Below are 57,671 nucleotides of genomic sequence, written 5' to 3' on the forward strand. Positions count from 1 at the left end.
CATTATGCTCACCTCATAAGAATTTTGATAGTTAATTTTTTCTTTTGTTATTTGGTTATCTTGTTCACTTGTTAACTTGTATCCTAAGTTGTTGTAAAAAAACGAGCACTTTGCTCAGATTCTAATACTCGTTTCACGTGCGGTTACCCTGTGTTAGTTGAATTAGTATGATCTAATGGTCTACCCGGACTTACTTTATAACTTTTACCGGATTGTTTGACAAGGAACACGATGATAGTCGCACTTATTATCATGCTGATTCCAAGGACTGTCAACCCAAGATTATGGCTACCTGTCATATCATTGATAAATCCTACAAAGTATGGTCCGAAGAACCCACCGAGATTACCAATACTATTAATCAATGCAATCGCACCACCTGCGGCTGCTCCTGTCAGGAATGATGGCGGAATCGCCCAGAATGGAGAGTAAGCTCCGAATGCTCCACACAAACTAATCGTTAGAAGTGCGAACGCTCCCATCAAACTGAAATCTGCAACATATACACTTGCCATCATGGCAATCGCACTAACCGTCAAGCAACCGGCTACATGGAATTTACGTTCGTTATGTTTATCCGAACTTTTGCCGACAAGATACATAACAATCATCGCACACAGATACATGAATCCAAGCAACCAGCCAATACTCTGTAAGGACCAACCTGTCGATTCAGTTAAACCTCTAGAAATGGTTGGCAGGAACATGTTAATTCCGTAATAACCAAACATCCAGAAGAAGTATCCTAGTGCCAAAATAAGCACATCCTTATCTCGCAATACCTCAAGGAAAGTAGGTTTTTTAACTTTTTGTTTCTCCAGTGCCTCTTTACGCGTTACATCCAACAGCCAAGTCTTCTCTGCGCCTGTTAACCACTTGGCATCTTCAATACGATCCGTTAAGTAGAAGTAACAGATGATACCGAGAATTACTGCTGGAATCGCTTCCAAAATAAAGAGCCATTGCCAACCCGACAAACCGAACCATTCAATTTGTAGCAGGAACGTTGATAACGGTGAACCGATAGCGTTGGCTGCTGGAATCGCAATCATAAATCCAGCAATCGCTTTGGCGTGATGCTTGGATTGGTAGAATCCACTTAAATAATGCACCATGCAAGGGTAAAAACTCGCTTCAGCCACACCCAGTAAGAAACGAACGATATAGAATTGGATGGGCGTTTGAATAAATGCCATAATGACGGCGATAATCCCCCAGGAAACCATAATGCGGCTAATCCATCGTCTTGCACCAATCTTAGACATCATCGCACTGCCGGGTACCTCAAGCAGGAAGTAACCTAGAAAGAAGATGCCTGCACCAAATCCATACACAGCCTCGGAGAATCCGAGGTCTTCATTCATTCGTAATGCCGCAAATCCGATATTTACGCGATCCAGAATTGAAATGGCAAAACACAAAAACAAGAATGGGATCAAACGTAATGTTACTTTGCGAACAGTCGACTTCTCCAATTGCTGCAGATCCATATGAAATCCTCCCGTGACATAATTCATTCCGTGGTTATATTAAACGCTTACAATTTCAGTTTCAAAAAATAATGTCCTACATTATCGACATAACTCACTGAAATGAAGCGTTTCCAAATACTTGCGATGATATGCACCTCCTGTTGATTTGTAATCTTGTTAACTTGTATCCTAAGTTTTTCTGTTTTGAATATAACAATTAACTTTTTAATTGTCAATAACTTATTTTTTCAATTTTTTATGTATTTGCAAACAACAAATAATCCCTATGCTAGATGCGATGCATAGGGATTATGATTAGTCTTTCCAATAACGATTAAAGAGATTCTGCATGTGCTGTTTCATGAGTTTGGAAGCCGTATCTGCCTGCTTATTTTCAATAGCATCAATGATTTCCTTATGCTCGCTAAAGTTAGTATCACGGTAGTCAGGGCGGGTTACCGTGCGATCGCGGATAAATCTCCACATTTCCTGTTGTTTCATCGCTTGAGTAATGACCGTCATGAACTGAATGAACAGATCATTATGTGAAGCTCTAGCAATCTCCATATGCAAGCGTTCATCCGTCTCCGGTACATAATGTCCACCTGCTGTCTCTGATTCCATCTGTTTGATGGTTTCTCGGAGCAGCTGAATCTCGTCTGCCGTAGCTCGTTGTGCTGCCATACTGGCGATAAGTGGTTCTATATTCATTCGTGCTTCAACAATATCCTCCGGGGATACGGAGTTGATGAAAGACTCGTCCGTTACAGCCTCATCCTGAGCGATCGTGCTTTTGACATAAACGCCTTCGCCCTGTCTGGAATAAATGTATCCTTTCATTTCCAGAGCGCTCAGTGCCTGTCTAATTGGAGCACGGCTTACACCGAATTGTGCGCATAGTTCTCGTTCTGTTGGCAACTTGTCCCCAATCTCGAACGTACCTGATTGTATTTCAGAGAGAATCTGATCATAAATTTGAATATACAGTTTATTGCTTGATACGCGATTAAATTGTATTGAAATCACTTCCCTCTGTTAGTTTCATTACATCTAATTACCAAAATGAACTATCAATAAACATTATATAAATTAGAACCTTGTTAGACAACATGATAATTAGACAAATCGCTGGAATTCAACAAAAGTACAAGGTTTGGACAAGCTTTTCCATTACTTGATCACACGGGGGCTATTCGGACAACAACTTGGTGTTAAAATCAACAAAAAAACATGACCGCCATAGAGCGATCATGTTTTCTTCCAATCCTACATCTCAATGGATAACCATTAAGACTTAGTAGGCAATATATTTTTGTCAAATTCGACTTCGAATAGATATTCGTCCAAATCAACCTTCATCGCTTCATTGAAGATGTTCGATGCAATCATCTTGCATCCGACCGTGGTGATTAGCACAATCTCTTCTGAGGAGAATTCGCTTCTTAATTTATCGTAGATAGACTCATCAATGGTGTTTGGATTGTTAACCAATCCACGACCATAATCAATCAATACTTTTTCAATCTCAGTGAATTCAAACTCATTGAAGCTGATATTCAGATCGCGGAGAAGCTTCGCATGATAGGTGGAGCAGACCAGACACTCATTCTCCGTCGAGATCGCGTAACAGTAAAAATAAATAGCGCGACTGCCTATAATTTTTTGTAGCTCATTACGCACCGGATAGAATTCCATCGCATCAAAAGACGGCATGGAATACAACAATGTTTTAACCATATTCGTTACTCGATTGCCATTTTTGATTCGCTCATCCACAAAGTTCTTAGCTTCTTGAGACATGTCTTCATATTGTAATGCGGGTACCACACTGCTCATGTAAAATTCCTCCTCTTAAGTAAAGTTAATATACCATCTGGATGTGACCATTTATCGTTGTGAGAGCTTATTGAAATTGCGGAATATTAATTCTCGGAATCGCCTCAATCAATGACCGGGTATACTCATGCTGCGGATCATGGAAAATTTGCTTGGTCTCCCCCGCCTCGACAACTTCACCGGCTTTCATGACCATCACGCGGTGCGAAATGCTGTAGATTACCTCAAGGCCATGCGCGATAAATAGATAGGATACACCCTTCTGCTGTTGAAGCTTCTTCAGCAATTCCAAAATCTGTGCCTGAATGGTCATATCGAGTGCAGAGGTTGGTTCGTCACAGACGATAACGGCAGGTTCTGCTGCAAGTGCTCTGGCGATGCCCACACGCTGACATTGTCCACCAGACAGTTCTCCGGGATATCGCGATTTGAACTCTCGGGGTAAACCAACATCATCCAACAATTCGTCCACCCGTTTATCGATTGCTTTCGCATTCATCTGAAAGTACAGCTTCAGTGGTTCAGCCACGATATCTCTGATTTTCCATCTTGGATTCAGGGAAGAGACCGGATCTTGGAAAACATATTGGATGCTGCGCTTGTCAGAGCGAATACGCTTCGTGCCACTTAAGGCTTTGTCACCCAGGGCGATCGAGCCTGATGTAAGTGGAATCATGCCAGCGACCATTTTTGCAACCGTCGTTTTGCCACTGCCGGATTCACCAACAATGCCTAATGTCTCCCCTTGCCCTAGATAAAACGAAACATCTTGTACCGCGGCAAAATCGGTGCCGTTCCTCGTCCGATATACCTTATGAAGTCCCTCAGCCTCCAACAGATGTTTGCTCATATGTCCACCCCCTCAAAATAAATACGGGGCATGCTGTTTAGCAGCTGCTTGGTGTATGGATGTTCCGGTCGCCCGAATATCGCTTCCTTCGTACCTTCTTCAACCAGATTGCCATGTCTCATTACGATAACACGGTCAGCAATCTCGTGAACCACACCAAGATCATGCGTAATGAACAGCACCGTCATGCCATATTGCTCTTTCAGCTTCAGGATTAACCGCAAAATCTGAGCTTGAACCGTCACATCCAATGCTGTTGTCGGCTCATCTGCAAGCAGCAATTCAGGTCGAGAAGACAAGGCCATTGCAATCATGACACGCTGCCTCATTCCACCAGACAACTGAAACGGATACTGCTTCACAACGTCATCCACATTGCGGATCTCTACCTGGGTTAACCAGGATTTTGCTTCTTCAAGCGCGGCTTTTTTGCTGATTCTTTTTGGCGCGTGCAAACGAATGACATCCACCATTTGGGTTCCAATCGTGTAGACCGGGTTTAACGCACTCAGTGCATCTTGGAAGACCATGGCAATCCGTTTGCCACGAATACGTTGCATCTGTTTCTCATTTAAGGTCAGCAAATCCTGACCGTCGAACCAGATCTGTCCATGGGTATATTGTGCAGCAGGTCGTGGTAACAATTGCATAATTGATTTGGCGGCAACGCTCTTTCCGCTTCCCGACTCACCAACTAGGCACAATATTTCACCCTCACGGATATCCAAGGAAATATGATGAAGCACGTCCGTATGTTGGTCACGCTTGGTGAAACGAATGCCCAATTCATTGATGCGCAGGAGTGATGTGTCTTTCATTAGCTTCTCTCCTTGCTAAGGTCGAATTGCCCCACATTTGATTCCGGTTGCTTCAGAAGCCGCTGTAAGGCTTCATGGGCAAGCACAAGATCAAATATGGACAGACCGAACGCATTAAACATTATTTTACGATCAGAGTGCCGCTGAATTGCAGGATCAGGCTCAGCCAGAAGTGTTTCTAACAGGGTTACCTTACCGCCAATTTCCGGTGTCTTGCGTGCAAGACCGAATAACGACTGACTGCTAGATGGAACGCCGGCTTCATAATCATCACATACAATATGGTCAAATGATTCAATGGCTTCTGCATCAACATCACGCATGCCAATATGAAGATACAGATGACCTTGAACAAAATGGTCTGCATGTAGGTACGGAGTGGAAGCGGATGTCGCCCCGACTACAATCTCAGCACAATCAAGTCGTTCCGGAAGAGAAGCATGGACACGGCTCCGAATACCCCGTTTTCCAAGGATATCTGTGTGATTTTCAAGCAACTTCTCTGCATGCTGCATCGTACGACTCCACACATGAACTTCCTTCAGTTCAGGCATGAATGGCACAATACTGCGAAGCTGGTGACTCGCCTGAAATCCAGATCCGCAGAGGAACAATGATGATGCCTTAGATCCTGCTAACGCTTTGATTGCAGTCGCAGATACTGCACCTGTACGGAGCCCGCTGATCAACTCTCCTTCCAACAGTGCAAGTGGTCTGCCTGTTGCTAATTCGTTGAGCACAACGACCGGATGTGTATACGGTATCGAAGGATCGGAGTGTGGCACATGGGAAGTCCATTTCAGTCCAGCTACGCCTTCCTCAGCAAGATACGCAGGCAAGGAATAGAAAGCTCCCTCTTCTCTAGCTCCAGCAGCCATCGCTACCTCCTGTGCACCTACTGCTGTCCCCTGTGCCTTTTGACTAAAGGTTCGTTCAATCAGACGTTGTGCAACTAAAGGGTCGGCTATCCCACTTTGCTTGATGCTTTCTCGTGATACGAAGTACATTCGCTCCATCCTCCTTCCTGCTTTGACATCATGTGTTGCTTAGCTTCTTCGAATCGCTTTCCTTCGAATCTCTTCATGTTCATCGGAACTCCGCTCGGTCTCTAAGCCAATCGCCGAACAAATTAATTGTCATAATGACCAGAGCAATAGCCAGACCCGGTATCGTAGACAACCACCATGCCGAACTGATATAACTCTTACCGTCATTCACCATTCCGCCCCAAGATGGTGTAGACACATCAATACCGAGCCCAAGGAAGCTTAATGCTGCCGCGAGCAAGATCATGTGTGACATCTGTAAGGCAGCTTGTGTAGCGATCGTATACAGGGTGTTTGGTAAAATATGCTTCGCCATGATACTGATGCTCGGCACACCCATGGCTTTGGCTGCTTCGACGTACTCCAACTCTTTCAACGAGAGTACCTGACTACGAACAACACGTGCAAAGGTCACCCAACCTGTAACTGCCAGCACAATAACAATATTCGTGAGACCTGACCCAAGCACAGCAACCATAACGATGGCGAGCAGCATGCTTGGGATGGACATCTGGATATCAGCTAGACGCATTAATACCGCATCCGTTTTACCACCGAAGTACCCGGCTACGATTCCAATAATACTGCCCAGCACACCGGAAATGACAACGGCGACAATGCTGATCCAGAGCGAGAGTCTGCCCCCATATAACAATCTGCTGAGCACATCCCTGCCCAATTGATCAGTGCCAAGCAAGCTCATTGCGCCGTCTCCACTATACGTGCTCCCTGGTGGGATAAGGATATCCTGCAATGACTGCCTATACGGATCGAATGGCGCGAATAGCGGGGCAAAGACCGTCAGCACGAAGATGACGGTCAACGAACCTATGCTGGCAATGCCCTTGGCATTGGCACGAAGCAAAGATCGTTTTTTCATGATTATCCCTCTCTTCGTTTAGTGCACTTTGATTCTTGGATCAAGGCGATGGTAGATCAGATCCGTCACAAGTGTAATGGCGATATAGATGATGCTGATCACAAGAATACTTGCCTGCACCAACGGGAAATCGCGGTTGCTAACACCTTGTATGATCAACTGCCCCACACCTGGCCATGAGAAAATCGTTTCAGTCACCACTGCGCCAGCGATCATGACTCCGAATTCCAGGCTAATGACGGTAATAACCGGCAGAAACGCGTTTTTGAGCCCGCGTTTCAAAATCCGGCTAGGTTTGGAGAATCCTTGAGCTTGACTTGTAATCATATACCCCTTGTCCATGACTTCAATAAGAGAGGCTCGCATCGTACGAGCAATCGGAGCAATCGGGTACGCTGCTAAAGTCAGTGCTGGTAGTATAATCGACTCCAATCCGCGATTGCCTGACGTTGGCAACCAGTGGAGATTGACTGCAAAAATCATGATTAACACGATACCAATCCAGAATACTGGCAGTGATTGAGTTAAGAAAATCCAACCGTTGACCACATAGTCGATCCAGCTATTCTTTTTATACGCCGACACGATCCCTGCCAGCAAACCAACAGTGACCGCAATAACGATTGCAAACATGGCCAGATCTATGGTCGCTGGCATTCGTTCAAGCACCAGCTTCAGCGCGGATTCTTTGTAATACAGCGAGTTTCCCAAATCGCCAGTAAATAGGTTTTTTAGATAATCGATGTACTGCATCCAGAGAGGTTGATTGAACCCTAAGCTCTCTCGAAGCGCGGTCACCTGTTCTTCGCTCGCTTCAGGTGGAAGCATTAGGCGCGCCGGATCACCTGACAAGCGAATAATGAAAAATACAAGCGTTGCCGCACCGAGGACTGCAAGTACCGATTGTCCCAAACGTTTAAGCACGTAATGCTTCAATGGTTAACACTCCCATCCGGGCTTGGCCAAGTCACTAAAGACGCCTGCCGATTTACTCGTTACCTGCTGAAATCGTCGATACCGGAATGGAGCCATCCACACGGCCGTCCCATTTCAATCCATCAGATACCCCATAGTACTGGTTCTCCTGATACAGGAAAATACGTGGTGCATCTTTCAACACTTCATCTTGGATCTCTTGATAAAGCTGTTTGCGTTTAGCCTCATCTGTAACTGATCTGGCCTCATCCAGCTTAGCATCTACGTCCTTATTCGCATAAGTGGAGTAAGACTCTCCTGAACGAAGAATGGCATAGATCGCTGCATCTGCATCAAGCGTGTTCGTACTGCTCCAACCAAGTACATACATATCCGATTGTTTGCCCGCAGGTACGAGTGTGCGATATACCGAACTTTCTACGTTATTAACTTTGATATTTACGCCAACGGCTTTGAGTTGCTCTGCAATGACTTGCGCAACATCCGTGTTTTTGATGTACCAACTTACTGTATCCAGTGTTGCGGAGAATCCGTTCGGGTAACCTGCTTCTGCTAACAATTGCTTCGCTTTTTCCGGATCATAGCTATACCCTTCTGGTTCGCCAGCATATCCGAAGTCTTTTGGACCAATCAAGCTATTCGTTTGAACCGCAGCGCCTTGAAGCACTTTATCTACAATAGATTTAACATCGATAGCATAGTTCAGGGCTTGTCTTACTTTTGGATCATCAAATGGTTTTACATCGGTTTTGAAGCCGACATATACTGTATTGCCCGCACGTTCAACTGTGGAGAGACGTGCAGTAGACGATGATTCGATTTTCTCACGATCTTCTGGAGATACCGCTGTAATCAGATCTACCTCACCGTTCAACAGCGCGCTTACACGTGTCGAAGCTTCAGGAATAGAACGGAAAGTAACCTTCTTCACATCAGGTTCGCCGCCCCAGTAATTCGGGTTAGCTTCTAATACTACATTGCTGCCTTTATCCCAGCTTACGAACTGGTATGGGCCTGTGCCGATCGGTTTTTGAGCAAATTGCTCTTGTCCTACTTCTTCAGCATATTTGGGAGGTACAATTTCAGTTGGATAACGATTAAACCGTGTTGGTACAAGTGGGTCAGGTTTCTTCGTTACAACGTTAACCGTGTACTCATCAACAACGTTGACTTCTTGGATCGTAGATACATAACTAGCTGTCGGTGCATTGTTCGCTGGATCAAGCACACGATCAAGGGAGTACTTCACTGCATCGGCATTGAACGCCTCGCCATTGGTGAAGGTTACTCCCTCACGCAGTTTGAATTGCCATGTTGTATCATCGATTTGACTCCAGCTTGTCGCTAGACCAGGTACAAGTTTTTCTTCTGCGTCCCGTTTAACCAAGGTATCGAAGATATTGTCCACGACCTGTGCATTTTCGGTCAGAAAGCCCGGATCCAATCCGTTTACGTCAAATGCGCGGGCAATCGTGATTTCTAGTTTTTGATCTTGCCCTTCACCTGTTGCTTCTTCACCCGCTCCTGATTTACTCGTTGTAGAGCAGCCTGCGGCGAATACGGCCAACAGTGTCAGGATTAGAAGAAACTTACTCTTTTTCATGATGTACAACCCCCGTTAATTAAATTATGCTAATTTGCCCAACATGACCGCGTAACCGTTCTGATGAACTGTCGATGCTGCATGAATGGATAAAATGACACCATGTTCAATGGGACAGATTATGGACTGCTCTTCAAGTCCCGGATATGACAGTACGCGCATTAGCTCTTCCCCTAGCCGAGCGTTCTCTCCAACTTGCCTACTAAACGTTAACAAACCGCTCGTTTCAAATCTCATTTCAACGATGTCAGAGATCTGTGCAGGTTTTCGGTTCATGCCAGGTGTTTCTTCCGCCTGAGAAAATTGTACGGATGGATATACGCCAAGTTGATCAAGGATCACCTGAACGGCTTGTAGATGCGTATCCACGGCTCTGGAAGTCCAGTAATTGCCTCCTCCACTCTCCAGTAAGACGGCCGGAATCCCCTGTTGACACACTTCATTAATCAACATCCCTTTGGTACCCGACTGGCAGACATACGTGGCTGTAAGCGGAATTTTATTTAGTACCGCCATACTACGCTCGAATGCAGCATCATGGTCGCTTGCTACCATCGCAAACGGACAGACATCCAACCAGCGACCGCCTCCATGCAGATCAATCAGAAAATCGGCATATGCGATGATATTGTTAGCCAGCCAGCGACCATAACGACCGGAGTATGAAGCATCTGTTGCATTTTGACCAAAAACCCGGTTCAGGTTTATGCCATCCAGTGGACTGCCATTCGTTCCCGCAAGCATCGCGGTTGGATTCGTGACAGGACACAATATCAGATTCCCAGACAAATGCTCCGGCACAATATCATTCATAAGTTTAGCGCAAGCGATAATGCCATCATGCTCGTCTCCATGCAGCGCAGCCTGTACCCATACCGTCGGCCCCTCTTGGATCCCCTTGATCAGAAACAAAACGATTGTTTGCTCCTCATGAATCTCTTGAATTCGGGATACACTTGCCGAGGGTTGTTGTCTGAAAGCTTGTTCCAGACTTGCATAAACGGGATATGGTTTTGCAAAAATGGAAGCTGCCGATAGGGACTGATGCATGATGAAATGAACCGCCTTTCTATAACCGAGTATTCTTGTATGAATTATAAAATTTAGTTGATACTATCAAACGATGTGTCATTCTGTCAATGTCATAAATTGTATAAAAATAGCGTTATATGTCGAATAAACGGTGATAATATGCGGTTGATATCGATTACAAAAAAAATCGGATTTTGAATTATATAATGAAGAAATTGTATAAACATACGAAAAAAGCCGCTCTTAAGCGACTTCGTATGACATTATCTACAGTTCAATCCCTTCTCCAGGTTCGAGCACCTTGCCTACCCCATTTGGCAAGAGTGAGACAAAGGCATGTGGATCCTGCTGAATAAAAGGAAATGTATTGAAGTGAATTGGCACAACCTGTTTAGCTTGAAGCCATTCTGCCGCTACTGAAGCATCTTCTGCACCCATCGTATGATTATCCCCGATCGGTAGAAAAGCTAGATCAATATCATTGCGTTCTCCAATTACCTTCATATCATAAAACAGTCCCGTATCTCCTGCATGAAACACGGTTTTGCCCTCAGCAGTGAACAGTATTCCGGTAGGCATGCCTGTGTAGATGATTGTTCTTGTCTCTGGATCTACATAACTTGAACTATGAAAAGCCTGTGTTATCTTTACTTTTCCAAAGTCAAATGTATAAGATCCGCCGATGCTCATCGCATGTGTATTTAGACCTTCCCAGCTTAGTAAATCAGCCAGTTCAGCGGAGGCAATAACCAAGGCATTATTCCGCTTGGCGATATCTACAGTATCCCCCACATGATCCCCATGTCCATGCGTTAACAGAATTACATCTGCTTTTATACTCGACGCATCTAGATCCGTATTTGTGTTACCTGTAATAAACGGATCAATCCAAATGCTTTTTCCATTCGTTTCGATTCTAACAACAGAATGCCCATGATAAGTTACTTTCACCTTTATTTCCTCCTTGTTCAGACAACTGAATTAAATTGGATAATGCCATACCTGACTTCCATTGGTATAACCGATTGTGCAATCCTACATGCGTCTGCCCGTTCATAAGTAAACCCATCAAAACGCTGGCTAATGATCCGGCGAACGTTTGATGGGCATAATGTAAGCAGGATGCACCGCTTTTGGTGTGAAAATGTTAGAAATTTTGCGCTGCTTTACGTGCTTTTTCGATAGCTTCTGCTTTGATCTGTGGAGCGCGTTCACCAGCTGTAGATACACCTTCAATAAATAAGTGGTCAACATCTGTTATACCAACAAAGTTCAATACCGTTTGCAGGTGACGATTGCCATTCTCACGATCAGCGACAGGGCCTGCGGAATATACGCCGCCACTTGCTTGAATGTGGAATGCTTTTTTGTTTTCGAGCAGACCAACTGGACCATTCTCAGTATATTTGAAGGTTTTGGCTCTAACACAGAAGGAATCGATGTACGCTTTCATTACTGGAGGGTATGAGAAGTTCCACATCGGTGTCACGAATACATACTTGTCTGCTGCCACGAACTCTTCAAGCAGTTCATTTAACTGAGCTACTTTTTGTTGTTGAGCTGCACTCAATTCCTCAAATGTACCACCTGTTTGCAGCTTGCCCCACGCGTCCAGCACATCCGCATCGATATGAGGAATGTTGCGTTGGTACAGATCAACATGCACAACCTCGTCTGCTGGGTGATTTTCTTTATAGGCTTGTACGAATTGTTCGCCAGCTGAAAGGCTGTACGATGCTTCTGGGTTACCTGGGTGAGCTGTGATGTATAGTAGTGTTGACATAGTTATAACTTCCTCTCTTTTGTACGATTATGTGAAATCGATGTTTAAATGTTTTGGCGTCAAACGATGAATGGAGCTTCTCCATTGCCATAAGACCAGTTATCCTTGGTGACTTCAATCAGGTTGATAAACACATCTTCTTTACGGATGTCACGCTGTTGATGCAATTGTTCAGCTAATTCTGCATAGAATTCTTTCTTCACATCAGCGGAACGGCCAGCGTTCAACGTGATCTGTACAATAAGGAATCCATCTGTTCTCTCAATATCCAGGCAAGTAAGATCGAAGCTGAAATGTTCACGATCCAGTTCTTCAATAATCAGAAAACGGTCATTCGCAGGTACATGCAGTTTATCTACAATCGTTTGCAGAACGATCTCACCAATTTGTGCTTTCTCTTCACTGGAGCGACCCTTCAAAGTTACAATGCGAGTTAAAGGCATTTGCGCTACCTCCTAGGTTTGTTTTTGTTGATATGGTTTATTTTATCTGCTAAAATCCAGAACACGAATGTACATAAGTTCGTGTTTGTTCGTGTCGAACTTGCTTAGTCTACGGAATTCAGGTGATGATATGGAAGAAGGCAAATTATCGAAAGATTGGCCTCATGAGTGGATCAAAAAAATACGTTCCAGACCAATCAGACGAGGCTCAGCCAAACGAATGCGTCAGATCGATCTGGCCAAAAGGGTCGGTGTTGACCCTAGAACGGTTCAGCAATGGGAGAATGGAGATCGCCTTCCCAGCGTTGGCAACCTCAAGCTCATCATCCAAGCATTCTGGGAAGATGGTCTTTTTCTAGAAATAAATCCGTCTCAAGAAGCCGAACAGCTATGGCTAGCCGTCAAACGATTTTCGGAAGCACGTTCAGCGACAGGCCGTGAATTTCCAGATTTTGACGCTGCGTGGTTTGCAACGTTAGCTGTCACAGAGGTCATGGAAACAAATTTTACTAGAGAGGTGAAGACAACCTCCTCCGCCTCAGTGTCTGCTACAATTCATTTACCAAGGCTCACCTCTCACTTCGTTGGACGGAATCAAGCCAAGGTCGATATCATGGAACGGTTACATATTCACTCACTTGTCTCGATCGTAGGGTCAGGCGGCATCGGTAAAACCTCACTTGCTGCTGAGGTCGCTTCATCGCTGATAGACGTGTACCCGGATGGGGTGTGGATGTTTGAATTCGGCGTGATTCATGAATCACATGACTTGGGACAATTGCTTCTAGCTACGCTGGGGATACAAAATCAGGCGAGCCAAACGGATCTTCAGGCCGTTATGGACAGGATTGCTGACCGTAAGATGTTATTCATTTTTGATAATTGTGAGCATCTGATTGATGCCATTGCAGCTACCGCCGAATCCTTGTTGTCTGCTGCGCCAGAATTAACCATTCTCGCTACCAGTCGTGAACCTTTTAATATTACAGGAGAATGGGTATACCGTATTCCTCCCTTGTCCTACCCAGGTGATGATCGTTCACTGCAAGAACTTGATGAACAAGAACTATTGGCGTTTGAAGCGGTACAATTATTTTTGGAACGGGCACGCATTGCAGTCCCGCAGTTCCAACCAACGTTAACTGCTCTCAAGCGTATTGGAGCCATTTGTAAAAAGGTCGAGGGTATACCACTAGCTATCGAGCTAGCCGTTGCTCGGATGAATATGCTGACCCTTGAACAGATCGAGGAGCGGTTAGCTAGCCTATTGAGCTTGTTGACCGCTGGGAAACGAACGGCTGCCCCCCGGCATCAAACGCTACGCTCAACGATTGGTTGGAGTTATAACTTGTTATCTGGTAAGGAACGCCTTTTGCTAAGACGACTCAGTGTATTTGCAGGTGGATTTACGCTGGAGGCAGCCGAAGATGTGTGTATCTGTGAACCTGGAATGCCTGATCATGAAGATCGGATTATACGAGAAGACATGCTGGATCTGCTGTCTGGACTTGTTAACAAATCTCTCGTATCTACTGAAATCGGTGAAGATTATGGTATGATCCGGTATTTCATGCTCCAAGCCATTAAGGAATATGCAGGTGAGAAATTGCGGGAAGATTCCAACGAACGCAAACAATATGCGCTGTCTGAACGCCATGCTCAATTTTACATTCAATGCTTGGTACGTGAAGAACCGAAGTTCAGGACTCGTGACCGCGAAGCATGTATAGAAGCAGTGCGAAGAGACTACACCAATTTGCGCTCTGCCCTTCAGTGGTCTTATGCCAACCCTCAAGCTCATTCGTACGGGCTACATATGGTATCCAAGCTCTATTGGTTCTGGCTGCACGAAGGCAGGTTAACGGAAGGGCTGTTCTGGCTGGAACGTTTTCTAGACAGTAGCAACGATGTAAATCCCGCTCTGTTGAATGGTGCCAAGGCTCTGCATGGAAAAGCCGTCATTCAATTTATTCAGGGCAATATGGAAGGTGCCGTGAATGCGGCAACTCGAAGCGTAGAGCTCGCACGTCATCTGCAGGAGGAGTCTCTACTGGCTTCCTGTCTCCGGCTGTCTGCTTTTCTTCATATCAAGATGCAACATATAGAAGAAGCCGAAACGCTGGTGGAGCAAAGTATAGACATCGCTAGATCGGCAGAGGATTCATGGAATCTAGCCTCTTCATTACATGCATATGGAAGACTACGTTTAGAGCAACAGCATTACGACGAGGCGACTGTATTCCTGAAGGAAAGCGTTCAGCTCTTTGAATCCGTCCATGATCAGTGGGAAGTTTCTGGGCCATACGAGTGCCTAGGTTATGCTGCATTGAAGCTAGGAGATGTGGAGCTGTCGATTGCGTATTTCAAAAAAAGCATCGTCACCAGCCAGATTTACAGTGGCTCTTGGGTTCTTTCACGTGGGTTGGAAGGAATAGGCCTTGCGTTATATGCCAAGAATGCCCTCTTCGAAGCTACAGTTCTACTTGGAGCTGCGGCGAAAGGACGACAGAACTTTGATGCGGAGAACAAACCGAATTTTCCCGCAGAATATGAAGAGGCTATATTCGCTCTTCAGCACACAGTGTCTGATCTGGAATTCCGGGAATGGTGGACTAGAGGGAGAGACATGCCTCAGGCACAAGCTCTTGCTTATGCTTTGGAGATATAATTTAAATGGGATAGTCACCATCCGGATTCTACATATATTTTCACGAGAATGATGTTCAGCATATGCAATAAGCGGTGGGTTTCTTCACAATTGAAGAGATCCACCGCTTACTTTAAGGAGCTATAGAGACGCAAGTTTTTCAACGCCAAAAAAAGTCGCTATATAAGCAACTTTCATGATGGGTACCCGTATCAGTATAAATAGCTTCGTGCTGCAGCCTTACCCGTATTGATCTCTTTGCGAATCATACATAGCGTAACCGCTCTTTCCATTTTTCTTAATTCGGTACATCGCCTGATCTGCATACCTTAGAAGCTCAGCCGGTTCCTCACCATGCCGCGGATAGACGCTAATCCCAATACTGAGTGATAGATGAATAAAATTACTCGAGACTTCGATAGGAGCGATAAAAGCTGTTCCCAGCTTCTCACACACCACCTCTGCGTCGTGGTCATCGTTCAATTGGTTTAAGATGATACTGAATTCATCTCCACTTAGCCGAGCCACACTATCTGTACTTCGAATGTTTTCCTTCAGCCGTTTCGCAGTCTCAACGAGTACCTGGTCACCCACTTCATGTCCGTACGTGTCATTGATCTGCTTGAATCCATCGGTATCGACGAAGAGAACAGCCAATCTCCCCTCACTTCGCTCGGCATGGTTAATAGCCCAGATTAGACGTTCGTTGAAGGCACGGCGATTAGGCAATCCCGTAAGGGAGTCATGCATCGACAGATGTTTACTAATCTTTTCTGAAATTTTAACTTTGTTATATTCAACATCCAATTCCTTGATTAGGTTTTTCAGTTTGTATACCCGTGTGCTAGTGTTGGTCATGTCACTGATCTGAATCATGGCGTAATTACGACCATTTTCGTATAAGGGTTCAACATGCATGTTTTGTTTATAAAAGTGTTCATCTTCATTTTCTTTAGGCAGAATAAATGCCTTATGTAGAGCGCTTGAACAGAACCTGCTTTGCCCTTGGTATAGTGCATTTTGCAGTATATTCTGGTACATGTTCAATTTAAATCTTGGGCATACCTCAAGCAAATTCCGCCCAATCACCTCTTCTTTACTTTTACCAGTGAATCGTTCCAACCAGCCATTCCAGAGGATCACTTTTAATTGCCTGTCAATAATGAGGATGCCCATATTGATTTTGCCTAGAGCCTGTATTACGAGATTATCCATGGTCATCCTCCAATAATGCATTCATTTTGTCCAATAGGCTTGAGATAGAGTTCATGCTGAGCGCAATAAGTATGATCCCTTTCACATTGGTATCGGCAAGTAAGAATGACGTATGGAGAACCAGCACATATACTTCGTTCTGGAGCAGGATCTGTGGATCAGAGTGTGTCACATGCAGTAGCTCAATATCCGGCAATACGTATTCTAATTTCATTTCTAGAAAATTACCGAATTCTCCAATGATGGCATTAAGCAGAATATTACTAACTTCTTTGAGCACATCCAGATCCGTATCTAATAAGCGACATTCTTCCGGCTCAATTGTCTCGGTGAGTTCTCCAAGACACATATTCGCTAACACTTTGGCCTGCTCAGCAGGGAACATAAGGAATGCTTTTCCTTGAAAATCATATCCGAACTGCAAAGATGATCTGAACAGATGACCTTCGCTGAAAAAGAGTTTATACCGTCGATCTCCTGGATCAACGTCAGATATCGAAATGAGCTCCACTTCAGGTATGCTCAGTACAATGTGTTTGTCGACAATCTCGGATAGCATATTGGCCGCTTGTCCAACGTAAACGTTCACAAGTTCAGTCAGCATATCCTTCTGCAGTTCAGTCAGCATGATGTGCCACCTGAATCATTTGAATCAATGTATTTGCTTTTTCTACAGTTAACGGCTTATTCAAAAATCCAGAGATTCCGAGGTTCTCTACTTCTTCACGAGTCACCTTCTGAATATCTGCAGATAAAATAATAATTCTGACTTCACGGTCGATTTCACGAATCATACGAAGCATCTCTTGACCACTAAGGTTAGGCATGAGCAGATCCGTCGTTATAAAATCAGGCTTGAATTCCAGGTACTGTTGATAGCCTTCTTCTCCATTGTTCGCTGTCTGAATCTCGGATTCTGGAAAATGATCAGCAATTAGTTTACGCATCATTTTCTGTACAAAAATAGAGTCTTCCACAATTAATACTTTCATTCGTTCCTCAGTCTCCTCGATAAAATTTTAAGGGCGCAGGATGAGCAAGCGCTGTGGACAGTTCTGAGAAGGAGATTTGCGCATAGTGGCACCCCTTACAAGTGACTGACTGGTTATTCAAGCAAAACAATATAAATTATAGTAACTTTAATTAAATTGTCAACGATATTATAGAATAAAATATATCTAGTTCCGCATTAATTCGCACAAAATGAGTTGTGTCGTTCTGAGAAACAATGGTATTTTGCTTGTAGTTTATTGAATTTTACATGTTATTCATCGAATACGCACGTCAATACAGTGCATTAATAAAAAGTGCCACCTTAGCCTCTATACACAAGGTTCCACTTGTGCATTCAAGACTACGGTGGCACTTAGGTTATTTGAATAGACGTTGAGAAAATAAATAAAGGTCATTCCTCCATACCGGCCAATCATGTCCTCCGCTCTCTTCATACCAGATATGAGCCACTCCCTGCTGCTGCAAATACTGATGAACCCCTAAGCTAATATGGAGCAGATTGTCCTGATCGCCGCAGGAAAGCCACAACAGCATGAGAAGGGACGACACTTCGGCTGGATCTGGTACAAGCTGTTCTGGCGTTTTGGTGTTAGGTGCTGCAGAAAAGGCTCCGACCCAGGCGAAGAAATCCAGATTGCTAAGTCCGATGTTTAACGACTGCCCCCCGCCCATGGATAAGCCTGCGATAGCTCGATTATCTCTGTTGCTGTTCGTGGGATAGTGGGAGTCAATGTACGGGACGAGATCATGAATGAGGTCCAATTCGAAGCGTTCAAAAGCTTTTATCTTCTCCGAATCAAATATGTCTCCCTCCGCCCGATCATTCGGCATAGCACGACCGTTAGGCAATACAACAATCATCGGTACAAGCAGATTGTCAGCATAGAGATTGTCGAGAATAATTTGCGGAGCGCCATGGTTATACCACTCCGTTTCGTCTCCACCAATGCCATGCAACAGATATAGAACAGGATACACCTCTTCTGTTGAGAACTCGGGTGGGGTATATACCATTGCTTTACGCGTATTGCCTACTGTTGTAGAGTTATACTCTACTGTCTTGATTACGCCACGAGGTATGTTCTCTCGATATTGGTCAAATCCTGCTGGTGCTACAAAGTTCATCTCCATGACTCCCTTCAACTCAACGTATACTTTCACCCTTAGAGCTACATCTAGGCCACCTTTTGTTAATCGACATATCCGAAACCTAGAATGGTAAACCTCTTGTCTTCATAACCTTCCGCCATTTCAATCTCAATCTTGTGCTCACTGGCCTCATTTTCGTTAATTAGAAGCATCGCATGACAATGTGTCCAATTCACTTGGTGTGGATCGGCTTGTTTGATGTGTTCATCATCTACTCTGATATTGGCGGTACCGAATTCATCACTACTTGAATCCTTAAAGATCAAAATAAGACGTTTGCAATTTAAATGTAATGTAAAGCGATTCCGTTCTTGCGTGTTCTCCCTGATATACATCCAATTATGAGGGAACAAAGGCGTACCATAATCATGATCATGCATCTCAGCCATCTGTAGCTCTGTATCCGTATGCTGGAAAGCTCCAACTTCAATTCGCGCAATGGGCTCAATGTTCTTTCGATCCAACAATTTAACATTTACGAAATCGTTTCCAATTAAAGGTGTTCGATCGTCCCACTGTTCCACCTGATCGAGCGCGGAGTGATCCGTAACATTAAACAGATGAGAGAGTGCGTCAGCCATGATCCGGTGTCCCAAGTTTGTCGGATGATATATATCATGGAAATATTGTTTTTTGGTAATCACGTTGCCTTCGGCTGACGTCTTCTGGAATTGCTCTACAAGAGCATCTTTCATACTCACCATAGGCAGATCGTAATGCCACCCGATTGGAGCTAGACGATCTTGTAGATTCCAATCGTTCTCGAACACGCTGAAAAGCAAGATCACCGCTGGCTTGTTATCAGCAGCAAGTGCTTTGATCACCAAGCTTTCATAACAATTGCCCTTCGTCTCGTCATCCGCGTCATTAACGGCAAATTCGATGATCAGAATGTCCGGCTGAACCTGACCGTCCCGAAGCACATCCCGGTCATAACGTATGATTCCAAGCTCAGAGGGTGTCCCACCTACACCGGCTTTGATCAGGTTAATCGAACTTCCGTCTGAGGGAGCATACCTATTCTTAAATTGCTCATAAGAACGATAAGCATAGCTTTGCAGATGAATAGGTATAGCACCTGCACCTTGCGTAATTGAACCTCCAATATAAGCAATATTAGTCGGTTCACCTTTTCTAGCCTTCTCAATAGCTCGCTTCAACCTAACATTGTTACCCTTGTTCAGAAGAGATCGTTCGATCAACTCGCGATATGCCTGAGATTCAAAGTCCACCTGCGTCTCATTCGCTGATTGTACAACGCCTTCAGGATCACGTGGTGCTGAATATTCTCGTTTATCATCTACACTTCTTTCATCGTCCAACATGTTGAGTCATCACGATCCTTTCTGTTCCCACCTAGCTCTATCCCTCCGAGTTTAGCGCTCATATCCTGTAACAACAACCTGACAAAGTATAGGACTTGACTCAATATATCACTTGGATTCGCTGTCTAATAGACGAGATACGGAAAACCTATAATTTCTGATGTAAACGCTTTAATTTATAGAGTCGAACCAGTGATACAATAGGATAAACCGATTCATTAAGGGAGGTAAAGCATGCAAATTACAGGTCAGAATGCATATGATTCAGGTACGTATACCAATATGTTTCACAAGTTAGGGTATAGCGAACAAGAGATTAACACACGACTGGAGTTGACATGGAACGAATTGTTCTATGGAGATGAACAAACACGAATCTATTACCCTATGGGTGAAGACAAAGGTTATTTGCTGGACACAGGCAACCACGATGTACGCTCTGAGGGCATGTCTTACGGAATGATGATGGCTGTACAGATGAACAAAAAAGAAGAGTTTGATCGTCTATGGAACTATGCCTACACATTCATGCAGCACACTGAAGGACGATATAAAGATTATTTTGCATGGCATTGTAAGCCTGACGGAACCCGGATCTCACAAGGACCTGCACCAGATGGTGAGGAGTTCTTTGCCATGGCTTTGTTGTTCGCCTCTAACCGCTGGGGAGATGGCGATACGCCATACAATTACCAAGAACAAGCTCGAAAAATTCTCCGTGCGTGCATTCATCAAGGTGAGAACGGTGAGGGCGATCCCATGTGGGATCCAGAGACTCGGCTAATTAAATTCGTGCCCGAATCGCCATTCAGTGATCCATCTTATCATCTCCCGCACTTCTATGAACTGTTCGCCATCTACGCAGATGGGGGGGATCAGGTATTCTGGCAAGAGGCCGCGGCCGCAAGTCGGGCATATCTGCATACGGCCTGCCACCCTGTGACTGGACTTTCGCCTGAATACGCCAATTATGATGGCTCACCTGCTCCCATTCAGCCTCACGGTGACTATAGACACTTTTACAGTGATGCCTATCGAGTTGCAGCGAATGTTGCGCTGGACTGGGAGTGGTTCCGCAAGGATCAATGGCAAGTCGAACAATCCAATCGGATTCAGTCTTTCTTCAGCGACATTGACGTATCCGATTATCGTCGTTATACCATTGAAGGCGAAGCCTTTGACGAACCTTCCTTGCACCCCATAGGTTTGCTTGCTACCAATGCTATGGCTTCACTGGCAGCAGACGGCCCGCATGCAGAGTCATTTGTTCAGCAATTTTGGAACACACCTCTGCGCCAGGGAGAACGCCGCTACTACGACAATTGTTTGTACTTCTTCAGTCTGCTTGCCTTAAGCGGCAGATATCGGATTTATTAATTTACATCGTAAACAGAAGACGCATAAAGCCCTCTGGTTTCTTCGGAAGCCAATGGGTTTTATGCGTCTTCTGAATTTTTACTCATCCTAATTCTTGAATGTCATCTAAACTGTGTCATTCGAATATAAGAATCTCCTCTTCTACACCCCAAGTTACAATTACACTTTCGATGTCTTTCCAGTCTTCCACACTACTTCTAGTTGGCAGCTGAATGACTTCATTCGGCTTAATAGAAACATGAAGTGTGTTACTAGTAGAACTGTTATTAGGGTGTAGAATATTAATCTCTACCTTTTCATCAACCAGATCTTCTCCAATGTATTGTATGGAAGGAACCTCTTCGTACTCACCCTTCTTATAAACAAGATCAATTGTCACAATCCAATGATCTGATTTGGCTACGACACGCTCATCATTGACTGATGTAGTGCAGCCGCATAAACCCAGTAATGAAGCAAAAAGAATCAAAATCGCTAGTCGGCTAGAGATAAGAACATCTCCTCTTTTTTGCCCATATTATAGCATAATCCCCGCAACCATACAGTTGGTTTAGCCGACAATTCCAGTACGTTCCACACTCTCTACGAAGTATCGCTGTACAAACAAGTAAATTACGATCAACGGTAAGATCGCCAGCAAAACGCCTGTATCTTGAATCATGCTTAGGTAGAAAGGGTCTGCCTTCGAAGCGCCATCGCTGACTTGTTGAGCCAGATTGTATGGAAGAGACGACAACTGGGTAGACATCACCTTGCTGGATGTCAGATATGTGGTCGTGTAGAAGCTGTCGTTCCACTGCCAAACAAAGGAGAACAGCATTACAGTTACCATCGACGGGATGGCATTGGGTAACATAATTCTGGTAAACGTCCGGCCAATCCCTGCTCCGTCCACGTAAGCTGCCTCTTCCACCTCTTTAGGGATTCCCCTGAAAAACTGGCGAAAGATGAAAATATACAGCCCCGCTTTGAGTGAATTCGCCGTAATAGCAGTAAGAATGAACGGCCAGTACGTATTCAGCAGATTAATGGGTTTGCCTGTAATAAGCGTTATAATACCCATCAGATCAAAGCTTTTTAGATTAAGATAGACCGGAATCAGAATCGTTGTTGGTGGAACAAGAATCGTCAGAATTACGCCAGCAAACAACCAGTTACTGCCTTTGAATTTCAATCGGGCAAACCCGTAGCCAGCAAGTGCGCAAGAAGCCGTCGTTAGTAGCGTCGTTGTAGCAGATAACGCAAATGTATTAAACAGCGTTACCCAGTAATCCATGACGCGAATTGCTTCCTTGAAATTGTCCACGGAGAAGTTCTGGGGAATCCATACAACGACTGCTGAATACAGATCTCCCTTGTCCTTAATGGACGTTGACACTTTCTGAAATATAGGAAAGAGGATAACAAAAGAAAGTCCGGTAATTAGAACAAAACGGATGATGGACCACAGCCAGCCTTTCCAATGTTCTAATGATAATAATCGTGAAGTTGTCACACTAAACCTCCTCCTTTCTAATCTTGATAGAAGACCCGTTTCGAGAAAATAATAGATACGATGACCAGAATGATGGCGATCGCTAAGAAGTAGACCCATGCCATAGCAGAGCTTAGACCAAAATCAAATTTGACGAAGCCAGTATCCCGGATCAGTTTTGTCATGGCATTATTAGCAAACGAATCAATGATCGTATAGATTGCATTGACGAAAATAAGCGGACTCACCATGGGAAACGTGATCTTCCAGAACGCCTCGTATCCGGTTGCACCTTCCATCTTAGACGCCTCATATAGTTGAGGAGAGATCGTCTGAATACCGGCTAGAAAGATCAAAATCTGTACACCAGATTGACTAACAATCTGATAGATTCGATCTACGGCACTGCTTAAATAGGTGACAACCCATTCACTTACTCCTGCATCAAGCATCAGGTTCTCCAATTCGAAAGTCCCCAGCGAGCTACCACCTGTACTGCTTTGATTAACTGCATCAATTAGGCTTGTGCTCTCCAGTGTCATGATCACGCCTGATGCAAGAATGACCGGCAAGAAAAAGATCGAACGCGCTACAGCTCTACCTCTGAATTTCTGGTTCAGAATAACCGCAAGGAACAAACTAAAGATGACAATAAGCGGCACGTTCACAAGTACATCTGTCACCGATTCGATGAGTGCCCGGTTAAAGCTGGTATTCACGGTCAATGCCTGAATATAATTGGTGACCCCAGTGAATTGAATTGCGATCCCTTCTGCATTCGCCTGTATTGTGCTCAGGCTGTACCTTAGGGAAGCCAGTAACGGAACGAAGAAAAACAATACAAATCCAACAAGCCAGGGAAGCACGTAAATCATGCCCCACATGGCTTTCTGCTGAGCATACGTACGACTTCCCCATTTCCTCTTCAGGAGCGTCTTCAGAGCTGCTCACCACCAGTCACATAACTTTGGGCTTCCACAGTATGGTTCTCAACTTCCACAGGAAAGTCGTTATAATTCACGATGACGAATCCACCGCCCTCATACGTTGTCTGAAAGACACCTTCTGAAACGGATTGATGCGCGATCATCGAACGACCTATAAACGGCAGGTTTGCCTGATTAACCTCTCTGTACATCTCAGCCGCCAGGTCGATCCACTGCTCATAATTCGCCGCATAGAGATGATCAAAATCAGTTTCTTTCACGACGTGATTGGGAGCATTAAACCAAGCGAAATATGGACTTGCCCCATATTCAATCAACTTCAGCACATACTGTCTTGCGTTCGTATATGTCGATAGATTATAAGGGGAACCGGTATAGCTGATACTTCCGTGCATGACAAGCTGAAAGAACGGAATCTCTTCATCCTCCAGCTTGAATCGACTGCTGGTCAGAGGAGCATCTGTAAGACCTGTGATATAAGGAAGTGCATAAGCGTTCCCTCCCTCGGCAACTACGGAGCCGATCTGCTGCTTGATTTGTTCAAGTGTAGTCGTCACCGTGCTTAATACCTCAGTTCGATCCAGCAGCTTCTTCGGATTCATGTCACTATTCAATTGTTCTGCCAGATCTGACAGGGAAAGCCCCTCCGTTTCAAGCGGTTTAAGCGAATCAAGCATTTTATCCGTTACATTACCCAGTAGATTCGGAGAGAGAATGTATGAAGGCGATCGATCCCGGTCGGGACGTTGGATTGCACGATTCGTCGGATAGTGCACCGCCGGTTGCTGGGTCAGCGTGCGGGATGCCTCTCTGGATGGTTTGAATCCACCTTTGGAATGCACATTCAATACCGCTACATCTGGATAAAATCCAATGCCAGCATCACGAGCAAACGTGCTGAATTCACGCATTGCTTTTTGCCCGCCGATGGCACCATCGACTTTAATTGAATCTGGTATACGGTGATGAATTCCCCCGTTAAGCCATCCTGCATAACGAACCTGAATATTAGCAACTTCCTTCTCCATTAACGTAGAGAGTATCTTCTCTGCTTCGTCAAATGTAGTTAACGCCTGTGTGGAATCGTAAGGAATGCCCAGCATATGCTGCCTTGTTGTTATACCTCCAAATAGTTTGAGATAAAAAGGGATGCTGTCCTGTTCCTTGCTGGCTTGTTCCTCAGGCACTCCGCCCGTTCGTTGCAGGTAACTTCGATACACGGAGGCAAGACCCGAATAACTAGCCTCTTCTGCACCAACAAAAGCATAACGAACTACAAAGTCAGATACGGTCGGCTGATTCTGAAATTTGGGAAGTGTTCGTACCATATCGCTGGCCTGCAGTGTAATATCGCTTTTATTCACTACATAGAAGCTTGGGTATACGTTGTTGTAGCTATTAAGCTTGCCGCTGATATCTGCGTTGACAACTGCAACAGCATCCCCTTCCTCAATAATGCCTAGAAAAGCACCATCCGTCCGAATTAATCCGAAAACCGGCAATCTTGCTTTGGCTTCATTAGAACTTGCTTCCCGCATTTTCATCGTGAGGTCAGACCCATATATATCCTGCTGATAGGCAGGGTATAGCGTCTTCCCATTGTTAAAATGAATCAATGCTCCTGAGCCGTCAGGAACCAGCATAGAGCCCTCTTCACTTGTACTACCTGCTCCGAAATATTCCAGCACAGATATGCTGTTAATTGGATATTCCTCTGGAAAATGAATGCCCGAGGCAGGTACCCGTACCAACAGATCCTGTCCGTCCAGCTCATATTCCATCGTGAGCATAAAGAGTCGTGGCCCACTTCGTTCCTGCTCGATTCCATGTTCCGCATGGTCTTGCACCAGATCCTCTTCCGTGTATCCGGCTTCGTCCAAAGCTTTCAAGGCTCGGGATAGCTGCAACCCTTGCAGCGCCTTATCATTTCGAACATAGACGCCCTCGTCCTTGTCTTCTGCATAACCAATCTTCAGGGCTCGTTCCCCAACCTTGTCGAGCTGAGCGAGTAAGTCTTGCTCGAAACGTTCTTTGCTAATCTTGACTGGCAAGTCCTCGATCGAACGCTCGGTACTTCCAAACTGATAGTGCACCCGCACACCATTTGGCAATGCTTCATAGCTTATCTGCTTATGTCTGACACTGTCGGTGTAGGAGTTCACGGTACTGCTCTGGCCGAGACTATTAAAGAAGCTGAGCTTGGTTTGCGACGATAAAAGATCTTTGTTAATCCCTGCTGCGATCGCATCCTGCTCTCGATCTGTAGGATTGCTGCGCCAGATTTGCCCACTTTCCCGATGAATAACTGCAATTTCGGCAGTCTCTTCTTGAATGAACAGTTGCAACGCATTATTTTGGACAATCCCGAGCATGCCTGGTAGGCGATCATCACGAAAGGAGGATTTTAGTTTTTCTCCGGGAGGCAGGGAAGGTATATCAACCTGATCAGCAGCATTCGCAGTCACTTGGGTTAATGGTGAATCCGAGAACTGACAACCGCTGAGAAGCAGGCTGCTCACGAGCAGCATTCCAGTTATTTTTTTGACTACAGCGTGTTTCATTGCTTGTTCCCCCTCCCTTAGCCCCGAAGCACTAATTCCTGATAGATAGTCACTGCAAAAGATACAATCTGTTGTACGAGACTGAAGAATAACAGGCACAAAAATGCCATGAATGCCATAGCTACAAGTGTTAGGAACATAGTGAGTATCGTTTTGGCTGGCGTATACTGGTGAACCGTCATATTGCCAACGAATAACAGGTACACCGTCCAGCCAATAGCAATCGCATTAGAGAAATAATAAAAGGCGGTTTCTTGTACAGAGATTACAAGACTCAGCCAGATCCAAGGAAATTGAATCAACAACAATGGAACCAAGGCGAAGCATGTAGACATAAAAATTTCGGAAAACTTGCCTTCCCCATCCATCAGTGTCGTTAAGGACCAGTTCGCAACACACCAGAACAACACTGGAACGATGACATATACCATTTCAAGCAGACTGTTTAGCCGTTTCGGATTGTTGAAATTGATTAGAAAACCACTGTACTGTGCATGCAAAATCTTGGTCATAATCAAAAGCAGCATGATCATACCTGCAATCAGCAGTGTCATTTTCTGATTTCGTTCATATTTCAATTCCCAATATCCGTCAAACGGATGAAAAATGAGATGCAGCGGATATTGGTATAATTGCTTACTTGACGCCAGCATTCGTTGTCCTCCTTTTCTGCCTACGAACGATCATGACGGTGACAAGCGAACCTACAGCTAGGAATAGTCCAGACATCATCCATGAGAAATGCTCACGCATCAGCTCTTTGCGGAACAACAGAAACGCTTTGGAATAACCAAGACGCTCCATGCTACGCTTGAAGTACTGCGCAGAATCTGCATATTCCTTCTGGCGAAGCAGAGCTTTACCAATCCCGGCATAGGCATATTCCAGATTGGCGTTCATCTCAGCAGCTTTGGCAAACAGCAACGACGAACGATCTTCGTCACCGTTATAATAACTGCGCACCGCATCGTGTAATGTACGCCCATACTCGGTCGTTTGAAAGACGGTAATTTCACCAAGTGCTTTGTCCAGTACGAGGATCCTCTCCCCAGCACGCTCAAGTGCAACAGGTGTATTAAATTGCCCCTGACGATTACCAATGCCACCAAAAATATGGAGCAGATAACCGTCACCATTGTAGGTGAAGACTCGCCCTGTATTCGCATCTAGCACGGAGTACATGTCACTGTCCCCCACGTCAACATCAATCAGTCGCGAAGGTCCTGTTTCAGTGGTGTACATCATATCTCCTTGAGGTGGCTGGTAGCCTTCTCTGCGCAAGATGTCCGTTCCTTGGGCGTTCAGCTTCTTAATTGGATCCTTACCACGATCTCCACTTGTAGCATAGATGAATCCCTCTTCATCCATATCTAGATTCGTGAACTCCGTTGGCGTGAACATGACCATCTGACTCCGCTGCTCACGAGTTGCAAATCGTTTCCACAGATACTCTACCGGGTCAACCTGAACTCGATTAGCTCCGATAAATGAGGAGAACGTGCCATCCGCGTTAAACTCCATGAATCCGTCAAAGACACCCTCAGCCATAACGTAAATGCGTTCTCCTTTGTCCATGACGACCCGTATAGGCTTAAATTGAAAGTCTGCTCGCAACAGATCTGATTGCGGCTCAGCTACAATGTTGACCAATTGTCCAAGTTCATCTAGATGCACCACACGTTGATTATCTGAATCTGCCACTAGCAAATGTCCTTTATCCGTAACGTAAAGCCCTCGAGGGTTATTAAAATGGTCTGGCTTCCCTTCACGTTCAAATGAATCGATTACCCGAACGAGCTTAAAGTTACGATCCATCTCGATGATCCGTCCATTGCCTGAATCCAGTAGGAAGACCCGCTCATCGGCTGTAACATGCAGGTCGCTCGGTTCCTTGAACGCATCCGTGTTCAGCTTCCTGCCCGTAATGATTGCCGTTGCTTCATATGCGGCTGGAGCAGGAACCGCTTCGCCCCAATAGGAATAATGATATGCGTCTGACGTTCTGTCCGCGTTGACTAGGGGTGCCTCATGCCCGAACAACAGGAGGCAGACCATGCCTATGATGATCCATTTTCGTTTGTTCCTTGTGCTTGCTCGCACCTAGCTGCCTCCTTTCTAGTCCTTCATTCCAGAAGTGGCCATCGTCTGCATAACACTGCTCTGGGAGATGATGAACAAGGTGATCGGTACAATCATGAGCAGCAAGGCGACAGCAGCACCAACCCCTGCCCTTGCGATCCCCCCCTGAACAATCTGACTGAGCGCATAATGCAGCGTTTTGAGATTCTCACTATAAATGAAGCTACCGCCATCTGTTCCCCAAAGTGCAGGAAACTGCAAAATCATGAGTGTAAGCCAAGCGGGCTTCACATTGGGCATCACGATGCTCCAGAAAATTCGGTATTCATTGGCTCCGTCGATTTTGGCTGCCTCCAGCAACGCATCGGGAATCTGCTCCATGAACTGTTTCATCAGGAACAATCCCAGCGAGAATGCAAGCGACGGCACAATAATGGACGTGTGTGTGTTAATCCAGCCGAGCCATGACATCACCATGTAGTTGGGAATTGCAGTAACATGTGGTGAGAACATCAGTGACAAAATGACGATCGTGAACAACACTTTGGAGCCAGGAAAACGGTATTTGGCTAGCGGATAAGCTGCTGCAGAAGCAAGAAGGATATGCCCTGCGGTTCCGACGAGCGTAATGAGCAGTGTATTAGCAATGTACCGAGATAACGGTACCCATGAGTTGCCCATGAGATTAATCAGATCTGCAAAGTTCTCCGTCGTCGGATTATTCACCCAGAAGCGAGGTGGGAAAATAAATAACTCATCCAGTGGCTTGAAGGCATTGTTCACGGCGTAGATGAGCGGAAGTACCATAAATGACCCAAACAGAGCAAGCAGTGCGAATAACATCAAGCTGACGGTAAATGACCGATTGAGTTTCTTCGGCATGCCAAAGATGGCCCGTACCTTGCTGGTCATTGTCATTCACCTATCTTTCTCAGCATTTTTTGCGTTAGAACGTTTGTTCCAAGCATCAGTGCAAATAAAACGGTGGCGATGGCCGAAGCGTATCCCATTTCGAAGCGAATCGTACCAAAGTCCATCAAATGAGTGACCACGGTATGCGCAGCATAGTTCACACTCGGGAAACCTGCTAACGCAATGGAGATCTCCGCTACAGCGAATGAAGCTGTGATCTGCATGACTGCACCAAACATCAACTGCGGTCTCATCGAAGGCAGTGTAATGAACCAAAGTTCCTGCCATCGGTTCTTAATGCCGTCCACTGTACCAGCTTCCACCAAAGACCGATCGATGGTCTGAAGCCCTGCAATAAAGGCTAGAAAGCTGGTACCTAAGCTAAGCCATAGCTGTACAATAATGACGATGGCTAACACGTACTTCTCGTTGGACAGCCATTGAACCGGCTCCAGTATGATGCCAAGACGCATCAAAAAGCCATTCATGTAACCGTAGCTGTCACCAGAGAAAATAATGAGCCAGATGAAAAAGACGTTGCCGGATATGGATGGTGCATAGAATACCAGCGTCATCACTGCCCGTACTTTGGGGGACAGCTCATTAATGATCCAGGCAAATAAGAAACAAGCAATATAACTAACTGGACCCGTGATTACAGCAAAAAGCAGCGTGTTTTTGAGTGCAATTAGAAATACATCGTCATTTAGGAAAAGCCGTGAGTAATTCTGCCAACCGATAAATCGCGGCAACTCCAACATATTGAAGTGAAAGAAGCTTAAGCCGAGCGAAATACCGACCGGAATGACCGTAAACATAAAAAAGATCAACATGAACGGTGCCATCAAAATATAATAGTGCCTGCTGAGATATAGATCCCGTTTAAGCAGGGTCCACCAGCCGACGTGGCGCGCTTGGATGGCAGGAGCGGCGGCTGTCTTGGTTGTTTTGGCTTGCAACCGTTACCCTCCCTTTCCTCTATTTCAGATTAAATTCCTTACGTTTCAACTCAATTTCATCATCGATATACAATACATAATCGGACAATGCCTCACGAGGGTTCTCATTGGCGTTGACGACCTTACGGAACGCATTATCTAGATGTCGACCGGTAAAATACCCTCCGGGAACTTGCGGAATGCCCTGCACCCACTCCCATTGCTTCTCCAGGTTTTGATAATCTTTCACAGGCCAAGGTAATTGCTCCAGAGCCTCTATATTGGCTGTTGGATAACGAGCAGCAGCACCCATTAGACCTTCCATTTCTCTTCCGTATTCAATCTGTGTCTGCTCATCCGTCCACCACTTCATAAACTTCCATGCTGCTTCTTTGTTGTTGGCATTTTCAAGCATCATCACGGCACTGGTCGAGCTAGCAACTTCATGTCGAATCGAACCATCCGGAAGCTCCGTGCCCGGAACAATTGTGAAGTCCCAGAGGTTACGTATTTCCGGAGCCATGACCGTCAGCATGTTATACGTGGTGTAATCCGCAATACCAATTGGCATCTCTCCAGTACGGAAGCGATTCGGAAAATCAGCTTTTAGCGGAAATTTGTAATTGGTATAAAATTGTGTCCATCGCTTGAACGCATCCATCGAAATCTCCGAATCCAGTGCACTCTTCTTCTGATCCTCGGCATAGAAGGTGCCATCATTCTGGTATAGGAGCATAGCAAAGGTTGCATTTGGAACTAGATTGGCGTTATTCAGCGTATCCTCAATAGGCAGATAAAACTCCATGTTATGCTTCTGCAACACAGCAATAGCGTTGTATACGTCCTGCCACGTTTTGGGCGGCTCCAGCTCCAGCTCACTGAGGACATCTTTTCGGTAGAATAACATTGGAAATTGCTGTTGCTCCGGAAGTGCATAGACACCATCGTTGTAACGGTAAGGCGTTAACCCACTTGCGCGGAATCGATCTGCAATTTCTTCAAAGTCTGGGAACGTGCTCAGATCAGCTGCCGCATTTCTCATCGCATAGTTTACGGGAATATCTTCACCCATCTGCATAGCCACGTCAGGTCCTTCGCCAGCAAGTGTCGCGGGTAACAAGATGTTAGGCGGAACAAGGCGCAATTGTACGGAGACATCCGTATCTGGTGTAAATGAATCGTCAATCAATCCTTTTAACACTTGAGCCTGATCTCGTCCGGTCGTAATCCATACCGTAATCGAGTCCTTCTTCTGTTCCACATTACCGATACTGTCGTAATCCTCCGTGTAGGAAGCGACATAAGCGCCCATTTCGTGCTTCACTTGCTGGAATACGCTCGCTTCTGCTCTTGGTAATGCTTCATTTGGCGAAGACACAACCAAGTAATCCAATGTAATCGGTTGTTCACGAACCGACAGAATCCACGTACCGAGTCCGCCTACATTAATTTTGAACGTATCCAGACGTTTGGGTACTGTCTCCGGCCTAGCTGCCATATCCTCTAGCTGAACGACCATCGCATGCAAGATAGCAACCTTATCACTCTGTTCACCTGTTGCCTGTTCCAGATAATCGGCTACAGAACGAAGTGTATCTGCCTGCCGCTCAAAGACCTCTGTCATCTCTGGAATACGGCGTTCCAATTGATAATCCCGCAGCGGATCAGGTGTTTTGGAGGTAATCATCAATATTTTGCGGTACATCTCATTCAGTTCAAGCACACTGGATTCCACAGTACGAAGGAGCGGCGCTATATCGCCGAGTGTTACCGTCATTCGCAATCGATGCGTGCCTTTTTCGAGATGGAACAAATAAGGCTTCTCTTCACTACTTCCCAATACTTGAGTTTGCCAAGCTGGGCTGTAATTAAATCGAAGGCGTTTCATCTCCTTGAATGGAACTTGACCGTTGATTGTCAGACTACGGGTCGCATAGACGCCGCGCAGCTGATCCTGCTTCACTTTTAACGCGATCTGGTATAGTCCGTCTTCAGGTACCTCGACCTCCCACTCGATCCATTCGCCAGGCAACTTCCAATTGATGCCGCCAATGGCGTTGACTCGAATTTTGGATACGTCGTAGGGCTCCAGCGAAGGGCTCGAACGATCTGATATTGGCGCAAGCGTAGGCGATGACTTACTCACTGCCTGTTCTCCTTGAACTTTCAGCATCAATGAGCTTGCTTCTGTTAGACCGCGCGAGGCATAGACCTTCTCTACGTCTGCATAGGAAGGGATGTCCTCTTCCTGGTACAACTCAATGTAATCAATCGCCATACTCTCTCTCAGCGAGGTGAGCGATAATTGTTGGTTTCCTTTTTCAAAATAAAACTGAAATGGTTCCTCGAAGTAGCCTGCGCTATCTTTGAACGAAGCGATCTGCCATTCAGGCTGTTCCACTTGCCTTGGTCTGAGGTCATTGCCGCGATCATCCCTGCGAATGCTATCTTCACGATTGCCCCATACTCTGTCGAATAAGAGGACGTCTGCTCCTCTGAAAGGAACCTCCCCGTTCAGCTCAAGTCTCCGTTCAATACCTGAACTTTTGCCTGCAACGGGATAATAGTGGATACGAAGATGGTACAGCCCACTCACCTGCACAGGAACATCCCACCGGATGCTTCCCGTTTCCGGCGTAATTACAGCACTCCCATCCAATCCGGCATAACCCTGTACGACCTCAAAACCGTCACCATCGGTCTGGGCATAAGCTTCGCCTTCAATTCGCACGGTTTGCTCGGGTTTGGCTGTATTCGAATGGGTAGTCAGGTAATATTCATAGCTGCGTGAATCCTCGGTACCCGATATCGCCTCAAAATCCTCAAGCGCATGCACTATTCCTGGACTCCGATCCCGCGATGGATATAAGGTCCATATGGAGAACACCAGAGCCACAACGAGCACAAGGATCAGTCCCTTTTTCTTTCGTGACCGCATGTTCGAATGTATCCCCTTTCCTGTATTCGTAAGCGACAACGACATGATGAGCTAATCCAGGCAGACCGCGTCCTAGAGGCGATCTACCTGGAACTTTAATAGCGAAGTTTATTGGTATACCTCATCAATTGCGGCTTGAAATGGTGCTTTGTATTTCTCGATCAGGGTCGATACCGATACGCCTTCCTTCAGCTCGGCGTCGAAATCCCAGAAAGGCAGGGAAGGGAACGTATTATGATCCAAAACTAACATGCCCTCTGCCACCGTTCTGGCATTGTTGATGTCGGCTTCATCTGCCAAATTTGTTTCTAACGAAGATTGTTCTGGATAATCATAGACCGAATCAATTTCATTGATTTTTTCCCAGATATACATTAGTTGCTCGGGATTCTCCACCGCTTTAGGAATCGTTAGTGCTTGGTAACGTGATTCACCGGAATGATAAGCTGACGCACTCGGTCCTTTCGGAAATGGCACAAAGCCGATGTCATAATCCTGCATGTCTGTCATAATGCCGCTAACCTCGTACATTGCACCTGAATACATCAACGTATTACCTTGACGGAAAAACGTTGCTGGCTCCGTCCAATCGCCGCCTTCCGTCGCTCTGCCAACCTTCTCTGTGGCAAGTTTAGAGAGGAAGTTCAGTGCCTCTTTTGTTTTCGGATCTTCCAGGTTCTGTTTATCCTCTTTCGTCAAGGATGCTTCGTTCGAGTAGAGGATCGGTTCAAGCAGACCCGTCTGTGCTAATCCCCATGTATCCAGCTTACCGTCGTTATTGCGGTCCTGATTCGCCTGCTTAGCAACGCTAATGAACGTATCCCAGTTCCACTCATCGGCATCAACATACTCCTGTAACGGCTTTAAGCCGAGCTCCTGCATTAATGTGCGGTTATAGAATATTCCATTGATGAACGAAGACTTATCTTCAGTAAATCCATAACCCTTACCTTCGTATTGCATATATTCCTTGGTCGTTTTCTGATTAAATACCTTGTCGTTTTTGATATAATCATCCACCGGCCATAACAGATCTTGTTTGGTCAACGCTGGAATCGCATAGTTTTTTCCTAACCTCACTAGATCACCAAGCGGTTCGCCCGCCATCAGAGAAGCGACCACTTTTTCTTGATATTCTCCAAAATCAATCGAGACGTATTCAATCTCGAAGTTATGCTTTTTCTTCAATGCTTCTAGATTTTCAATGCGCTGAATGTTATCCGGATTGCTATCTGTAATTTCCATGTCCCACCAGGCAACAACTTTGATCGTTCTGCCGCCCATGTCAAAATCCATCTCTGGTGTGGATAATTCATTCTTCGGCTCTGCTTCGCTTGTTTGTTCCTCTTGCTCTTGTGGTGCGGGTGTTTCCGGCTCAGGCTGAGCCGTAGGTGCGGAACTACATGCAGCAATCAGTAACATCAGTGCACATACCAAACTCAATAGCATAAACTTGTTTTTTCTCATCGTCTTCCCCCCTAATGTCGTTTGCTCTCAAAGTGTATCGCTCATATGAAAGCGCAAACAACCTGCCAAAATACAGGTATTTACCCCGATGGACTATAGAACACCTGACTTTTTAGCCAATATCGAAGTGTTACGCCTTCAAATGGTAAAGAAATGCACCATCTGCAAAAATATGGACATTGTATGCGCTTTCTTTTCTTCTCATAATGAAGGTAAGCCTTATTTCAGTGGAACTATCGGTTGAAAATTCAGGAGAAGGTGAGGTTTTGCTTCATGTACAACATATTACTTGTGGATTATAGTCGTCGTTTGTGCAGAGAGCTGGAACACCTATTACAGCACAACAAATCAGACTATACGATTGGGGATTGCGTCTTTGACTCAGCAGCTGCTTTGACCGCTATGTCTAAACAGGACTTTACTGTCGTTGTCATATATACAGAGCGGTATGATTCCGCGGGGTTGTGGCTATGTCATCACATTCGAAAAACAAGCGAAATCCCTATCCTTCTTATTGGTGGGAGGGATCACTTCAAGCTTGTACGCAAGGCGTTAATATATCAGGTGAATGATTACTTGCCTTCTCCTCTCATTACATCCGCTCTGCTCTGTAGTCTGCATGAACTTCGTACGAAGCTGGAACCAGAGCCAATGAAGAAAACAGCAGCTCTCACACCGCCCATTCAAATTAATGGCAAAGCGATAGACTCTAATCATGTGATTCGAATTGTCAAAGCGTATGTAAGGGATCATCTGAGTGATGAGATTACACTAAAAAAAATATCGGATATGCTGCATTTTAACTGTGCGTATCTCGGACAGAAGTTTAAGCTTGAAGAGAAGATGTCCTTCAATGATTACATGCTGCAGCAGCGGATGGAAAAAGCAAAACAGCTTCTCTTATCCACGGATCTGCGAATTTACGAAATTGCTGTTGGTGTAGGCTATAAGGATATCGACTGGTTCTACAAAAAGTTCAAAGCTTATACGGGATCAAGCCCCAATGCATATCGAAGGCAAAAAATCCACACCGCGTAGGCATGGATTGTCCGGATCTATATGCACATAATTGAAGTTAATAGATTGGCATCCCCCTACCCACGAGACGCTAGCTCTCCTCTCAGCCAGCGTCTCGTGGGTATTCTATATCCTGCTTATCATGATTAATAATTTGTATAGCTGTTACTCATTATCACATCTAGCGCACTAACAGTGATTCACGGTATTCCTGGGGCGTCATCCCCGTCAGCTTCTTAAAGAGGCGGGTAAAGGAATGAGCAGCTTCATAACCAACCTGTAGTGCCACCTCGCGCACCATTAGATCCGACTTATGCAATAACTCCTTCGCTTTACGAATACGGCAGTCGTCGATATACTCTGACAGATTGATCCCCATCTCTTGTTTGAAAAGTCTGGACAGATAGGATGGGTTAAAATGATTCAGTTCTGCCAATCTCACTAGCGAGAGATCCTTCTCTAAATTGTCCTTGATATAACGACCCAACGATTGGATTACCAGGTTCGTTCGTTCCTCTTCTGATGATCGCTTGAAATGAACCAATTCATCCGCAGTGCGGTACAGAGACTGCACAGCATCTTTCATGCAGGCATAATCGCCGAGTTGCAGCAAGCTTCGCTGGTCAGCAGTACCCTGTTGAAGCCCCCACCGATTGCACGTCGAGTACAGCAACAGCGCCAGATGATAGTAGGTCTCCATCGCTCGTTCCATCGTCATATCCTGAAGCATTAGCTCACCTACAAGCTCTTCGAATATGTCATAAAAGGATTGAAATCGTCCGGTTTCCAAATATCCTGACATGACGTCTATGCGGCTTGATATTCGAACCGGATCTTTCGCAGCCCCAGCAGTGAAAACTTCGTAATTATCGGTCAACACCATGGATACCCCATCGCCAATCTTCATCCACTGCAGCAATCTTAGCCGTTCATATTGCTTAGAAATCTGAGACCAAGCACATGCACGCCCACTTAATGTAAACGCGATGGACATTTCAAGAGAAGCGAAGCAAGCTTCCTGTACGAGTTCCAACGTACCCTCAATATAGCTAGTAAACGGATTGGGTGCGTGTCCCTTCTCTTTTATGGGCTGGAGCAGCCAGATGATATCACCATAATGATCCGATACGCTAACATACGTTGCTTGTTCACTTAATAACGTAGAGCCAATAATACGGACGGAATCCTGAACCTGTCTGAGATTCGTTCCAGCATCTAGCGGTGTGTTAATTCGACCAAGCACTAGATATACCGGAGCGTCCGCCTGCAATTCGATGCTTCTCTTAGTCAGTTCAGTTTGCATTTCAGACATCTCAGATAGAGAGAATGGAGCAGAGTTACAGTCCTGGAGCAATTGGCGTACATACTCCTCCTGCTGGAACACAGCCAGCTGAATATGCAGTTCACGTGACCGTTCCAGCCCTTCAAGCATGTGGTGACTCTGCCTGATTTCTTCCATCACCTGTTCCACAATGGTTAGCACTTTGTCGTAGCCTTCCGTTTTGAGCAAATAACGTACATTGGGCATTTGCAGCGCTTTGTACGCATAATCAAAATCGCTGTGTCCTGTCAGAAAAATAATGCGACATTGCGGCCAATGAGTCTGAATCTCTTGAGTGAGTTCCAGCCCGCTCATGCCTGGCATACGGATGTCTGTCAGCACAATATCGATTCTACTCCGCCGCATCCAGTTCAATGCTTCTAAGGCCGAATAGGCTTTGCATACGTCAAGTTGATCTGGCATATGCCTGGAAAATGTTTCATACAGACTGTCTGTAATGATTTCCTCATCATCCACAATCAGAAGTCGATACATTCCTTTTCCCCCTCTTTCCATTGGATTCGAATCGTAACTTTCAAGCCCTGTAACTCGCTACGGGATAGAAACAGACCGCTTTCTTCCCCATAAGTCAGAACTAGACGTCTGTGAATATTCGTTAATCCGGTCATTTCGTCCGCACCGGCCTCGTTGCGAATTCGTGCTTGAAGCAGCATGATATCTTTATGTTGCAACTCCCTCCCATTGTCCTCCACGATGATCTCGGCATACGTAGCTTCCATATGAAATCGAACGCGTAAGAGCCCCATACTTGTATTTCTCTCAAGACTATGTTCGTAAGCATTCTCAATAATCGGTTGTATGATCAGTCTGGGTACCTGTATATGTTCCATGCCAGATGGCACTTGCCCGAACTCCATCTTAATTCGTCTAGAGAATCGTAATTGCTGAATATCGGTATATATTCGTGAATGCTCGACCTCCTCTTTTAATGGTACATAATCAGTGCCGTTGCGGGTGATGAAGCGAAAGTATTCACCAAGCATATTCGTAAACTGCTCGATCCGCTCCGTTTCTCCTGTTCTGGCAAGTGAGTTTAGAATGAAGAAGCTATTGTACAGAAAATGAGGATTAATCTGAGATTGGAGTTGCTTCAATTCAGCACGCTGCATCATCATTGTTTTTTTGAAATCACGGTCAATCAGTTGCTGTAGATTTTCAATCATGTGGTTGAAGCGGGCATACAAAAATCCAAATTCATCTGTGCGATGATGGATGATCGGAATATCGAGCACGCCTCCCTCCATTTTCTTGAACCTCTTGACCAATAACAGTAACGGGATGTGTATCAACCTATAACTGGAGTAGAGAAAAGCTGCGACCGCAATAAAGGATGTTATTGCAAATATCCAGGCCCACTGATTGAACCTACTGAGTGGTTTGGTTACGATTTTCTCAGGCAGATACGTAGCCACGGATAACCCTAACTTATCGATGTGAAGCTGATTCACATGATACATAATGCCGTCCACCTTCTTGCGATAGTTACCCTGCAGGTTCTTCTGACTGTACTCACGGTAACTGGCTAGAATGACGTCTCTCTGGTACTGATCCGAGATGGCGTGTCCTGTTCTATCCTCGATCAGCAGTGTGGCACTCTCTGGGTAGAGATTAAGCTCTGTTAATTCATGTTGAAATTGAGATGTATCTAGCTCCACCTGGATCACGAATAGAGGAGGCTCACCTCTTTTTCCCGTTAGCCTTACAGCACTTAGGTTCAAGGTATCGTCCTTTACAGTAAATCGAGAGTCCTCTTCAGGTAATGCCAAGCTAAAGTAATCAAAGGAATCCTTATCCAATTCATCAATGCCTTGTGTAGCCGAAATGCTCTTGTTGACTAATGGGATATGTACATAAACATTCTTAATATACGAACTGCTGTTTTTGAAGGCAGCCAGTCGTTCGGTTAAATAACCTAATGTTTCGCGTCGATCGACCTGCTCCATCATGTCCCAGAGGATCGCAAGACGATTCAATTTACGATCCTCTGCGATATCAAACTGCTGCAATTCCAACCATTCAATCTCCCTGCTCAGCTCTGTTGCATATTGACTCAATCGCCTATCCGTGGACAGGGAGATTTCCTGGCTTGCTGTATCGTAGCTCCAGTGGTACAAATACACACCCAGAAGAATCAGCGGCAATACAAAGATCAGATACGTCATAATTAATCGTACAAAAATACTGTTGAGCCACGACTTGGCAGGTATCTTCAACAATACGTTCACCTCCTGATATGAAGGTTGAAGAAATCACCTGTTGGCGCGTGATAAGGGAGACGGCTGGTGATTCATTGCGGTATTCATTTTGAACCACGCATTCACCTCCGATGTGATTTCATCCCCACCCAGCTTGCGCCAATTCTGAACGAATTGATCGAACTCTTCTATGGGGGAGCCGAGAATAATATTCATGTAAGCCTCAAGTTGTAGATCACGAAGAATGGTTTGCCGATCAATCATTGTGTCGGTGATTCCGCCGGTGAATTCGTCATTCAACAGCTGTCCATTTTGATCATAGGTATCCGCAATGCTGAAGGCACCTGTCGGACCATACGTTTGTTTCCAACCCCATCCGCTCTTCAAGCCTTCTGATTCATATGCAACAATTCGTTTATGGATCGCAAGCGCTTCGTTCTCCAAGCTCGAGAAATCTCCGGTCTCTCTGGCGTCGCGAATCTGACGATAGGCATCCATATTTTTGGTGCCGGGAAAAGGCGTTACTGGGGATAGCATCCATACAGCCCGTGAATCGTCATTGTAATACGTTTCATATTCGGCTTCCTCACCCCAATTTTTGTCCAGATGCATGTTCATAAGCTTGACGACAATCTCTGGATAAGCAAAGCCTTTTTTTACTGCAAAGTACTGTCCTGTATTGGAACGAAGTGGTACCAAAAGAGCACGGTTAGACTCAGCAACAATAGGATAAGCCTGCCACTGAGCATGTGGATCTGTATCACGAGTAGTCTGTAGCATAAATGGAGCCCACTGTTCACCATAGAGCATGCCAATCTGCCCGTCCTGAACTAAGCGGTACGCCTTATTTCCGTTTTTGTACGAAAAATCTGGATCAATCTGGCCTTCGAGATACAACCTCTGCAATACCTCCAGCACTGTTCTCACTTCAGGTTGTATGCCACCATACGTAAGATCGCCATTCTCATCTTTGATCCATATATTGGGGTAAGCTCCGTAACCCGCCATGAATCCTGTAGCGCCCATTACGGGATCCCATAAATAGCTAGTTAAGGCTAATCCATACGTATCCTGTATGCCATTTCCGTTAGGATCTTGCGCTGTAAACGCTTTCGATATGTGAAGTACATCTTCCATCGTTTCAGGCGGCTGTAGACCTAGCCTTTCCAACCAATCCGTTCTGATCCATAGATATTGCGCTGTTTCAATGGAAGAAGAGGATTCCGGAATTGCCATTAGGTTACCGTCAATCGTGGCAGCATCGAACGCTCCCCTTCCCTCCGCTTCTAATATTTTTTTTGTTAATGGAGAAGCGTGTGTTCGGTATACTTCAGTCAGATCTTCAATCAATCCAGCGTTGCTTAATTGCCTGAGCTGATATGGATTCACTTTGACTACATCCGGGAAACGACCTGCCGCAAGGGATACCCCCATTTTTTGATGATATACATCACCAGTAGCAATCCAATCATAGTGAATCTGAATGCCAAGTTCTTGTTCATATAAGCGAGTCCAACGATTGTTGGTAAGGGTCTCATCAGGCAACTGATCAATCATCCGCTGTATGTCTTCTCCGGTTTCCCTTACAAAAGAGACTTTAATGGGTGGGTCATACTTCCCTAACACCGTTGAAGATCGTTGCTGTTGTCCGTCAGACGAGGAATGTAATTGTCCAGAATTCCCTTGTGTATGGCCAGCGGGAATGCACACAGCAAGAACGATGATAAAGGTCCATCTAGATCTGTACAGCCATCTTTTATTCACGACGACATGCCCCCAGTTCGATTGGAATGAACACATTCATTTTTCTATTATCTGGAATCTCCATCATTGTACAACATCTTGCATGGCAGGAGTAACGAAAAAGCCGCCATTTGGCGACTTTTATACGTGTGCATCGTACATAGTTTGATTACTTGATATGATAATTGAAATTTGAAAAATCAGCTGCGCCCCCGATCATTTCCGTGGAGTACAGAAACAGACCGATACGGCAACCCATGAAATGATCTAGCTTATAGAACATCCGGTGAGTGATGCCGAGACTCTTCCACGCTGTACCGTCCCAATAGCCAAACGAACACTCATCCTGGTTATCTACAAAATTCCCTGTCGCTTGTAGTGTAATCAACGGGCCATCTATAGGAATCCGCGCATGCTCTGTCGCTGGCTCTTCATCAATCAGATTACCAAATATGCTCGAATCTTCGCTCTCTCTTGCCTGCATAACAAGGTAATACTGGCCTTCCTTTTTCGTGAGTGCAATCAGACCATACGTGCCGATCAGGAAGCATAAACCAGCATAATCTCCATCATTCAAACCACTGCCATCTAGCGTAACCGTTGCTTCACAAGTCGGCCCCATCGAACGCTGAGTTAGTGTATTTACGGCGAAGGTCAGATTCGGGCTAAGTTGACCCGTTCGGATTCGATAAACTCCCGGCACTTCTGTGACTGACCAGAGCTCGTCGTGCGGTGTGTGATTCCACTGCCAAAAGTCTTGAAGACGCACCTTGCCGTCTTCCTGTACGGTGTACTCAAAGCAGTCACTCCCAACAAGTGGTCTATACGCATACCCCGGCCTTGTGCTCGCAATATCGATGGATTTGGGGGCTTCATTCGCAAATACCGGAATCCCCTGCTTGAATTGCAGAGGCACCAGCACAGGAATTCGCCCGACTGCTCCATGATCCTGAAATAACATGGCATACCAATCTCCGTTCGGCGTATCGACAATACCTCCTTGAGCTACACCTAAATTGAAATATCCCATGTCATCGTTAAACACTTCCCCGCCTACAAATTCACTATCCAAGGCGTCGGCCATATAAAATGCCTGTGTCCTCCGTCCTGCTGCCTTGGTCATATGAATGAGGAAAACGTAATACTTGCCCTGGATTTTGTAGAAATGGGCACCTTCATAACCAAGATAGTACGGTTGATTGTCTTTTACAATAATCCGTTGTATACCGCCGGGCTTTGGCCCAGAGAGGTCTGCGCTTAACTCGGTCAAATGAATCTCGGCATTACCATGCACTAGATAGACTCGTTCATCCTCATCAAAGAATAGGGAGCAATCATGATAAAATCCTTCCACAATTTGCTTCTTCCAAGGACCTTCTATCGTTCGTGATGTGTACAAATACGTCTTACGCGTATCATTAGCGACAAAGATAACATAAAACACGCCTTGATGATGCCGTAGAGACGCTGCCCACATGCCTTTACCATAAATTTGTTGACCATTCTCTAATCGCTGGGCAGGAGTGTTATCCAGCGTGTCGTACACATGCGTGGCTACTTCCCAATGAATCAGATCATACGACCGCAGGATAACGCAACCTGGCATCATATGCATGGTTGTGCTGACCATATAGTACGTATCCTCTACCCGGATGACATCAATATCTGGGTAATCAGCCCAGATAATTGGATTAGAATACATGCTTTGTGTTCACCTCATTCTGATTCCTGCGTATATAAACACAGGTTACGTTCTATTCTTATTAAACTCTCTCGAACTTCCATTCTTGCAATAGGACAGCACTCGAGTGATCCGAAGATGCTTGAAGGACGATATACAGATCATGATTCCCTTGCGAACCAGTAATTGCAGTTGACTGCTCATTCCATTGATCGGCTTCACTCGTTGACGGAATAGCAATCTTACCCACGATTGGCCCGTCTTCACGATCAAGTCGCAGTTCGAGCGTAGCTGCTTCTCCTTGGTTAGAGAGCAACGCTGTAAAACCAGACGCACCATCTTCCCCAAAATTCACATTCGAGATCGCAATCCAGCTCCCCCCATGCAGTTTACTTACAACCACATCAGATGCTGAAGTTAGCCCATGATCGGCGCTAGTTAATTGCAACGTGTTCACCCCTGCGCTCCAGCCAATTGTTGCCCCACTAATGGCTTGATATGGATCGAAGGAGTGAAGCTGACTTACACCTTGATAATCCGCCTGGATTGCCTTCAATCTACCCGTCGTTTCTTCGTATTGAATATGATTGATATGCGTTGAACGATAACCTTCTGGAATATCCATCGCTTGGCAGAGCGTCTGAGCATGGTAGGCGATGTACCATTTCTCCGCTAATTGAAAAATGGCATGATGATTGTTGCCGCCAATCCCGAAGAAATGACCTGGATTTTGAAGAATTGTGCCTTGATACGTCCAAGGCCCCATGGGCTGAGTACTCGTCATATAGGCAATCTCACCCGGTGGCGGATCACTCTCTGCACGATCAACTTCATGAAAATTAGAGCAATACGTATAGTAGTAGATATGTTGATGTTTATGTATCCCTGAATCCTCGAACATAAAAGGAGCTGGAATGACCTTAGCTTTACCAGTCACGCTGATCATGTCATCTCCCAATCGCATTACACGGGCTGTATCAGGTCTTTCTGATTTCCCTTCAGGCACTCCGCCTCCAAAATATAGATACGCTTGATGATCTTCATCAACCAGCACAGCCGGATCGAAGAGCCAGGTAACATCTTCTACCCCTGGGGTTTCTCTTGTCACGAGTGCTTTCCCTATAGGATCTATCCAAGGCCCAACAGGTGTTGGTGCAGACAATACACCTATACCGCTAGCGTTATTGGCGAAATAAAGAAAGAAGCAATCTTGCCCGTCTAGCCTCCGATGGGCGGCCGCCGGAGCCCAAGACTGCGAAGCCCATGTTGCTGCGCCTTGAGGGCCTGCAACTCTGATCTCACCATGATCAGTCCAGTTGATCAGATCCTCTGACGAGATCACTGTAATCCGGTTAATCGAACTATAACTGTTTTTCTGGGGTATCCCGTCCGAGTCATACTCGAGTTTGTCACTAGTCATATAGATATACACTCGATTATTGAACACCAGCGCATAAGGATCAGCTCCAAATTTATGCGCCATTAACGGATTAGCATTCGGACGAAGCTTGCCGATTTCCTTTGGTTGAAGTTCAGGTTGGACAGGTTCAACCGTGCCTTCCTTCTGCTCGCCAGCATGTGGAGTAACATGATGATTCATTTCATTCATTCCCCCTCGGATGGTTTGATCATGGCAGCTCTAAGTCATTCGATATACATTAGATTCGAATCGTATATTAGTAAGCGTTTGCAACAAAAACAGCTTTGTGATAGGATGATTACATTTTAAGGTAAGCTGAGTACAATTTCATTGCTTAATCTGCTCTATTTATTGCGTGAAATGACGGGAGGTACGCTATGAACGGATCCTCTGAATATTTTTACGATCCCATTCAACCTGAGCTTCTGTATCAGCATCGAGTGACGACCTATAAACTGGAAACGATCTATCATCGACATAATGCCTATGAAATTTATCTCTTCCTTCGTGGCAATGTTCATTTCTATGTAGAAAATCGCTGTTACCATATGGAGCGGGGGGATCTGCTCGTTATGTCACCTCAGGAGATGCACCGTGCTTTTATTTTGGATGAAACGGAGTATGAACGGATTACGATTAATCTTAAGAAAACATATCTACATCAGCTATCTACACCATCGACTAATTTATCATCCTGCTTCGATTATCGACCCAAGGGAAAAGGAAACATGATTCATCTGGACGAAGATCGTCTGCAGCAGTTGTTGCAATGGACAGAACAAATTGAAGAATTACGTGCTTCCGATGCTTATGGTACAGATATCAAACTGAATGCAGCAACTGCTCAATTGCTGATTATGCTGAATGTATGGTTTCACAACAATTCGTTTGTGCCTCACGACATCATGCCAGAGCTGGTACGTAACACCATGGAGTATATTGAAGAGCATATCACGCAAGACATTACGCTAGGTAAACTTGCCGAAGAGTTCTATATGAACAGCACTTCCATCAGTCGCCAGTTTAAAAAGCACACCGGACTAACTCTCCGCTCCTACATTCTAGGTCGGCGTATTGAGCTTGCCAAATTCCACCTCTCTGAAGGGATGAGCATTACAGATACGTGCTTTCAATCGGGCTTTAGTGATTACGCCAATTTTATTCGGAGTTTTACCAAATTAGTTGGCATCTCTCCAGGCAAATATATTAAGAAACGACGAGATACGTTCAAGTCTGCTGTGAGTTCTTCATCCAATATGTAAATGGCTGCAATCTTGTACGAAACGAGCTGTCGCCTGCGAGGTTTGCGAAGTGGTATGTAGAATAGCCCAAAAACATCGAGTCAAGTATCTGAACTCGATGTTTTGGGAGGATTTAATCCATTAATACCATTCATCAATCATCATTTAGATGGGCACAATGCGGTTTGATTTTTACTATTGAATTTCTTTTCCCGTCCACAATCGAACGCGATCTTTAATCCATTCCGTATATTGCTGCTCCATCGCTACTGCCCCCGCGTTGTCAATCTCCGTCAGCATATCATCATATATGCGGCTAAAGGCATCCGGTGAAGCGGTGATGGCTTCTGCAATTCGCTTCTGGACAATATCCTGCGTTTTTTGGTACGCAACCGTATAATCCGCACTATCCGTAGGAATCGGCATATTGTAAGCCGCCCCCCATTCTTTTACCGGAAACTCTTCTTCGGAAGGAAATAGATCCTTCCACGTTGTGATCCCGTATCCTTTCAAAGCTTCTTTCTCCACTTCCGAATAGCCTTGTTGAATCTGTTCAGGATAATTGGTTGTGTAGTAGTTATCCGTTGAATCTTTCACACCGTCGCCGTAATGTGCACCGAAAATATAATACAATCCAACGCCTGATTCTTTGGAGAACGTATTGTTATCTTTGTTCTTCTGTTCCTGTACGTCTGCTGGAATGTTGCGAACACCATCTTCTACGACATAATGCTCGCCTTCAACACCCCAGTTTCTGAGAACTTGCCCTTCTTCAGAAGACATCCAGTCCAAAAATTTGATGGCTCGCACCGGATCTTCACAATCCACTGTAATTCCGATACCATAGCCATCAAAACCGATATCTTGAAAATCTTTGCGCTGGAAGCTCTCATCAAGCGTAACCGGATAATATCCATATGTCATATCGTCTTTGCCAGCACTTTTCAATGCATTCTCAGCATCGCTGAAGCCCCAGTTCGGATCAAGCAATGACAAGACACGTCCACTGGCGATTTTGGATTTATATTGATCATCCTTTTGGACAAAACTGTCTTTATCCAACAAACCTTCATTATACATTTTGTTCAGCCATTCAAAATATTTTTTCTCCTCTGGTCGTTTATAGTGCAGAATCGCCTCATACGTATCCGGATTAATATAATACTCCCCATCGCCAGGAATACCCGTAGACATCGCCGCAGGATCGGTTACTGTAATCATCCTTCTCCAGCCATCTGCGCTAAGTGTCAACGGAATCGTTGGCTGACCGTCTTCTGTGGTAGGATGCTTTTCATAATATTGTCTTAGCACGTTCTCATAGTCTTCTAACGTTTTGATCTCAGGATATCCAAGTTCCTTCACCACGCGGTGCTGAATAGCCGCCCCGTTCGTTGCATCGAAATAAATCTGGTCAACTGCTCCATTGGTTGGAAGCCAATAGATTGAAGGGTCATCATTGCTGTATTTCAGTCGATTGAAATGCTCACCGTATACTTTTTTCAAGTTAGGTGCATGTTCTTCGATCAGATCCGTCAAATCAATCATTGCCCCAGCATCAACCAATCTGGACAAGTTGCCTTTGGGGAAGATAAGGTCTGGGTAATCGCCACTAGCAGCCATCAAGGAAATACGATCATTCCCGCCTCCGCTTGAAATATCGAAGTCAGCATCGATGGTTACTCCGGTCTCTTCAGTAATCTTTTTTCCTACCGCATCCTGCATATTGTTCCAGTTGGGACTTGCATCTGCTCCAAAGAAGCTAAACGTTATTGGGCTATCCAGATCGCTGCTGCTTGAATCGGATTGATCTGTAGAATCCCCACAGCCCGTGGTAATCAGGATACAACTAGCGACAATACATGCTCCCAATGTTTTTGAAACGGCTCTCATTTTTTTATGCCCCCTCCATAGAATAGTGAAAACAACAGTCAGTCCATCATTGAGAATGCGCTTTCAAATTACACGCTTAAATTCATACTAAACGTCTACATTGTTCCAAACCTTGATTTTCAAGCCACAAGTCTAGCATGATCTAGACATTTCGCTCGAACGCACTCAACAGAACAAGCTACTGCTCACTCACTAAACATATAAAAAAAGACGATGGTCGCCCATCGCCTTGTAACCATACATCTATATTGCTTAGCTGTGGAATGATACGCTACTTCAATTCCAATGTGAATCCTTCGATCTCCTCTTCTACCTCGCGCATCAAATCAATGACTTGGTCAGCGTATCCTCCTAGCACTTGCTTACTCTTCTCGAAATGAACCCACTGAATGGTGAGCGGCATGCTCACTCCTCCTGTTAAGCAGTCCCACAGCGCGTCTAAGTTGCGTCCGTAGTGTTCTCCCAATTCAAGCTTCGCCTGAAGCATGGCATGCAGTTCATCTCTCGCTAGTAAATGCTCTCCATCAATCTGAATGATATTCATAATACCCTCCGTTATTTTAACTGCTCAAAAGATTCATAATGGTCTGTTGTCTTATAGATTAATCCGTCGTTTGAATATAAGATTCGCTCACTTCCGCGTCTTCCACCTGAATAATGGATGTCAGCTTCATACCACGTTCGGCCTTTCTTATTCGGTAACAAGCCTTCCCGGTTTCTAAACACATCCCCGCCGATGCTTTTGCCTGGAGCAACGTCGTGCAAATTCCCTTCGCTCGGTTCCCAGCCCAATGCTCTGGCCTCTTTCTTCGTAATGTAGTTCGGCGGAAGTGCATTGTGCTCCGATATATACTTGGCGACCTCATCAAATCCCATATCCTGTGAAGCCGTAGTCGTAGTCTGATCCAGAAGCGACTGCGGCGTACAACCTGAGAACACCAGTGCAGCCAGGATGATTAACAACGTATAACCGATTTTTCTAAAAAACATGTTCATTTCTCCTTTGGGTAATCTTGCATTCTGTCGGTAATGACAATGAGTCTAATGTTACTCAGTTGTGTACGATAAATCAAATTCTTCAATTCATAGAATCAAAGTTATTGTGACGATGCATTTCATTCGCAGACAAAAAAATAAACCGACAACTAGATGTCGATTTATTAATAGTCGTTTTCATATACAGAAGTAGATTTCTTCTATGTTATCGCTGCACCACGTAGAGTTCACCCAGAATCTGTTGAGTTTCATAGGTATTCGGAGCCAATTCAGATGTGATAAATGCCTCTACCGCATGTTGCTCCAGATCATACATCACTTCAATCTCTTTGGAGAAGAGCATGTGTGTCTCTTTCAACTTGTTCGATAAGCTTGGGATGGCTCTAGGCGTAACTTCACGCGCTATGATCTGCTGAAGCGCTTGTACATACGTGTCCAGAGAGCGTGCCCCGACTACTTTGATGCCTTTGTTCTCTTCATTCACCATCACAATGGATGGAAAACCTCTAACGCCCAGGCGAGCTACCGTCTCAAAATCTTCTTCCAACAGATCCTGTGCGGACTGCTGACTGGCCTCTTCCACAATTTGCTTACCATCTAAGCCGAGTTGGTTCACTATATCCATAAGCACATGCTCATCGCCAATATTCCGATTGAATACAAACACTGCTTCACGCGCTCGTCTTAAAAATTCCTCTTCCTTACCCTTATGGGTATGTTGAATGATCTTGAATACACGTGATGGAGGATAAGATGAAAGGATCGGATCGGTGTGCCACACTGAGCCATCAATCGGCATCCGGGAATGTTCACCCACTTCTCTCCAATGACCTGCAACATCCGAAGGCTTCTGAATTCCGTTCGCTCCATCTGAGAAGCCTTGCCAGCTCGCCAGTAACCCTCCCATCATGATTCGCACATCAACGTACTGACCATACTGCTCTAGAAACCGATTCAGTACAGGCTCAAGTGCCCAACAGTGCGAACAGATTGGATCTGTCGCGTAATACAAAGTAATCTTCTTCTCCGATGGATTAAGATCCACCTCTTGCATCATATCTTCATCACCAGGGCCACATAAGCCTGTCGCTAAGTCACACATCATAGGTCCATCTGCCATTCGTAATCACACCTTTCGAATTCTCGGAGCCTCAAAAATGATTTGATTGCTCTTTCTAGTATGATTATAATAGTTGCAACCCTGACAACAAGTACTATTATTTTTCTTACTAAGTATCAAAAAGTATACTAATGGAGGTTATCAAGTGAAATATGACTTCAATCTGGATCAACTATGTCCAGCAACCTATGCATTCCAGGTAATTGGAGGCAAGTGGAATTTGCCAATACTAGCAATTCTTAGTGAGAATGAAACCATCCGGTACAATGAATTAAAAAGAAGACTTCACGGCATAACGGGTACAATGCTTACGAATTGTTTGAAAGACCTTATTGATTATGGCATTGTTCACAGAGAGCAATATAATGAAGTTCCGCCCAAAGTGGAATATTCACTGACATCCTCTGGGCAGCATTTGGTGCCATTAATTGAATCAATTGTGAACTGGGGCGAGCAGCATATTCCGTCCAGTATCAAAAGTGCAGATTCTTCAACAGAGTAGTATGTTGGACAAAACAAAATCAAGCTACCGTAAATGATGAGCAGACGCACATGCATACTATAAAAAAACAAAAAGCCGCTTCACAGCGACTTTTCGAAGGGTTTACTTAAGCCTCATCAGAATCGGGTCTTTTCACCTGAAGTGGTGGCGGAATGAGCCAGCCCTTCTCTTTGTTCATTTGCAAAATCCGCACACCTAGTGCTGTCTTTGTTACATGATATTTGGCAAATAAAGCTCCGATATCTTCCCGAATGGATTGACCTATCACTTGACTCGCCGCAACTAACCCCAAAGACGTATCTGCTGCCACTTTAGCGGCAATTTCAGGGTCTGTAAATCTAGCTCCAGCCGGAATATCTTCCAACTTAACGGGAGGTCTTTCCGGCAATGTTGGCGCAGGTGCAATACCATTCTCCGTAAGTAACGTATCGCATTCTTTAATTTCGAGTTTGGCTTGATCCAATAGATCATCCAGTATTTTTTTTAGATCCTTGTCACCCGCATGATTCAAATAAGCCTGATAACAGGACACTGCACCTTTTGCCATCATCGAACATTCCCACACACTGAAAATTTCTCCGTAGTGCATCGGCTCGTTTTTCGGATTACCACTCAAAATACCCATTTTTATTTCCCCTCCAGATCATGTGATCGTTTTTTACCCGAGATATCGTCTGCCTTAGAGCAAAATAATATTCATAATCAAGTAACCAAACTTTGTTAGTGGATCCTTTCACATAAATTGAGAAGGAAGGAAGAGACTAACCCTGTAACTTACTTGATTGGAGGACAACCATGTTTTTCTATAGAGAAGACCTAATTAATATGATCGTTCCGGACAAACCCGACCCGGCTGCAGCAAAAGTGCTGCAAGAAACACTTGGCGGTCAATTCGGCGAAATGCGAACGATGATGCAGTTTTTTTTCCAGAGCAGTAATTTCCGTGGCCAAGCGACACAGTATAGAGATCTCCTTCGGGGTGTATTTCTGGAGGAATTAAGTCATATTGAATTGGTGCAACAAACGATTAATCAATTGTTGACTGGTGCAGGTGCTGAAGGTGCTGGTCAAGCTGGCATCGATGGTGCTCCGCTGGACGAAGCAATCAAACATGCCAATCCTCATCATTACATTATGGGTGCACAGAGCTCACTGCCCGTAGATGCTGGAGGGAATCCGTGGCTTGGCAATTACGTATATGATCACGGTAACCTCGTTAGTAATTTGCTGGATAACGTTGTTTTGGAGTCAACAGGTGTACTTCAAAAAACAAGAATCTACGAAATGAGCACTAACAAAGCGTTCCGTGAAACGTTAGGTTTCCTGATCGTTCGTGATAACGCTCATCAAAATGCATTTGCGAAAGCTCTTGAAACACTTGGCGTCAATTGGGGAAAATTGTTCCCTGTTCCCAACTACGATATTAACAAGTATCCGGAATGCCAGAAGTACGTTGATCTCGGTTACCATAATGCACAATTTAACTTCCGCTTAGACCAGACACGGATTGCTGAAATATACAGCGGACAATCCCCGAGTCGGAATGGCGGTGAGCTGCAAGTCACGGAGCCACCACAAGGATTTCCGTTGCCCTATATGCCAGAGCTTCCGAACGAGCATAGTCCTGGCTTGCATGATTTAAATGCTTAAGATGCTTGAGTAATAACTGACTTATCGAGCATGTAACACACCAAAAAGGAACCCACGTTATGGGTTCCTTTTTTGCTTCATTCCTTTTTGCTAATGCCAATATCCTACTGACGATTCTGGTTGCTGAAGTTTCCATAAGTTGAAGCAGGAGAACCAATCAGTGGATTGTTATAAGGTTGTTCTATGTGAGATACATTCTGAGTTGCTGTATGTGCAATTTGTTGCGCAATGTTTGCAATTTGTTGTAATTGTTGGATCGCCGTTTGATGCCCTTGAAGAGCTGTTTGAATGATATGAGCTGCTTGCTGCTCCCGCTGTGCGATTTGGTTCAGTTGCTCAGCATTGCTCTGCTCTTGTCTCAAAAGCTGTTGATATTGCATGGATGCTTGTTGCGTTTGTTGAGTGAGCTGTTGAGCTAACTGCGTAATTTGTTGAGTTTGTGAAAATTGATTCAAGGTAAAACCTCCTAGATGTCGTTTTTATTACCTGTGTAGTATGTAAAGTGGTCATTAAAAATATTCATTCGTTCGTTTGGTTGTTCCTTAAACTTGATACGATATAATAGAACGATCAATGAACCACTGTTCCGTAAACTCAATCATGACAGCTAAGCGAGGAGGAAGTATTTATGAACATACCCAGGGGTACCTATGGCTTTCGGTTCGCTGAGGATACCGATCTACAACTTTGCGTTCTATTTGCAGTAGGGTCTGATTCAATAACCGATGCTTCTTATCATTGGGACGGATTGGAGCGTACAGATGGACCTTTGCTTCTATTTCAGTATACAATCTCCGGCGAAGGTGTATTTGAGTCACAAGGTCGCGTTCATCGTGTCACCGCAGGACAAGCATTTTTGGCCGAAATCCCGAGTTCACATCGATATTATTATCCTCCGGAATCGCAAGAACCGTGGGAATTCATATTTTTGTTGTTCAGACCTAATCTTGTACTGCCCCATTGGCGAAAATTCCTTCGTGAATCAGGAGAGATCCCCGATCTTCCTTATGAATGTGCTCCGATTCGCTTGCTGCGAATGATGGTAACCGATGCAGCGGCAGGCAGAATCACAGATCCGCTAATGGCGTCCTCGTGCGTCTATCAATTCATGACTGAATTGGTTAGGTTACAGAAAACAACCCTGCAGAACAGGGAAACCTGGTCGGAACCTATCCAACAAGCCGTTGATTTTATTGAAAACAACTATTCTAGGATGATCAGTATGGATCAACTGTCCGAGTTTGTTTCTCTCTCCAAATATCATTTCATTCGCCGCTTTTCCTCCACCACAGGTTTAACGCCTGGAGCTTATTTGACTCGCATCCGTACCGAGAAGGCGATGGAGTTGCTTCGTGGCACGAACTTAAGTGTTGAAACGATCGCAGAGCGTGTTGGATATTCCAGTGGAAGCTACTTTATCAAAGCATTTCGCAGTTTAACTGGCATTACACCCGGCGATTTTCGCAGTGGAGGAGAAAGTCTGGTTTATCGCAAATTGTTCTTCGACTGACCGCAATATATTGCTATTCGTTCATCTAGATTACTGTAGATTATTGATATTCTCCTATACTATGATAATTGTAAGAGAGCAATAAAGAATCAGTAAAGGAGCATGATGATGAATCATAAACTTGTAGCCTCAACTCCACCTCTCGGCTGGAATAGCTGGGATTGTTATGGCGCAGCCGTTACAGAAGACGAAATTCGCGGCAACGCCGAATACATGGCAGAGCATCTCAAAGACTTTGGCTGGAGCTATATTACGGTCGATATTCAGTGGTACGAACCTTTGGCTAACTCGTCTCAATACCGCGCTTTCGTTCCATTAATTATGGACGAATACTCCCGTCTGATGCCTGCTGAGAATCGGTTTCCCTCTGCTGCGAATGGGCAAGGATTCAAACCATTAGCCGATTATGTACATAGCCTAGGGCTTCAATTTGGCATCCATATCATGCGCGGCATTCCAAGACAAGCTGCACACGCAGCTACACCGATCCTTGGCACAACTGCGACTGCGCGTGATATTGCGCATCCGAACTCCATTTGTCCGTGGAATACAGATATGTACGGAGTAGATTCCTCTAAGGAAGGTGCACAGGCGTATTACGACTCGCTCTTTGAATTGTATGCGCAATGGGGTGTTGATCTGGTAAAAGTAGATGATATTGCCGCTTCTAGACTTTATGACACACATCAGCCAGAGATTGAGATGATCGCCAAAGCGATTGAACGCTCTGGGCGCCCCATGGTTCTGAGCCTCTCTCCTGGGCCTGCTCCAGTAGAGTACGCTGAACATTTCGCTGAACATGCAAATATGTGGCGAGTCACGGATGACTTCTGGGATCTATGGCCGCTGCTGCTAGATATGTTTGATCGTTGCAGAACCTGGCAGGGTATTCCTAAGGAAGGCTGCTGGCCAGACTGTGATATGCTGCCACTGGGTCACATCGGCATCCGTTCTGTTGACGGTGGCGGAGCCGACCGTTGGACTCGATTCACGCCGGATGAACAGTTGACGATGATGTCGTTATGGAGTATTTTCCGCTCCCCACTCATCTTCGGCGGTGAACTACGAGACAACGATGAATGGACGCTCTCGCTACTAACCAACCGTGAAGTTCTGCGTATGCATCGCGACAGCTATGGTGCGAGAGAAGCGCTGCGCCGTGATGATCTGATCGTCTGGACTGCACAGAATGCTGAAGGCTCCTCCTATGCTGCAATTTTCAATGTTGGTGACAAGCTTCTGCCACTTGAACTCAGCCTCGAAGAGATTAACCTCTCAGGTATTACAAAGGGTACTGAACTGTGGAGTGGCGATCAAGCCGAGTTAAGCGAGAACCGTTTAAGTACAACCATTCCTTCGCATGGCGTACGCCTTTATCAGTTTTAATTACTAATTGATTTCTTCATTTCTAGAGAACGATCGAATGAATAATCTAAGATGATCCCTGTACTCAATGTACTTCACACGGATCATCTTTTTGTTTTTTTGCAGATTGAAGCATGAGGGATTCCTGCTGGGATATGAACACATCTATTGATGATGTAGATAGCTCTGTACTGCTCCAGCGAGTAATAATGAAACTTAATAGAAGTTGATATCGTGGACATTTCTCCCAATAAAACCTTATAATACTATGTATATTAGGAAGATATGATATAGTTACATATTTTGAGTAAGATGGCTCTGAAATACTGTAATCTGAATCTAGCATGTGTGAAGGGAGACTTCATCATCGTTAAAAAAATAAGCTGGATTGCACTAGTTCTTATCCTTTTGTTGTACTCTGTTTCGTTGTACACCTTCTATTCAAGTATCCATCATATGTGGATGATTGCTGCACCTAGTTATGTCATGGTGATTCTCTCTATTCTGATGTTCATCCTTTCCATCATAAGTTTTATGGACACATCAAGTTTATTTGCCAAGATCAGAAGCTGGATCTCGACGATCCTCTCATTCATATTAGTCTCCATCCTGCTTTTTGTCGTAACAATTACATCTATCTTCTCAGGAGCCAAAGTACTACTCACTACAACGCACTCACCTAACCAGCACTATACGATTAACTTCTATAAAACGGATGCGGGAGCCATGGGAAGCTTCGGTATTGTAGGGGAGTTACAAGGAGCACTGTGGTTCAGAAAAGCGGTGTATTGGGAGAGTAAGATGGATCAAGTAGAGCTACAATGGCATAACGACCATACGGTTATCGTGAATGGACATACACTTGACATTGGAAGCGGTGAAACATGGGGGTTTCAGTCCGAATAATTCGAGACTGTCCCCCCATTCTGTTAACGATTCTGTCTGACCTGAAGGTCTACGACGGGTTTACGTCCATACTGCATCACATAAAACAGCAGCATCACAGCGACACATAAGGCGAGTACGACAAAAATGTTACTATACACGAAAGTACTCTTCACTTCTATCCAAGGATTCAAATGAACAGAAGTTGCCCCCCGATCAAGCACCTTGCCAAGAGCTGCGGTAGATACAGATGCCGCGATGAAATTGAACATAGATAACAATCCCATTCCGATGCCGATGTGCTCCTTGGGAAGTGTCTGTGCAATCGTATTGGACATCGCGATCTGCATGTAGGATTGACCTAACACTGCCAAGATCAGAAATACAGCAATCCAAATCGGTGACGCACTGATAACAAAGGATAAGCAAATGAAACCGATGATGAGTAGTACAGAAGCCGTATATAACAGAAAAGCATTCCCTTTCTCATCGGCGAGCTTCCCGCCTTTACGTCCTAGAAGAGCAGCAACGAGCGCGGATGGGAGCATGATCATTCCAGTTAGAGCTGGTGAGAAGCCATGAACTTGTGCTAGTAATTGTGGCGTTATAAATGGAATGCCAAAACCAATGGCGACCAGCACGAATGCAATGCCCATGCCAATGGCATAAGGTTTGTTGTGGAATACGGCTGGCTTGACGAATGGTGCTTCAGCGTAACGAATTCGTAAGATGAACAAGATCAAGATCACGATGCCTGTCACTAAGAACCATAGGTTGGATTGAGTCAACGCGAGTAACAAGGCAGCAACTGTCCCCGCTAATGTTAATCCCCCGATATAATCCATTTTTTCACTGACTCCTCTGTCGTCATCCAGATACTTTCGATAAAAAGGTAGTGTCGCAAGCGAAAGCAACGGAATAGCAAATAGAAACTGCCAGCTTAAGGCACTAGATACGAATCCGGCAACAATAGGACCTAACGCAGATCCAAGAGCAATACCAATGGCAGAGGTGCCCAGGGCTTGACCCCGCTTCTTAGGTGAGAAGTAACGAACCGGAATGATCATAGCAAGTGCAGGAATGACAGCAGCTCCAGCCGCTTGCACAATCCGTGCAACAATAATCATCCAATATTGAGTAGCTACGATGCCGATCACAGAACCTGCCGCGAGCAATAATAGACCAAACGTAATTAAGTGCTTTATGCTGTACCTATCGGTGAGCTTGCCATAAGTAACTGTTCCAATTGCATATACAATCAAATAACCTGTCACAATCCAGCTCGATTGAGAAGCCGTAAGCTGAAATTGTTTGCTAATTACCGGCAATACCACATTAAACATCATGCCATTCATGACAGAAATAATCAGGGTGAAGACAAGCACTCGGAGTAATAACGTCTCCTTACTCTGTGAAGCAGAATGATTGGTAGTCATATATGTTCCTCATTTCTATAATCTAGATGTGTCACTCAGCTCGGAGCTTATGCGAAATAATTCGTTAAACTTAAGTGAAAAATGACTGTCAGTGCTTACTGACATATGAGAGCTAAAAAAAACTAGGGGGTTAAAGCCCTAGTAAACGTCCATACACTTTCTGTAATAATGCGATCCAAAGAGAGCGATGGAAAACGAGCATCTTCATCCAAATTGTTAATAAACACACCGTAATTCAAAGCCATAAATGAAAAGGCTTGATGCTCAAAATTCGTTTGAACCAGCTTCCCTTTGTCATACATGATGCTAAAATACTCGGTAATAATCTCTAAGAGCTGTCTTGGATGTTTAATCGTACGATCCCGAAGCCCCGGTAGATGTTCCTCTTCCTTAAACCCGATCAGAAACAGCTTCCGATTGCGGTTCATGATCTCGTGATACGTTCTGCTAATCAAAAGCAAGTCGGTGTGCAGATCCCAGACTAGCTTTTCATTGAAGATCCTCGTCATTTCTTCGGAGTAATAATATTGATCAAATGCCGATTCCAAAAGGTTCTGCTTGGTTCCAAATTGGCGAAATAGCGTTTTCTCACTTAAGCCAGCAGTAGTCGCGATTTCCATCGTTGTTACGCTTTTATAACCTTTTTTTGAGATCAAATCAATCGCAGTCATCATTAATCGTTCTTTGCTGCTATAGTCTGTACGACTAGACATTTCTCTGTCCTCTCTTCTATAGAATGTCAGTACTTACTGTCATACAAGACATAGTAACGATTCATCACATAGATGTCAAGAAGCTCTCTGATCTGCGATTATCATTGCCGACTGCTGAGTGAACTGTCACTATTCCCTCTCGCCTCTTCACTTCAATTCAAAAAAAGAGGAGAAGGACGTGCTCCTTCTCCACTCTTTCGTTCTACCTCGTTACGGTTCAATT

The 57,671-nt window shown here is 44.9% G+C and carries 52 protein-coding genes (2 of these 52 running past the window's edge); 9 read left to right on the top strand and 43 right to left on the bottom strand.

Annotated elements, in window-relative coordinates; genetic code table 11:
* The 14 genes from V6W81_RS16605 to V6W81_RS16670 form a co-directional block, all read right to left on the bottom strand.
* Window positions 1–3: the 5' end (the start) of a transketolase gene (locus V6W81_RS16605; protein WP_338539798.1), read on the bottom strand. 831 nt of this gene lie to the left of the window's left edge; the window shows 3 of its 834 coding nt (coding positions 1–3); it begins with the start codon at window positions 1–3; the stop codon falls past the left edge of the window.
* A gap of 140 nt (window positions 4–143) precedes the next feature.
* Window positions 144–1,490 carry an MFS transporter gene (locus V6W81_RS16610; protein ID WP_338539799.1) on the bottom strand — a complete coding sequence of 449 codons (1,347 nt, stop codon included), beginning with the start codon at window positions 1,488–1,490 and terminating at the stop codon, window positions 144–146.
* Window positions 1,491–1,787: 297 nt separating this feature from the next.
* Window positions 1,788–2,498, bottom strand: a complete 711-nt coding sequence (locus tag V6W81_RS16615; RefSeq protein ID WP_056690437.1) for a FadR/GntR family transcriptional regulator — start codon at window positions 2,496–2,498, stop codon at window positions 1,788–1,790.
* A 261-nt stretch (window positions 2,499–2,759) separates the two neighbouring features.
* Entirely contained in the window at window positions 2,760–3,308 is a 549-nt protein-coding gene (locus V6W81_RS16620; protein ID WP_145048786.1) for a carboxymuconolactone decarboxylase family protein, read from the bottom strand.
* A gap of 67 nt (window positions 3,309–3,375) precedes the next feature.
* Entirely contained in the window at window positions 3,376–4,158 is a 783-nt protein-coding gene (locus V6W81_RS16625) for an ABC transporter ATP-binding protein (protein WP_338539800.1), read from the bottom strand.
* Complete coding sequence (locus V6W81_RS16630) at window positions 4,155–4,976, bottom strand: ABC transporter ATP-binding protein (RefSeq protein ID WP_338539801.1); 822 nt, start codon at window positions 4,974–4,976, stop codon at window positions 4,155–4,157. The genes V6W81_RS16625 and V6W81_RS16630 overlap by 4 nt, the downstream gene beginning before the upstream one ends.
* The gene (locus V6W81_RS16635) at window positions 4,976–5,983 is read right to left on the bottom strand and encodes a hypothetical protein (RefSeq protein ID WP_338539802.1); all 1,008 of its coding nucleotides are present in this window, start codon (window positions 5,981–5,983) and stop codon (window positions 4,976–4,978) included. Before V6W81_RS16635 ends, V6W81_RS16630 begins: the two co-directional genes overlap by 1 nt.
* Window positions 5,984–6,062: 79 nt before the next feature.
* Window positions 6,063–6,902, bottom strand: coding sequence for an ABC transporter permease (locus tag V6W81_RS16640; RefSeq protein WP_056690421.1), 840 nt, complete (start codon window positions 6,900–6,902; stop codon window positions 6,063–6,065).
* Window positions 6,903–6,920: 18 nt separating this feature from the next.
* Complete coding sequence (locus tag V6W81_RS16645; protein WP_338539803.1) at window positions 6,921–7,838, bottom strand: ABC transporter permease; 918 nt, start codon at window positions 7,836–7,838, stop codon at window positions 6,921–6,923.
* Between the two features lie 52 nt (window positions 7,839–7,890).
* A complete protein-coding gene (locus V6W81_RS16650) occupies window positions 7,891–9,441 on the bottom strand; it encodes an ABC transporter substrate-binding protein (RefSeq protein WP_338539804.1) in 1,551 nt (516 codons plus the stop codon).
* Window positions 9,442–9,465: 24 nt separating this feature from the next.
* Window positions 9,466–10,491, bottom strand: a complete 1,026-nt coding sequence (locus V6W81_RS16655) for a succinylglutamate desuccinylase/aspartoacylase domain-containing protein (RefSeq protein ID WP_338539805.1) — start codon at window positions 10,489–10,491, stop codon at window positions 9,466–9,468.
* Between the two features lie 249 nt (window positions 10,492–10,740).
* Window positions 10,741–11,424 carry a metal-dependent hydrolase gene (locus tag V6W81_RS16660; RefSeq protein ID WP_338539806.1) on the bottom strand — a complete coding sequence of 228 codons (684 nt, stop codon included), beginning with the start codon at window positions 11,422–11,424 and terminating at the stop codon, window positions 10,741–10,743.
* Window positions 11,425–11,620: 196 nt separating this feature from the next.
* Window positions 11,621–12,256: an FMN-dependent NADH-azoreductase gene (locus V6W81_RS16665; RefSeq protein WP_338539807.1), complete on the bottom strand. Its 636-nt coding sequence runs from the start codon at window positions 12,254–12,256 to the stop codon at window positions 11,621–11,623.
* Between the two features lie 59 nt (window positions 12,257–12,315).
* On the bottom strand, window positions 12,316–12,699 hold the full coding sequence (locus tag V6W81_RS16670; RefSeq protein ID WP_338539808.1) for a tautomerase family protein: 384 nt from the start codon (window positions 12,697–12,699) through the stop codon (window positions 12,316–12,318).
* A gap of 130 nt (window positions 12,700–12,829) precedes the next feature.
* Here V6W81_RS16670 and V6W81_RS16675 point away from each other — a divergent pair, with 130 nt between their 5' ends.
* A complete protein-coding gene (locus V6W81_RS16675) occupies window positions 12,830–15,367 on the top strand; it encodes a tetratricopeptide repeat protein (protein ID WP_338539809.1) in 2,538 nt (845 codons plus the stop codon).
* Between the two features lie 219 nt (window positions 15,368–15,586).
* Here the strand turns inward: V6W81_RS16675 and V6W81_RS16680 are convergent, their stop codons facing one another.
* From V6W81_RS16680 to V6W81_RS16700, 5 genes are all read right to left on the bottom strand, one after another.
* Complete coding sequence (locus V6W81_RS16680) at window positions 15,587–16,561, bottom strand: sensor domain-containing diguanylate cyclase (protein WP_338539810.1); 975 nt, start codon at window positions 16,559–16,561, stop codon at window positions 15,587–15,589.
* A complete protein-coding gene (locus V6W81_RS16685; RefSeq protein ID WP_056690397.1) occupies window positions 16,554–17,189 on the bottom strand; it encodes a hypothetical protein in 636 nt (211 codons plus the stop codon). The genes V6W81_RS16680 and V6W81_RS16685 overlap by 8 nt, the downstream gene beginning before the upstream one ends.
* Entirely contained in the window at window positions 17,179–17,553 is a 375-nt protein-coding gene (locus V6W81_RS16690; RefSeq protein WP_056690393.1) for a response regulator transcription factor, read from the bottom strand. The genes V6W81_RS16685 and V6W81_RS16690 overlap by 11 nt, the downstream gene beginning before the upstream one ends.
* Before the next feature lie 379 nt (window positions 17,554–17,932).
* Complete coding sequence (locus V6W81_RS16695) at window positions 17,933–18,700, bottom strand: alpha/beta hydrolase (RefSeq protein WP_310135906.1); 768 nt, start codon at window positions 18,698–18,700, stop codon at window positions 17,933–17,935.
* A gap of 65 nt (window positions 18,701–18,765) precedes the next feature.
* A complete protein-coding gene (locus V6W81_RS16700; protein WP_338539811.1) occupies window positions 18,766–20,049 on the bottom strand; it encodes an SGNH/GDSL hydrolase family protein in 1,284 nt (427 codons plus the stop codon).
* Between the two features lie 234 nt (window positions 20,050–20,283).
* Between V6W81_RS16700 and V6W81_RS16705 the strand changes: the two genes are divergently transcribed.
* The gene (locus V6W81_RS16705; RefSeq protein WP_338539812.1) at window positions 20,284–21,426 is read left to right on the top strand and encodes a glycosyl hydrolase family 8; all 1,143 of its coding nucleotides are present in this window, start codon (window positions 20,284–20,286) and stop codon (window positions 21,424–21,426) included.
* A gap of 115 nt (window positions 21,427–21,541) precedes the next feature.
* On the opposite strand, the gene V6W81_RS16710 is transcribed toward V6W81_RS16705, so the two are convergent.
* The 10 genes from V6W81_RS16710 to V6W81_RS16755 form a co-directional block, all read right to left on the bottom strand.
* The gene (locus V6W81_RS16710) at window positions 21,542–21,895 is read right to left on the bottom strand and encodes a hypothetical protein (RefSeq protein ID WP_338539813.1); all 354 of its coding nucleotides are present in this window, start codon (window positions 21,893–21,895) and stop codon (window positions 21,542–21,544) included.
* An 81-nt stretch (window positions 21,896–21,976) separates the two neighbouring features.
* A complete protein-coding gene (locus V6W81_RS16715) occupies window positions 21,977–22,921 on the bottom strand; it encodes a carbohydrate ABC transporter permease (protein WP_056690374.1) in 945 nt (314 codons plus the stop codon).
* A 17-nt stretch (window positions 22,922–22,938) separates the two neighbouring features.
* Complete coding sequence (locus V6W81_RS16720; RefSeq protein ID WP_082560226.1) at window positions 22,939–23,784, bottom strand: carbohydrate ABC transporter permease; 846 nt, start codon at window positions 23,782–23,784, stop codon at window positions 22,939–22,941.
* 53 nt (window positions 23,785–23,837) lie between these two features.
* On the bottom strand, window positions 23,838–26,408 hold the full coding sequence (locus tag V6W81_RS16725; protein ID WP_338539814.1) for a DUF5696 domain-containing protein: 2,571 nt from the start codon (window positions 26,406–26,408) through the stop codon (window positions 23,838–23,840).
* A 17-nt stretch (window positions 26,409–26,425) separates the two neighbouring features.
* A complete protein-coding gene (locus V6W81_RS16730) occupies window positions 26,426–27,061 on the bottom strand; it encodes a YIP1 family protein (RefSeq protein WP_145048756.1) in 636 nt (211 codons plus the stop codon).
* The gene (locus tag V6W81_RS16735) at window positions 27,045–28,508 is read right to left on the bottom strand and encodes a hypothetical protein (RefSeq protein ID WP_338539815.1); all 1,464 of its coding nucleotides are present in this window, start codon (window positions 28,506–28,508) and stop codon (window positions 27,045–27,047) included. Before V6W81_RS16735 ends, V6W81_RS16730 begins: the two co-directional genes overlap by 17 nt.
* A 15-nt stretch (window positions 28,509–28,523) precedes the next feature.
* Entirely contained in the window at window positions 28,524–29,405 is an 882-nt protein-coding gene (locus V6W81_RS16740; RefSeq protein ID WP_397338249.1) for a carbohydrate ABC transporter permease, read from the bottom strand.
* Complete coding sequence (locus V6W81_RS16745) at window positions 29,402–30,319, bottom strand: carbohydrate ABC transporter permease (protein ID WP_235540363.1); 918 nt, start codon at window positions 30,317–30,319, stop codon at window positions 29,402–29,404. Before V6W81_RS16745 ends, V6W81_RS16740 begins: the two co-directional genes overlap by 4 nt.
* A 58-nt stretch (window positions 30,320–30,377) precedes the next feature.
* Window positions 30,378–33,275: an extracellular solute-binding protein gene (locus V6W81_RS16750; RefSeq protein WP_338539816.1), complete on the bottom strand. Its 2,898-nt coding sequence runs from the start codon at window positions 33,273–33,275 to the stop codon at window positions 30,378–30,380.
* A gap of 108 nt (window positions 33,276–33,383) precedes the next feature.
* Window positions 33,384–34,742 (bottom strand): extracellular solute-binding protein, encoded by a 1,359-nt coding sequence (locus V6W81_RS16755; protein ID WP_338539817.1) that lies wholly within the window; start codon window positions 34,740–34,742, stop codon window positions 33,384–33,386.
* 273 nt (window positions 34,743–35,015) lie between these two features.
* Between V6W81_RS16755 and V6W81_RS16760 the strand changes: the two genes are divergently transcribed.
* Window positions 35,016–35,780, top strand: coding sequence for a helix-turn-helix domain-containing protein (locus V6W81_RS16760; protein ID WP_338539818.1), 765 nt, complete (start codon window positions 35,016–35,018; stop codon window positions 35,778–35,780).
* A gap of 160 nt (window positions 35,781–35,940) precedes the next feature.
* Here V6W81_RS16760 and V6W81_RS16765 read toward each other — a convergent pair whose 3' ends face one another.
* The 5 genes from V6W81_RS16765 to V6W81_RS16785 all read right to left on the bottom strand — a co-directional run bounded on the left by V6W81_RS16765 (window position 35,941) and on the right by V6W81_RS16785 (window position 44,320).
* Window positions 35,941–37,575: a response regulator gene (locus tag V6W81_RS16765; protein WP_338539819.1), complete on the bottom strand. Its 1,635-nt coding sequence runs from the start codon at window positions 37,573–37,575 to the stop codon at window positions 35,941–35,943.
* Window positions 37,560–39,326 (bottom strand): sensor histidine kinase, encoded by a 1,767-nt coding sequence (locus tag V6W81_RS16770; RefSeq protein WP_430700887.1) that lies wholly within the window; start codon window positions 39,324–39,326, stop codon window positions 37,560–37,562. The genes V6W81_RS16765 and V6W81_RS16770 overlap by 16 nt, the downstream gene beginning before the upstream one ends.
* A gap of 24 nt (window positions 39,327–39,350) precedes the next feature.
* Window positions 39,351–41,060: an extracellular solute-binding protein gene (locus V6W81_RS16775; RefSeq protein WP_338539821.1), complete on the bottom strand. Its 1,710-nt coding sequence runs from the start codon at window positions 41,058–41,060 to the stop codon at window positions 39,351–39,353.
* A 148-nt stretch (window positions 41,061–41,208) separates the two neighbouring features.
* Window positions 41,209–42,741, bottom strand: a complete 1,533-nt coding sequence (locus V6W81_RS16780) for a glycoside hydrolase family 43 protein (protein WP_338539822.1) — start codon at window positions 42,739–42,741, stop codon at window positions 41,209–41,211.
* Window positions 42,742–42,802: 61 nt separating this feature from the next.
* Window positions 42,803–44,320: a glycoside hydrolase family 43 protein gene (locus V6W81_RS16785; RefSeq protein ID WP_338539823.1), complete on the bottom strand. Its 1,518-nt coding sequence runs from the start codon at window positions 44,318–44,320 to the stop codon at window positions 42,803–42,805.
* Window positions 44,321–44,517: 197 nt separating this feature from the next.
* On the opposite strand from V6W81_RS16785, the gene V6W81_RS16790 reads away from it, so the two are divergent.
* Window positions 44,518–45,402 (top strand): AraC family transcriptional regulator, encoded by an 885-nt coding sequence (locus tag V6W81_RS16790; RefSeq protein ID WP_338539824.1) that lies wholly within the window; start codon window positions 44,518–44,520, stop codon window positions 45,400–45,402.
* Window positions 45,403–45,576: 174 nt separating this feature from the next.
* On the opposite strand, the gene V6W81_RS16795 is transcribed toward V6W81_RS16790, so the two are convergent.
* From V6W81_RS16795 to V6W81_RS16810, 4 genes are all read right to left on the bottom strand, one after another.
* On the bottom strand, window positions 45,577–47,271 hold the full coding sequence (locus V6W81_RS16795) for an ABC transporter substrate-binding protein (protein ID WP_338539825.1): 1,695 nt from the start codon (window positions 47,269–47,271) through the stop codon (window positions 45,577–45,579).
* Window positions 47,272–47,542: 271 nt separating this feature from the next.
* Window positions 47,543–47,815, bottom strand: coding sequence for a barstar family protein (locus V6W81_RS16800; RefSeq protein WP_145048733.1), 273 nt, complete (start codon window positions 47,813–47,815; stop codon window positions 47,543–47,545).
* Between the two features lie 11 nt (window positions 47,816–47,826).
* On the bottom strand, window positions 47,827–48,261 hold the full coding sequence (locus V6W81_RS16805) for a ribonuclease domain-containing protein (RefSeq protein WP_338539826.1): 435 nt from the start codon (window positions 48,259–48,261) through the stop codon (window positions 47,827–47,829).
* A 211-nt stretch (window positions 48,262–48,472) separates the two neighbouring features.
* Window positions 48,473–49,387, bottom strand: a complete 915-nt coding sequence (locus V6W81_RS16810) for a DsbA family oxidoreductase (RefSeq protein ID WP_338539827.1) — start codon at window positions 49,385–49,387, stop codon at window positions 48,473–48,475.
* Window positions 49,388–49,532: 145 nt separating this feature from the next.
* On the opposite strand from V6W81_RS16810, the gene V6W81_RS16815 reads away from it, so the two are divergent.
* Complete coding sequence (locus tag V6W81_RS16815; RefSeq protein ID WP_338539828.1) at window positions 49,533–49,889, top strand: winged helix-turn-helix transcriptional regulator; 357 nt, start codon at window positions 49,533–49,535, stop codon at window positions 49,887–49,889.
* A gap of 106 nt (window positions 49,890–49,995) precedes the next feature.
* Here the strand turns inward: V6W81_RS16815 and V6W81_RS16820 are convergent, their stop codons facing one another.
* Window positions 49,996–50,514: a DUF3231 family protein gene (locus V6W81_RS16820; RefSeq protein ID WP_056690316.1), complete on the bottom strand. Its 519-nt coding sequence runs from the start codon at window positions 50,512–50,514 to the stop codon at window positions 49,996–49,998.
* A gap of 170 nt (window positions 50,515–50,684) precedes the next feature.
* Between V6W81_RS16820 and V6W81_RS16825 the strand changes: the two genes are divergently transcribed.
* Window positions 50,685–51,539, top strand: a complete 855-nt coding sequence (locus V6W81_RS16825; protein ID WP_310135949.1) for a manganese catalase family protein — start codon at window positions 50,685–50,687, stop codon at window positions 51,537–51,539.
* 104 nt (window positions 51,540–51,643) lie between these two features.
* Here V6W81_RS16825 and V6W81_RS16830 read toward each other — a convergent pair whose 3' ends face one another.
* Window positions 51,644–51,994 (bottom strand): hypothetical protein, encoded by a 351-nt coding sequence (locus tag V6W81_RS16830; RefSeq protein ID WP_056690309.1) that lies wholly within the window; start codon window positions 51,992–51,994, stop codon window positions 51,644–51,646.
* Window positions 51,995–52,167: 173 nt separating this feature from the next.
* Here V6W81_RS16830 and V6W81_RS16835 point away from each other — a divergent pair, with 173 nt between their 5' ends.
* From V6W81_RS16835 to V6W81_RS16845, 3 genes are all read left to right on the top strand, one after another.
* Window positions 52,168–53,049 (top strand): AraC family transcriptional regulator, encoded by an 882-nt coding sequence (locus V6W81_RS16835; RefSeq protein WP_338539829.1) that lies wholly within the window; start codon window positions 52,168–52,170, stop codon window positions 53,047–53,049.
* Between the two features lie 108 nt (window positions 53,050–53,157).
* On the top strand, window positions 53,158–54,435 hold the full coding sequence (locus V6W81_RS16840; RefSeq protein ID WP_338539830.1) for a glycoside hydrolase family 27 protein: 1,278 nt from the start codon (window positions 53,158–53,160) through the stop codon (window positions 54,433–54,435).
* A 291-nt stretch (window positions 54,436–54,726) separates the two neighbouring features.
* Window positions 54,727–55,320 (top strand): DUF5412 family protein, encoded by a 594-nt coding sequence (locus tag V6W81_RS16845; RefSeq protein WP_338544014.1) that lies wholly within the window; start codon window positions 54,727–54,729, stop codon window positions 55,318–55,320.
* Between the two features lie 23 nt (window positions 55,321–55,343).
* Here the strand turns inward: V6W81_RS16845 and V6W81_RS16850 are convergent, their stop codons facing one another.
* From V6W81_RS16850 to V6W81_RS16860, 3 genes are all read right to left on the bottom strand, one after another.
* The gene (locus V6W81_RS16850; protein ID WP_338539831.1) at window positions 55,344–56,735 is read right to left on the bottom strand and encodes an MFS transporter; all 1,392 of its coding nucleotides are present in this window, start codon (window positions 56,733–56,735) and stop codon (window positions 55,344–55,346) included.
* 122 nt (window positions 56,736–56,857) lie between these two features.
* Window positions 56,858–57,448 carry a TetR/AcrR family transcriptional regulator gene (locus V6W81_RS16855; protein WP_338539832.1) on the bottom strand — a complete coding sequence of 197 codons (591 nt, stop codon included), beginning with the start codon at window positions 57,446–57,448 and terminating at the stop codon, window positions 56,858–56,860.
* 210 nt (window positions 57,449–57,658) lie between these two features.
* Window positions 57,659–57,671, bottom strand: the 3' end of a protein-coding gene (locus V6W81_RS16860) for a X2-like carbohydrate binding domain-containing protein (protein WP_338539833.1). 2,570 nt of this gene lie beyond the right edge of the window; the window shows 13 of its 2,583 coding nt (coding positions 2,571–2,583); its start codon lies off the right edge, out of view — the gene reads right to left on this strand; the stop codon is at window positions 57,659–57,661.

It is taken from the genome of Paenibacillus tundrae (genome assembly GCF_036884255.1).
Taxonomy (GTDB): domain Bacteria; phylum Bacillota; class Bacilli; order Paenibacillales; family Paenibacillaceae; genus Paenibacillus.

Excerpts from the sequence above, each read along its gene's own strand:
- V6W81_RS16805 (WP_338539826.1), bottom strand. The coding sequence starts at position 48,261 with ATGTTTTTTAGAAAAATCGGTTATACGTTGTTAATCATCCTGGCTGCA.
- V6W81_RS16855 (WP_338539832.1), bottom strand. The coding sequence starts at position 57,448 with ATGTCTAGTCGTACAGACTATAGCAGCAAAGAACGATTAATGATGACT.
- V6W81_RS16650 (WP_338539804.1), bottom strand. The coding sequence starts at position 9,441 with ATGAAAAAGAGTAAGTTTCTTCTAATCCTGACACTGTTGGCCGTATTC.
- V6W81_RS16665 (WP_338539807.1), bottom strand. The coding sequence starts at position 12,256 with ATGTCAACACTACTATACATCACAGCTCACCCAGGTAACCCAGAAGCA.
- V6W81_RS16630 (WP_338539801.1), bottom strand. The coding sequence starts at position 4,976 with ATGAAAGACACATCACTCCTGCGCATCAATGAATTGGGCATTCGTTTC.
- V6W81_RS16620 (WP_145048786.1), bottom strand. The coding sequence starts at position 3,308 with ATGAGCAGTGTGGTACCCGCATTACAATATGAAGACATGTCTCAAGAA.
- V6W81_RS16765 (WP_338539819.1), bottom strand. The coding sequence starts at position 37,575 with ATGTATCGACTTCTGATTGTGGATGATGAGGAAATCATTACAGACAGT.
- V6W81_RS16610 (WP_338539799.1), bottom strand. The coding sequence starts at position 1,490 with ATGGATCTGCAGCAATTGGAGAAGTCGACTGTTCGCAAAGTAACATTA.
- V6W81_RS16690 (WP_056690393.1), bottom strand. The coding sequence starts at position 17,553 with ATGAAAGTATTAATTGTGGAAGACTCTATTTTTGTACAGAAAATGATG.
- V6W81_RS16670 (WP_338539808.1), bottom strand. The coding sequence starts at position 12,699 with ATGCCTTTAACTCGCATTGTAACTTTGAAGGGTCGCTCCAGTGAAGAG.
- V6W81_RS16725 (WP_338539814.1), bottom strand. The coding sequence starts at position 26,408 with ATGAAACACGCTGTAGTCAAAAAAATAACTGGAATGCTGCTCGTGAGC.
- V6W81_RS16635 (WP_338539802.1), bottom strand. The coding sequence starts at position 5,983 with ATGTACTTCGTATCACGAGAAAGCATCAAGCAAAGTGGGATAGCCGAC.
- V6W81_RS16845 (WP_338544014.1), top strand. The coding sequence starts at position 54,727 with ATGGCTCTGAAATACTGTAATCTGAATCTAGCATGTGTGAAGGGAGAC.
- V6W81_RS16790 (WP_338539824.1), top strand. The coding sequence starts at position 44,518 with ATGAACGGATCCTCTGAATATTTTTACGATCCCATTCAACCTGAGCTT.
- V6W81_RS16625 (WP_338539800.1), bottom strand. The coding sequence starts at position 4,158 with ATGAGCAAACATCTGTTGGAGGCTGAGGGACTTCATAAGGTATATCGG.
- V6W81_RS16750 (WP_338539816.1), bottom strand. The coding sequence starts at position 33,275 with ATGCGGTCACGAAAGAAAAAGGGACTGATCCTTGTGCTCGTTGTGGCT.
- V6W81_RS16795 (WP_338539825.1), bottom strand. The coding sequence starts at position 47,271 with ATGAGAGCCGTTTCAAAAACATTGGGAGCATGTATTGTCGCTAGTTGT.
- V6W81_RS16780 (WP_338539822.1), bottom strand. The coding sequence starts at position 42,741 with ATGTATTCTAATCCAATTATCTGGGCTGATTACCCAGATATTGATGTC.
- V6W81_RS16800 (WP_145048733.1), bottom strand. The coding sequence starts at position 47,815 with ATGAATATCATTCAGATTGATGGAGAGCATTTACTAGCGAGAGATGAA.
- V6W81_RS16680 (WP_338539810.1), bottom strand. The coding sequence starts at position 16,561 with ATGGATAATCTCGTAATACAGGCTCTAGGCAAAATCAATATGGGCATC.
- V6W81_RS16675 (WP_338539809.1), top strand. The coding sequence starts at position 12,830 with ATGGAAGAAGGCAAATTATCGAAAGATTGGCCTCATGAGTGGATCAAA.
- V6W81_RS16695 (WP_310135906.1), bottom strand. The coding sequence starts at position 18,700 with ATGAACTTTGTAGCACCAGCAGGATTTGACCAATATCGAGAGAACATA.
- V6W81_RS16835 (WP_338539829.1), top strand. The coding sequence starts at position 52,168 with ATGAACATACCCAGGGGTACCTATGGCTTTCGGTTCGCTGAGGATACC.
- V6W81_RS16720 (WP_082560226.1), bottom strand. The coding sequence starts at position 23,784 with ATGTGGGGCATGATTTACGTGCTTCCCTGGCTTGTTGGATTTGTATTG.
- V6W81_RS16825 (WP_310135949.1), top strand. The coding sequence starts at position 50,685 with ATGTTTTTCTATAGAGAAGACCTAATTAATATGATCGTTCCGGACAAA.
- V6W81_RS16820 (WP_056690316.1), bottom strand. The coding sequence starts at position 50,514 with ATGGGTATTTTGAGTGGTAATCCGAAAAACGAGCCGATGCACTACGGA.
- V6W81_RS16810 (WP_338539827.1), bottom strand. The coding sequence starts at position 49,387 with ATGGCAGATGGACCTATGATGTGTGACTTAGCGACAGGCTTATGTGGC.
- V6W81_RS16700 (WP_338539811.1), bottom strand. The coding sequence starts at position 20,049 with ATGTTGGACGATGAAAGAAGTGTAGATGATAAACGAGAATATTCAGCA.
- V6W81_RS16840 (WP_338539830.1), top strand. The coding sequence starts at position 53,158 with ATGAATCATAAACTTGTAGCCTCAACTCCACCTCTCGGCTGGAATAGC.
- V6W81_RS16730 (WP_145048756.1), bottom strand. The coding sequence starts at position 27,061 with ATGCTGGCGTCAAGTAAGCAATTATACCAATATCCGCTGCATCTCATT.
- V6W81_RS16655 (WP_338539805.1), bottom strand. The coding sequence starts at position 10,491 with ATGCATCAGTCCCTATCGGCAGCTTCCATTTTTGCAAAACCATATCCC.
- V6W81_RS16755 (WP_338539817.1), bottom strand. The coding sequence starts at position 34,742 with ATGAGAAAAAACAAGTTTATGCTATTGAGTTTGGTATGTGCACTGATG.
- V6W81_RS16705 (WP_338539812.1), top strand. The coding sequence starts at position 20,284 with ATGCAAATTACAGGTCAGAATGCATATGATTCAGGTACGTATACCAAT.
- V6W81_RS16685 (WP_056690397.1), bottom strand. The coding sequence starts at position 17,189 with ATGCTGACTGAACTGCAGAAGGATATGCTGACTGAACTTGTGAACGTT.
- V6W81_RS16785 (WP_338539823.1), bottom strand. The coding sequence starts at position 44,320 with ATGAATCATCATGTTACTCCACATGCTGGCGAGCAGAAGGAAGGCACG.
- V6W81_RS16850 (WP_338539831.1), bottom strand. The coding sequence starts at position 56,735 with ATGACTACCAATCATTCTGCTTCACAGAGTAAGGAGACGTTATTACTC.
- V6W81_RS16760 (WP_338539818.1), top strand. The coding sequence starts at position 35,016 with ATGTACAACATATTACTTGTGGATTATAGTCGTCGTTTGTGCAGAGAG.
- V6W81_RS16640 (WP_056690421.1), bottom strand. The coding sequence starts at position 6,902 with ATGAAAAAACGATCTTTGCTTCGTGCCAATGCCAAGGGCATTGCCAGC.
- V6W81_RS16740 (WP_397338249.1), bottom strand. The coding sequence starts at position 29,405 with ATGACAATGACCAGCAAGGTACGGGCCATCTTTGGCATGCCGAAGAAA.